Below are 57671 nucleotides of genomic sequence, written 5' to 3'. Positions count from 1 at the left end.
TTTCGTTTTAAGTTTAATTTTTTTATCTCCACTTATTAATTTATGGGAGATAATTACATATTCTATATTATCTAGTATTGAAAATATAATTCCATCAATTATACTCATTTATTTTACCTCTCAGACAATCTTTATATTTTCTTCCTATAGGTATTGGTAGGTCTGTATGCTTAAGATCTATAAGATTGTTTGCCGTATCTACTTTTGTAATATAATTTACATTAACTATATATCCTCTATGGCACTGTATAAAATCATCTGTTAATTCTTCTATGAGCTTGTACAATGTATACCCAGATATATCTATAGTTTCATTAATAGTTGTAATTACTAGTTTTCTATTCTTAGCTTCAACATAGACGATTTCATCTTGCTCCACAATGTAAGAATATCCACCTTGATCTAACTTAAGGCTCTCTTTTTTATCTTCATTCCTAATTCCATAATTAATTACTGTTTCTAGTGCTGCTCTTACTTGTTCTTCTGAAAAAGGTTTTACTATATAGTCATAACAATGTATTTCTTTAAAAGCCATAAGTTCTCTTGATGGAATTGCAGTAATAAATATAATAGGGGTCATTTTATATATGTCTATATTTCTTATTTCCTTAGATAGTTCAAATCCTGAGTAATCTTTAAGCTGAATATCTATTAAAAATGCATCGTATTCATTTATCTTAGTGTACTTTAGAGCTTCTTCAGCATAACCTGTTATATCTACCTCCAGTTCATCATCGATACTTTCTATAATTCTTGCTAATCCTTTTGCAATTATACTTTCATCTTCTACAATTAATATTCTAGCCATTAAATCACCTCTATATATTAGTGCATCTATAATTCTAATTATATTGGAAAAGTATTCTAAACACAATTATTATAGTCAAAATTCTTCTTTTATTGACAATATACATATAAATACCCCATAAAATATACTATTTTATATTGTATATCTTATAGGGCATTTTCTTAATTACATCATATATTTATAAATTTATTGTTTTTTATCCTTTTTACTTTCTTCTACTACACTTTCTTCTTTTTCCTCTTTCACAATCTCACTAAGTGAAGTAGCAAGCCCTGCTAACCCTTGTATCTCAGATGGTATTATAATCTTAGTTGCTTTTCCATCTGCAGCCTTTTCGAATGCCTCTAAACTTTTTAATGATATAACTTCTTTAGTTGGTTTTGCTTCATTTAACATTCTAAGACCTTCTGCTGTTGCTTGTTGTACTTTTAAAATAGCTTCAGCCTGACCTTCTGCTTCTCTTATAGTTGCTTCTTTTTTAGCTTCTGCTCTAAGAATTGCTGACTCTTTTTCAGCCTCAGCTTCTAATATAGCAGATTCTTTTCTACCTTCTGAAACTAGTATTGAAGATTTCTTTTCTCCTTCTGCTCTTAATATAGATTCTCTTCTTTCTCTCTCTGCCTTCATCTGTCTTTCCATTGCATCTTGAATTTCTGAAGGTGGTATTATATTTTTAAGTTCTACCCTATTTACTTTAATGCCCCAAGGATCTGTAGCAATGTCTAGTATACTTCTCATTTTAGTATTTATAGTATCTCTTGATGTAAGTGTTTCGTCTAGCTCCAAATCCCCTATTATATTTCTAAGTGTTGTAGCTGTTATATTTTCTATAGCTGATATAGGTTGCTCTACCCCATAAGTGTAAAGCTTTGAGTCTGTTATTTGGTAGTATACTACTGTATCTATCTTCATAGTTACGTTGTCTTTAGTTATAACTGGTTGCGGTGGAAAATCCACAACTTGTTCTTTTAATGAAACTTTATTAGCCACTCTGTCTATTAGTGGAATTTTCACATGAAGTCCAACATCCCATGTTCCTTGATACGCACCTAATCTTTCAATAACGTATGCTGTGGCTTGTGGTACTATTCTGATATTTCTAGATACAACAATGATGACGATTAAAAAAATTAATAAAAAAGTTAATAGTCCTTCCATTTAAATCTCCTCCTTATTTATTTTCTTTACCACTAATTTTACTCCTTCTATTCCTAGAATTTCTACTTTTTCATTTGCTCTTATAATTTCTTCATCTTTAGTTTTAGCAGACCAGATTTGACCTTTTACGTTTACTTGACCTTCTTGTCTCATCATGTCTATGTTCTTTATAACTACTCCAATTTCGCCTATTAGTAAATCTGTATTAGTCTTTTCTTTGCCTACTTTTAATTTATTTTTTAGCAATGGCTTAGTAAAGTATAGTAAAATGCTAGATACCACTAAAAAAGTTAGTATTTGTAGCGGAAGAGGAGCGTTAATTTCGGCTAATAGCCATGCTGCCAATGCTCCGAATACGAACCATATACTCGTTATTCCTAATGTTATAGCCTCAACTATACCACATGCTACTGCTATTGATAACCATACAATTCCTTCTGTTATATCAATCGACAAGATAAACACCCCTTTCTTTATATTATATCATATAATTTCAAATTATCTTTTTTAAATCAAAATTTAAATGATCACTAGATGTGCAGTAAAAGTTTATACCTTCTATTTCACCTTCTACTACAAACTTATGCCCTTCGCCATGTAAATGTCCATAAATACATATATCTGTATTATACTTTTTCATTACATCTACAAATTCATTAGGTGAACTATCTTTAAAATTAAACGGTGGATAATGTATCATAACTATCTTCTTATCAACACCTTTTTCCACAGTTCTGAGTGAAATATCTAATCTATTAACTTCTCTGGCAAATATTTTCTCATCATGTTCACTGAATTCATCACTATCTTTAGATGCCCATCCTCTAGTACCACATATCGCTATATTTTCATATTGATAATTATCATTTTGAAGAAAATATATAGATTTTAATTCAAGCTCTTTTAACTTAGCTTTAGTTTGCCACCATAAATCATGATTTCCCTTACTTATAATCTTCTTGCCAGGCAGATTATCTATTCTTAATAAGTCTTTATATGCTTCTTCTAACTTTAGTCCCCAGGATATATCTCCACATATAAGTACTAAATCATCTTCTTTAACTTTACTTTTCCAACTTTCAAATATCTTTTCTTCATGTTTAATCCAATTCTCACCAAACACATCCATTGGCTTTTCTTTCGAAAAATCCAAGTGCAGATCTGATATTGCATATACTGACATTTTGTTACCTCCAGTTTTAAAGCCTATATTTCTATAAATGAATGCTTTATTTTTAATCTATCTATAACTTCTTTTTCTCTTTTTTGGCATGTAAATATTATAATTTGTCTAGTTTGGCTTTCTCTATATAAAAAATTCAATATATTCGTAAGTCTAGTTTCATCATATTGTATAAATGAATCATCTAGTATTAATGGTAACTTTTCGTCCCCATTTATAACATCATTTATTCCTAGTCTAATCGAAAGATAGATTTGTTCTATTGTTCCACCACTTAGATTTTCAATACTTACAAGTTTATCGTTAGTATCTACTACTTTTATATTTAAATTTTCATCTATCTTTACATCTTTATATTTATCATTAGTTATTGAGCTTAATATATTAGATACTATATTATTTAATTTTGGAGAGAAATCTCTTTGGATATTTACAGATACTTTATTTATAGTATCCTTTGCCAAGTTTAATGCCGTTAACTCTTCTTCATATTTCTGCTTTTCGTTTTCCTTTTTATTAATATCTTCTTCTATATATAAGATGTTTCTTGCACTTTGCTGTAAATTTTTTATTTTTTCTTCTAATCTAGCACTTTTATCTTTTTTTTCTTCAATATCTTCTTCTAATATACTTATTTCTTTATTTATATCTTCTTTTTCTCTTAATGTTATTTTATTTATACTAGTTTCTTCAATGTCAAAGTTTCTAAATTCCTTTTCTAACTCATTTATGTCTTTATTTTCTTTCATATTTTTTAATATAAGCATTTTACTATCTAATATAGTTATTAAATTTTTATATTCATTTCTTTTTTCTAATGCATCTTTAAACTCTTGTATATCTTTTAATTTGTTTTTCCCTAAAATATAATCTCTATTTTCCTCTGTTCCTTCATAAATATCATTTATTTCTGCTATTTCTACTTTTAATTCTTCTTTTTGCTTTTTAACCTCATTATATTTATATCTTAGTTCATAGTCATTATCATATTCATCAATTTTCATTTTTAAGTCTATCTTTGAGCTAGTATTATATTTACGGAGTATAGATGTCATCTCTGACTCTGCATTTTCAATTCTAGTATTCACTTCTTTTTCTTTAGTCTCTATATCCATTATACATCTATTAGTATTTGCTGCTTTTAAATCTAGCTCTTTTTCTTTTTTAAAACAATATATAGTTAATAGTATAAATAAAATTCCTATCATTGATATCTTCCAGTTTATTATTCCTAGTGCTAATACTGCCACCAATATTACTAAAGAAGCTATCTTAAGACCTTTTAACTTTTTCTTTTCTATTTCTACACATTTTAACTCTTCTTTATAATTCGTTAAGTCGGTTGTTTTATTATTTTCTTTTAAGTCTTTTAGTTCTCTTTCTATTTCTTCATAAGTATATAAATCAAGTTTTATATTATTGTCTATAGCCTTTTCTGACAATTCTCCAAATCTACCATTTAATAAATTTATTTCTTTTTGCAGTGCTCTTTCTTTATTTACTAAAGATTCTCTTCTTTCTTTTAATGATTCTATAGAGCTGTTTAATTTTATAATTTCAGTATAGTCTTCTGTTGATATTTCATTATATTTTGAAAGCAGACTAGTTTCTCTTTCTAGTTCATCAATTTCTTGTAAAAGTTTTTTTATATCTATATAGTTTCTATATCGTTCTTCTCTTCCTAACTTCTTGAGTTCTTCTTTTAATTCATTTTTTTTATTTATATTAGATTCCATATCTATTTTAATAATACTGAGTTCATCTAAAAACTTATCTATTTCATTCAAAGTTAACAGTGCGCTCCTCTTTTCATTCTCTAAAATAGCTATTTCATCTGCTATTTTTCCATATGGAGAAGTCTTTACTCTTTTCTCTGTTCCTATATCATTTATCTGTTTTTCTAGCTTTTCTAGTACTTTCTTTACTGATATATCTTCATCTAAACTACCTCCAAGATTTATCAGACTATCCTTTACTTCTTTTACTAGTTCTTTGTCTGTCTTACTATCCAACTGACCTACACTTATAGTATTTTTAAATACTATTCTATTTAGGTTCATATGTATAGATGCTGGATTGTGTAGTCTAGATACACTATCGTATTCAAACATATGAGTTAGATCTTCTCCTGTTTCATCATCAAAGACTTTTAAATCGCTATTTTCCTTAGTGAAATTTCTTTCTATTCTATATGTTTTTTCATTATATTTATATTTTAGGATTCCATAGTATTCATTCTGATCCATTGGAAAGTATTTGTTATATTCTTCAGTATATGTTCTTCTTTTAGAGTAAGGTTTGAAAAAACCAAAGAACATTCCCTCTATAAATTTGTGTATAGTGGTTTTTCCTGCTTCATTTTCACCATATACTACATTTAGACCTTCGTCTAGTACTAATTTCTTCCCTTTAAATTTTCCAAATGAAGATAATATAAGCCCTTTTATTATCATAGCTTCACCTTCTCACTTAATAGTGATTCTAATCCTAAGTATAGTGCCCTTCTTATCACCTTATTTTCTAGATCTTTTCCTTTCATCTCTCTTATAAAGTATCCTATTATGTTATTTTCATTTTCTTTATATATCGTTTCTATATCATAGTCTGGTACAGTATTATCTATTATTTCTATATGTGTGAACATACTCTTTATTTCATTTATTACATCTTCATTTATAGACAAGTCTTTATCTATAACTCCACTTATATTTAGTTTATATAAGTTTTTAAATCTTTCTTCTTCTGATTCGCTATATACTATACTGTTTATAATATCCTGATAGTTCATATTTTCATTTAAAGTAATTTCTTTTTGTACAAATTGTCTTTCACTAAAAGGAACGAAAGTCATTCTAGTTTCTCTTGTACTTATTTCGCCTTCAATTATGCCATGACTACCAGTTTCTCCAAAGTCTAAAGCTTCTGGACTTCCACAATAAGCAATTTTGTCGTCTATAAATTCATGCTTATGTATATGTCCCAATGCCACATAGTTGAATTTAACTTTTTTAATATTATATAAATCTATAGGCATATAGTTTGAATTTTTATTATATATATCTCCATGGGCTAATAGTATATTTATATTTTCAGTATTATCTATGTGGATATCTTCTAATAAATTTCTTTTTTCTTCTTTTTTATCCCAACTTAATCCCCATACTGTGATATTTATGTCTTCTAATTCTATTTTTGTATAAGAATTCTCTTTTATTATATATACATTGTTAGGCCATTCTACTAAGTTATATAACGAACCTTTATTTATAGGGTCATGATTTCCAGTAACTATTACTACTTTAGTCATCTTTAATGTTCTAAATCTGCTCTCTATCCTTTTTATATCCCCAATTGTAAAGTAATCTTCTTCAAATAAATCACCAGCTATAAGTAATAAGTCTATTTCTTTTTCATCACATCTATCTAGTATCTTTTCAAACGTATTCCATATTTCTAGTCTTCTTTGTCTTGAAAAATTAGGGTCAAAATTCGTATTCTTAAATTCTAGCCCTAAGTGTATATCCCCCGTATGAATCACTTTTATCTTCTGCATATTCTCAACTCCAGTCATTCATTATCTTTAACCTCATACTATATAATTTGATATGATACAACTTATTCCTCTTAATTATTATTAAAAAAGGTATGTGTCAATTTTAAACGACACATACCTTCCTCATATATACTTAAATAAATTATTATTTTGCTGATTTTTTACTTGCTTCTAATGCATCACGCTCTGCTTGCTCATCTGCTAATGATTTTTGAGGTAATACTATATTTAAAACGAATGCTATAATAGTTGCTATAGTAACTGCAGAACCACCAAATACGATTTTAACCCAGTCTGGGAACTGTGATAGTGATTCAGGGACTAATGAAATACCCATTCCTATTGCTATTGCTAGACCTACTATAGTAGTATTTCTTAACGAAAGTTCATCTTCTATTATAACTTTTATACCTGTCATAGTGATTGAACCAAATACTGTTATTGTAGCTCCTCCAAGTACTGCTTGAGGTATAGTAGTCATAAGACCACCAAATTTAGGTATAAGTCCTGCTACTAACATGAATATAGCTGCTACTGCAAATACAAATCTACTTACAACTTTAGTAGTTGCAACTATACCAACGTTTTGACTATAAGTTGCTATTGGAAGTCCTCCAAAGAATGATGAAACAGCACTTGATAGTCCACTTCCCATTATACCACCTGATAATTCATCATCAGTAACCTGTCTACCCATACCTCCCATAGTTGTTCCTGTGAAGTCTCCAACTGCTTGGATTGAGTTAACTATATATATAATAACCATTGAAATTACAGCTGGTATTGGAAAAGCCATACCGAATGGTCTGAATTTAGGTAAAGCTATCCGACTTGCATTTGTAACTGTTTCAAAACTTACCATACCCATTGCTAAAGCTACTGCATATCCTGCTAGTATACCTATAAGTATATTAGCAAGCTTAAAGTATCCTTTACCAAATTGGTTACATACAAGAACTACTAAAAGAGTTACTGCTGCTAATATCCAGTTTTGTACTGAACCGAATGATGTTTTTTGAAGGTAAGGTACTGATCCTTCTAATTTATCTTGAATTTCTGGAGTCATTTCTTTACTTTCTGAAACTAATTCTTTAACATCCGATTTTATAAAACTGTTTTTCATAATATTTGTTTTAAGCTCATCTGTTAAAGTACTATCTTTAACTTCAGTTTGAATTTGTTCTATTAAAGCTAAGTTTCCTTTTGATGGGTTTCCTCCACCTACATAGCCTAAAGCTACTGTATATAATGATAGACCTATAGTTAAAACAACTGTTCCTGCAACAACTGGTGGGAAATACTTTCTAAGTGGTTTTATGAACATACCAACTAGTATAGCTGTTATACCACCTACAAGTTGTGCTCCAAACATTGCTGCTATTCCGTATGCGCTACCTATAGAAATTAGTGTAGGAATATATCCAAAACTTACACCCATTATCATAGGAAGTCTAGCCCCAAATTTCCAAACTGGATATAATTGAATTAATGTTGCTAATCCTGCTATAAGCAGACCACTTTGAATAAGTAAAGTAGTATCTGCTCCGCTTAATGGTCCTCCCATGTCTGGTAGATTAAGGTTAGCTACTACGATACATGGAGTAATGTTACCTATAATCATAGCTAATAAGTGCTGAATTGCTAGTGGCAACGACGTGCCTATAGACGGTTTTCCATCTACATCAAATACTGATGTGTTTTTACTCATCTAAAATCCCTCCAATAGTATTTTTTAGTGTCCAAGATTAACCTTAGATGCCTATTAGAGACCCGTTTATGTAAAATTGAATGAATTTTCACAAACTATTGTCATTTATTTGTAATTTGTCATTCTTGGTAAACAACATCTGTCAGAATTAACTATTCCACGTAAGAGGTTGATTCTGCCTATAAGACATTGTTAAATTTCATTGCAACATCATTGTAACATATATTTTTCTTTATGACAAACGTTTTCCGAGATATTTGTCATATTTTCTGAATATAAGTTAAAATAGTTGCCATCAAAAAACAGCTTTTTAACTTACACTGTAATAAACATTATATACATAACTGGCTTGTTTGATAACACTTTTTATAAGTTAATTTAAAAAGCTTGATATATAAACTGCAACTACACTGATGATTGCTACCTGTATAAGGCTTTTATTAAAATATGCTAATATGATTCCTACTATAGTTCCTATTATTCCTGTATATATGTTTCCTGTTGAATAAATTATAGCTGGAAAAGTCATAGATGCTAATACTGCAAAAGGAATATAATATAAAAATGATTTTATAAACTTGGACTTAATTTCTCTTGTCATAAGAGCTATTGGAAGCACTCTAGGTATATATGTAACTATAGCCATAATAAGTATATATGTGAAAGTTCTATTCATTTCCATCCTCCTGTGGTAAAATTATTGCACCGAATGTAGAAGCTATTATCGTAGCAATTATAATTACCCAGCCCCCAGAAATAACTTTTAAGAATGATATATATCTAAATGCTATACTTATTGCTATAGATACAACAACTACACTTAATACCTTTTTACTTTTTCTAGCCTCTGGCACTACTAAAGCTAAAAACATACCATATAATGCTATACCCATGGCATTTTGAAGTTTCTCTGGTAAAAGAGTTGAAAAGTATGCTCCTGTAATAGTTCCAATAGCCCAAGATAAGTACGGCATGAGTGTTAACCCCATCATATATGAAAAGCTTACTTTTTCTTTTTCAAGTGCTGCAACAGCAAATATCTCATCTGTTATTCCAAAAGACATTATCATTTTTTTATAAAGTGGCATCTTTACTATTCTCTGTGAAAGAGATAATGACATAAGTGCATATCTTATATTTACCACAAATGTTGCTATTCCTACTTCTAAAAAAGTTCCATTTGAAATAATAACATTGGTTCCTATAAACTGTCCTGCTGACGTAAAGTTTGTTAATGCTATTGTTAATGCTATTAGTGGATCTAACCCTCCATTTGAAGCCATTATTCCATATGTAAATGATACTGGAAAGTATCCCATTATTATAGGAGTGGACTTCTTAAACCCATCTAAAAATTTGTTGTTCAAATCATATCACCTAATCCCTATAGTAAATAAAAATAGTCAAATAAAAACCCCCAAGGTAAATTTCCCTGAGGATTTTATTTTCTATTAAACTTCTAGTGTACTTTTCCATTCTTTAAGTAGTGATATTTTTCTTGTATTATCTCTTACAGCTGGATCAGTTTCTATGATCTTTCTTGCTTCATCGATAGAGTTAGCTTTGTAAATCATAAGCCCACCTGTATGGTCTGTGAAAGGTCCTTTTGCTACTAAAGTTCCTTCTTCTAATTTTTGATTTAAGAAAGCTATATGTTCTTCTAATACTTCATTGTCTTTTTCTGCATCTATAGTTTCTAAAATAGTAACGTATAATATCATTGCTTTCACTCCTTTTAGTTTTTTATCATCTGCATATATTCTAATATATATAGTAATTATTTGCAATATCGGTTTCTATATCTTATATAAGCTACTAACATGTAAATGACTATACTTATACCTACAACTGCATATAAATATATCGAGTATTTTTTAAAATATTGAACACTATACTTTTATCACCTTTATATATTCTTCCTAAGTTAATCATAATAAGTGACCAAGGATATATACCGCAAAACGTAAATATACCGTATATTATAGGATTTATTTTGCTAATTCCGGCTATATAAGATATTTGATTTCCCCATCCAAAGGGTCTAGACATAGCTATGGTTATCGTGCCATATTTATTCACTAAACCTTTACACTTTTCTATAGCAGCCTTTACTTTAACCCTTCTATCAAATATAGAAAGAATACCTACTCCTAGTTTTCTTCCTATAAAGTATGGTATAAAGCTTGCTAATGTATATGTTATTGACATTAGAAAGGCTATAAAAATAGAATACTTAAAAGTAGGTTGCAAAACATGACCAAAAGCTAATACAACAATAATTCCAGGAAAGGGTAAGGAACTTCCTTCTAAAAACATTGACCCTAATAATTCTAATAATTCTTTTGAAAAAATTAAATTCATCATATCAAGCATCTCTGCCCCCACGGTTTAGTTCCGAACTTTTATAGTAATAATTATATTATAAGTATCTTATAGTTCTTTTGTCTTACTGTTAAGAAAACTCAGCTTATAATAGTTTTCCTGCTGCTTCATCTATTATTACAGTTACATCTTTATGAAGCTGTAATATTGATGCTGGAACTTTAGGAGTTATAGGTCCTTTAATAGTGTCATAAATAGCTTTTGCTTTTCCTTCTCCATTAGCTATTAAAAGTATTTTTCGTGCACTCATTATAGTTTTTATTCCCATACTTATAGCTTTAGTTGGAACCTCTTCTGGTTTTTCAAAGAATCTTGAATTATCTTTTATTGTTTCTTCTTGTAGTTCCACTAAGTGTGTTTTTGCTTTAAAGTCATCTCCAGGTTCATTGAATCCTACATGTCCATTTCTTCCTATACCAAGTATTTGTAGGTCTATTCCCCCTAATTTTTTAATAGACTCTTCATATTCCATGCAGTGAGCCTCTACATCCTCAGCTAATCCATGAGGTATATTTATATTATTTTTCTCTATATTAATATGATCTAGAAGATTATTTCTCATATAGTAATAGTAACTTTGAGGATTGTGTCTATGTATACCGTAGTATTCATCTAAATTAAATGTATTCACATCTTTAAAGTCCACAACTTCTTTGTTATAAAGCTTTATAAGTTCTTTATATAGTCCTTCTGGTGTACTTCCTGTAGCTAATCCTAATACACTGTTAGGCTTTAATATTACTTGACTTGCAACTATATTAGCTGACTTTTTACTTAACTCTTCATAGCTTTTTACTATATAAATTTTCATTCTATCACTCCGCTTTTATTAAGTTTTAATTAACCACTATATTGTACTATAAATAGACATAGTTTGTCAGTTTTTATTTTTTCATTTGATATTCAAAAAAAATAGTTGGTGTATAATATATTATACACCAACTATTTTTGTGATTCATAATTATCTTGCAGTTCCTGCATATCTTATTTGTAAAAATTCCGCTACATCTTTATCTACAGTAACTAGATCTTCTTTAGTTAGTTCATTTACATGTCTTTTTCCTGTAGCTTGTAGTGCTAGCTTCATTTCCTCTACACATGAATTTAAAAAATTCTTAAGATGATTTGCTCCTAAATCTACATCTAATTTATCCGCATATTTTCCATCATGTAAGGCTAATTGTGTAGGTGGTGACTCTGGTGTAACCTTTGTAGATTGAGCTTGAACTACTGCAAATACTGCTGTAGAGCCTATATATACTGCATTTGCTCCTAATGCTAATGCTTTAAGGAAATGTCCAGGTGTAGCTAATCCACCCGCTACTATTACATCAAACTTATCCTTTAGATTATGTTTCTCAAGCCAAGTTATAGTTCTGCTAAGTGTATGTAATGTTGGCAATCCCACATTATCTGCAAGTGTTGGTGGAGCTACTGCTGTTCCACCTTCAGAACCATCTATTACTATAAAGTCAGCATTAGTATTAGATATAACTGTTAATTCATTTTCTATGAAATCTGTTCCAGCTATCTTTATTCCTATTGGTACGTCATAGTCTTGTTTTAACTTATTGACTAACTTTATTATGTCTTGGGTTGAGTTTACTGGTGGTTGTGGCATTCTAGAGTATATAGTGCTATCTTCGCCCTCTTTTAAGTTCCATACTCCTCTTAGGTGTTCATCTATCTTATCTGAGTATTTAGTTGACTCTACTGCTCCACCCCATGCACCTTGACCTAATTGTACTTCTATAGCATCCAGTTGACTTAACATTTCATCACTTGTCATAAGTCCACCACGATTATATTGTCCTATCAAATACTTTGCACTTTTTCTAACTTCTTGTGAAACTGCTGATTCGCCCGTGTTAGTAGACGTACCTGCCATAGCTGTACCCTTTGCTATAGCCATCTTCATTTTAAGACTCAGTGAACCCCCATAAGACATACCTGTTACCATTATAGGTATATCTAGATTCAATGGTTTTTTAGCATTTTTACCAATAGTTACATTCATATTTATATCTTTTAAGCTTTCAGTTGGAAGTTCAAATAATTGTCTGGGATTTAATAAGATTTTCTCCCATGGTGAAAGATTTATATTGCTTCCATAAGGTAACCCTAGTACTTTACCCGTCTCTGCTCTCATAGTGGTTTCTATTAATGCTTTCATGGTAAGTTTTTGGGCAGCTGTTACTAATACATATGGATTATTAGCATAATCCTCTGTTAGTAACGTTCTTGTAATATCATCTGCTACAGGATCTAATATTCTTAGTAATAATGAACTTAACATATTAACACCTCATTTAAGTATAGTAAGTAAACTTAGTGTTTGTCTATATTGTGTTAATTATTCATTTTTAGAATTTTTATATTCTACTTCCAGTAGATATAATCCTTTTGCTACGGCTGTATCTCCTGCTAATGCTCTATTTTTTCCTTCTAATATTTTTAATACATTCTCAGGCTTTGACTTCTCTAGTCCCACATCTATGAGTGTTGCTACTATTATTCTTACCATGTTATATAAAAATCCATTTCCATGAAACAAGATTTCCACTGATTTATCATTTTTAGTTATATCTATAGAGTATATGGTTCTTACTTTAGATTTCTTCTTAGACTTATCTGTCGTAAAGCTTGTGAAATCATGTTCTCCTATTAAATAGCCAGCACCTTTTCTCATCTTTTCTAAGTTTAATGATTGTTCTATATGAACTGAATATTTTCTTGAAAAAGGGTCTAAGTTGTCCCCATTCCATATTTTATATAAGTACTTTTTAGATATAGCATTATATCTTGAGTGAAATCTTTCCTCTACCTCTTCCACTCTATCAATTACTATGTCATCAGGTAGATATATACTAAAATACTTTTTAATCTCTTTTAAAGACATATCACTTTCAGTTTTAAAATTTGCTACTTGTCCTATAGCATGAACACCTGCATCAGTTCTTCCTGATCCTATTATTTCTATGTTTTCGTTTGTAATTCTTTTAAGTACGTTCTCTATTTTTTCCTGCACTGTCATATCAGTATTTTCTTGCCTTTGCCATCCTTTGTATCTAGATCCATCATATTTTATAGTTAATTTTATATTTCTCAATTACAATCCTCCTAAAAGTAACTCTATGTGAGTAATACTATTATTCATATTTATTCTTGTCAATATTTTTTTTATTATAATTTTATTTTAAAAAGCCTTGTAATATAGTTTCTACAAAGCTTTTTTATCTAACTATTTATATGCTCTTTTACTACTTCTACATTTTCCTTTGTCCTCACCTGATCCGTTACATTCTAAGTCACACTGTTCCCCAGAGCATTGTTCTGGTGCATTACAAGTTGAAGCAGAAGTCATAACTACTATTGGATCATTTCCATCCCTTGGTATGTTTATCATATAAAATCCTTCACAACCACTGAAAGTATGGTCAATAGCTCTTAGTGTGCCATTATCACGTCTACGGAATATTTTAACTACTGCACCTTCTATTCCATCTCCTTGACAGTCTACAACTCTACCATGGATTACTATATCATTAACACTTCTTATTTCTATTTCACCAGTATCAATTTGTTGACAATCTAGAGAACCTGGTATATCACATATAACTTTTGAATTTAACATATATGCCATTTATAATCCTCTCCCTCTATATAATACAATATAAATAAATTACTAGGATTTTAGCGAATATAATTCATTCTATTCATTATATTATATGGTTGTACAATTCAAATTGTTACTATGTTCGCCATCCTAGTTCAAGTATAATTTCATATGCTTCACTTTGACTAAGATTTGGATTTTGTTCTAGTATTACAGATATAACATTTACTATGGGAATGGGTCTAGGTGTAGGGAGTTTGTCGTAAAAATTATCTCTCTCTAGATTTTCATAATAATCTTTTGTATACTCATTCTCTATTATATTTAGCCATCTATTGTTTTCTAGAAATCTCATATTACGATAATAACTTTTTACTGGATCATATTGTATATTATTTTTAGGTAGGTAAACACTTGGACCGTTCTCTATTTCTTGAGTATACTTAGATATTTCATTAGACTCTATTATATTTTCAAATTCTTCTTTTATTTCATATTTATTATTATCTTTATTGAAAATTTTCTCTAGATATAAAATATTCACAGCAGGCTCTAACATTCTTCCTCTTATCTTCTCTATGAGTTTTTTGTCCTTATATATATGCGCATAGGAGAATCTATCTATAGAATCTTTTAGACTGGTAAATTTACTTTTATTCAGATTCACCAATAGTAATTTATTGCTTTTATCTTCTAAGTTAAAGCTTTGAGTTGTATTTGTTAATATTTCTAATATTTCTTTTTATTGTTACATTCTTCTTGTAGATATCTAATTACTAAATGATATGGTAATCCCTCAATTGGCACATTTTTAGATGGCACTAAAATATAGTCGACAGGACTATTGGAGATTAATGCAAGTTCATACCATATTTCTATCATATTCATATAGCATGCATCTAACAGTATGCAATCTATATTCTTATTAGTCTTTTGCTTACTATTGTAAATAGCACTACATATACCATTCATAGACATTATAAATGGATGATCATTAGCTAAATCAGTCATCATACCAGCAAATCCTGCACCATGACCTGATAATATAAGCATTACATTATTAGATGGATAGTTGGTAATACCCCACGTTATAAATTCATATAAAGTATAAGGATCTGCCATATTTCTGTTTCCTAAATCCTCTACTATCGTAGTACCTTCTAATGTAGTTTCATACCTTTTCACACCATGCCAGCTATCTAGATTACTTCTTAATAAAGTAGGTCTTAGTAGCTTTACCAGACTTTGTGGTGCTCTGGCTAGTTGGGTAATGACTCTAATACTTTCATTTACCACTTCATCATTAATTTTAGAAAATACTTCATAAATTTCTGGCTCTAATTCATTGTTTCCATTACCATAGACTAATACTGTCCACTCTTTCTTGTCTTTTAATTTCTTTAATATATTATTGATAGAATTAGATGCTTCTTTCATGATATTATCACTTTCTTTCAGATATTTTCTTAGTAAATAAAGCTTTTTATTTTTATCCGCTTTTCTTTTTATATTTAGATTAACTATACAACTTTCTGACCCCAGTCGAATCCGTTATAAACAATACTCTTGTTAGTGCTAATATTTATATATTTCTATAGTTCATATAGCTATTATTATTAAAAATGACAATTATATTTGTAATCTAATGCATACCTTCTAGAAGTTTTAATACTCCCACTCGTACAAGTGGGAGTATTATTTTAATTTATAGCATTATCTTACGACTTGGTGGTGGTGGCGGTATTACTGGACAACCAGGTCCACATATATCTTCCCATTCTTCTCTAGGTGCACCTTGACCACGTCCTCTAATTCCAACTCTAACAGGTGATACTTGGAGAGGTTCAGTGAAAGTCATTGTTATATTAATTTGAGTTTGGCCCCTTTGTCCTGCTGCAGGTATGCCCCTTACTCTTAATCCTACACTACAGTCAACAATATCTTGTGAACTTTGAACATCACATTGCGCTTCTCTTGTACTACCATCGTCATATGTGACAATAGCACTACAATCTTCTAGCAAATCTCTTAATTCTTGAAGACTCAGTGAAGAACACAGGCATATCTCTACACTATTTAAATCATTTGTATCATCAATATTGGTTAATCTATAACTAAAAGTATTAGATTGAGTAGCTGAAGGGGCTGGTGAAGTCAATTCAACCTTCCAGCCTAACCTCTTATCGCCATTACTGTCTCTTATACATGATGGTTCTGCCATTTACAACATCTCCTTTAATTTCATAAAACATCTTGTGACAAAGATATCCTAATATATAATATAAAAGCTGTTTATATTCGTTACAAAATATTTAGATTAATTACTATTTTACGGTATATAGTTCACATATTTACTCATTCTGAATATGATAATCATACGAATTTTATTTAAAGGAGAAGATGCATATGGGAGGTAAGAAAATTGTTGAGCTCAAAAATATAGGTATGACTTATCATACTTTAGATGGCGAAACTTTGGCTATTAATAATATTTCTTTAGATATTTTTAGTGGGGAAATTGTCACAATGGTTGGACCTAGTGGATGTGGTAAATCCACTTTATTCTCAATAATAGCAGGTTTATTAAAACCTACTAGTGGAAACGTTTTAGTCAATGGCAAGAAAGTTACTGGACCTAATAAAGACATAGGCTATATGTTCCAACGTGATTATCTTTTTGAGTGGAGAACTATACTAGATAATGTACTTATCGGTCTTGAAATACAGAATAAATTAACCGATGAAAATATAGCTTTTGCAGAAAAATTGCTAGAGACTTATGGACTTTCAGAATTTAAGCATCACTATCCTAGACAATTATCTGGTGGAATGAGGCAACGTGTAGCTCTTATAAGAACGCTAGCAACAAAACCTGATATTTTGCTTTTAGATGAACCTTTTTCTGCACTTGACTACCATACTAGATTAGGTATTGCTGATGAAATATCATCCATATTAAAGAATGAAAATAAAACTGCTTTTATGATAACTCATGATATTGCAGAAGCAATTTCTATGGGTGACAGAGTAGTTATATTAACTAAGCGACCTGCTAGTATAAAAGAAATAATAGATATAGACTTGACTTGCAATAATGGTGTAAATACTCCTCTTAAGTGTAGAGAAGCTCCTGAATTTAGACTTTATTTCAACAAAATATGGAAGGAGCTGGATGTTCATGTCGAATAAAGAAATTAGCAAGGAACAACAAAAATTCTTAAAGAACTATAAGACTAGAAAAAGAGCCATTTTTTTAACTCAAATTTTAATCTTAGTAGTATTTTTAGCCTTATGGGAATTAGCTGCTAGATTAAAATGGGTAGACACATTTCTTACTAGTTCCCCTTATGAAATCTATAAACTATTTATATCGTTCCTTAGCGATGGTACCTTGTTTAAACATATAGGTATATCCGTTATGGAAACTGTAATAGGTTTCTTAATTGGAACTATTCTTGGGATTATAATAGCTATAATATTATGGTGGTCAGATTTCTTAGCTATTGTGCTTGATCCTTATTTAGTAATTTTAAATAGTTTACCTAAAACTGCATTAGCTCCTATTATTATAATATGGGTAGGTGCTGGTTATGCAGGTATTATAGTAACTGCTGTTACATTATCAATCGTTATAACGATCATGAATATATATACTAGCTTTAAAGAAGTGGATGAGAATAGTATAAAAATGCTTGAAACATTTGGAGCAACTAAATTTCAAATACTAAGAAAATTAGTGTTACCTGCCAGTGTTCCTTCTATAATAAGTACTATAAAAGTAAATATCGGTCTTGCTTGGGTTGGAGTTATAGTTGGTGAATTCTTAGTTTCTCGTGCCGGTATAGGATATTTAATAGTTTATGGCGGTCAAGTATTTAAGCTAGACTTAGTTATGATGAGTGTTATTATATTAGCAGTTCTTGCTGCTATTATGTATAAAGGAATAGCTATAGTAGAAAAGAAATTTATAAAGTGGAGACAATAAAGCTTATTATATAATGATAAGTCTCAGTTAGACAATTGTGTGATAAATAAGCAATAAAAATAGCTAGAACTATTGGAACATGGAATATCTAGCTATTTTTATAATGTTTAATTCGTAATATATTTGTATTGCGACTCAAAAACACCGTAAAATTCAATTTTGAATAATACGGTGTTTTAAGTAATTATTTTATTTTGTAATCATTACGTCTAATAATAACATTGTGAACTAACAATAACACGAGAAATGCGCCTTGAAAAATTAGATTTTTATTGTCTATGATAATAAAAATCTATTAATTCAGAAATCCATCTATCTGGTGTGAATGGGAAAATCATCATAATAATTGTACTTAATAAGCCTAATATCCCACCCATTAATGATATAATGAGTGTAAATGAAACAATAAACATATTAATTATAATCAATGATGTGCTAACTATATCTTTCTTAACAAAAACAATTGAGAAAATAGAACTATAAAACCCTACCCATAAACAAGAATAGAAGTTTAAATCGCTATCTATACCAATATTATTCATATTCAATATCAAAATAACTGGATATATTAAATTAAGAATTAGAACAATTGAGCTTATAATTTTATTGTTTTGTATGTTAATTTTTAATGATTTTATATTTTCCCTAATATCCACATCTATTAGCACCTCTTTTTATTAGTCCATCAGATCTAACTATTGCGACTTAACCAACATTAAAATTATACCATATTTTCTATATATTTTATAGATAGATGAAAAACATGCTAGCTTTTAAACACTGTATTATTCAGTTTTCAAAGAATATTATTGTTTTTTCATTTACAGTTGATTGTTTCACACTATATGATAATTGCGAACTTTCTTACATTATAAACCTTATTGGATGATTTACTAACAAAGAACAGTTATATTGAGAATTTCATAATTTTAAGCTAACTCAATATATCTATTTCTGCTTTTTTATTCTTTTTCCTTAGTTGAAGAAATATTCTATAATACATAAAAAAATGATGTCTTAACACCTACACTAACTTCTTCTGCACATTGTCTTATAGAAAGTCCTAATATCATTATATAGAAATCCTTTCTATAAAATATAGTGAATTATAGTTGAACCCATTTTTCACAATTAATCGCATAATTCTCTAACAGAGCGAATAATAAAAACTAGAGATTATCCTTTATCATAATCTCTAGTTTTTATTTAAAGTATTAACTTAAGTCGTAAGTCCTAATTCCTTACGTTTTTTCTCTATGTGATCTACATATATTTGAATAGTTTTCTCAGCATCTAACTCTACTACTACTTTACCAAGTCCCAGCGTTTCTGTAGTTTCTGTAAGTGTTTTAACTACTAGATCACTACCTGTTATAGAAGGTACTGGTGCTATATGAACTAACCAACCTAGTGCTAGTGCTGTACAAGCATCCGATACTGCTTTTTGCTCTAAGTATTCTGGAGCACCTATTACTAATGGTAATTTATCAGTATCTACATCTAGTATATCTGCTAGTTCCTTAGCTGTTTGAGTCATTTTTCCTATATCTACACAAGCACCGTAGTTTAGTACTGGTGGTATTCCAAGTGATTTACAAACTGCTTTTAGTCCTTCTCCTGCTTCATCTGCTGCATTTGGATGACTAAGTCCAGTGTATTGCATAACTGAAGAAGTACATCCACCTGAAAGAACTAGTATATTGTTTTCTATTAGCCCTTTAGTTATTTTAAATATATTACTACCACCTTGGCCATATCTAGCAGTAGTACACCCTACTATAGTTGCTATTCCTCTTATGTTTCCATTTGCTATTTGTTCTATAAGTGGATCAAAGCTTCCTCCTAATGCTTCTTTAACAGATTCAGTACTAAATCCAACCATACATTCTGAAGTATATTCCGGTATATATACTTCTCTGTTTGAAGCTTTACGCTCTTTAAACCCTTCTAATGCTTTCTCTAATGCTTTTTCAGCTTGTTCCTTCATTTTTTCTGGTACAAAGTCTAATGTCTCTACTCCTTGTAATTTAATTACAGGATGAGTACTTAATAATTTAGTACCGAATTTCTTAGCATATAGCGGAAGAGTAGGAACTGTACAGTTATAGTCAAACATAAATAAGTCTACTACACCAGTTGCAAGTAAATACTCTTCAGATAGCCATTCTCCTTCTTGACCTGCATATGCTTTTTGATTATGCGTACCATCATAGTTTATAAGCTGTTGACCTTCACAAACATGACCTAATATTTGTATTCCATCAGCTCCTAAATCTTTAGCTTTTTGTTGCCATTCATCTGTAGAAGCTAAATCTATAGCTACGTTTGCAAGCAATGGCATATGGCCATTAGTTATAACGTTTATCATATTCTCTTTTAGTAGACCCATGTTTTGTTTTTTCATAGCTACTTTTTGAGTTCCCATTAGCATTTCTTGAACTATATCTAGAATAAATATTCCTTGATACTCATTTGCTATTCCTAGTCTAACGCTATTAAGTAGGAACTCCACAGGGTCAGATCTAAAGTTAGTCATACAGCTAGTTTGAGCATATGCAACCTCACTATAACCCCCACCAGGGAATAATCCTAGCTTTCTCCATAAATTTTTACGCTTAGTAGGTGCAAATGCTTCTACTAGCCTAGACTCTATATGGAATGGAGAGTGGATGTCATTCATTACAACATCAGCAAATTCAACTGCTAATTCATTTATAGGCTTATTTGCATCTAGCCCTAACATATCTGAAAACTTTTTTAGTTTTTCAGGATCTCTTATTTTTAATCCGCTCTCGGGACTTTGGCCTGCTGCTTTTAAAGTTCTTGCTGCTTGATGCGCATGAAATATATTTGCAGATGTACCTATTGTAACGTGTCTGTACATAAAGTTCCTTGAAACCATAGTGTGAGCATCTACTCCACAAGTTCCTCTTGGTGACTTAGGGCTTATTCTACAAGGTCCATTTGCACACAGTTGACATGATAATCCCTCTACACAAAACTTACACTGTATTGGTTGTTGTTGACTAAATCTATCAAAAACGTTAGTCATACCTGCATTATGTACTACTTGATACATTTCTCTCATTGCAGGATCTATTATAACATTTAATGGATATCCTTCTTTTGACTGATCATCCTTTTTTATATGATCTCTCTGCCATCTATGTACCTCTTCCATAGTTGATGGCGATTTCTCCATACTTTTATAATCTACTTTTACATCTTTGTGTATATCCCCATGTATCTCAGGATCATTATAGTCTGCTTTTGTTAATTGTGAACCAAGAGTTTTATTATCACCTCTCATTGTTTCAGCACTTTTCTCGAAAGAGTTTTTTATATCTTTATCACTCATTTAGTAAGACCTCCTTATTATAAAGTTTCATTATCTTTCTATAGTTATGTCTATTATTGTTAATTTCTATTCATTTTGGAACTTAATTTTTATAAATTTCATATTATTGAGTAATTATTAAAATCATGCTATAATTACATGTTAAAATTAATTTTTCAATCTATATAATTTACCTTTATTAAATGTTAATACAGACATTATTTAAAGGTTTTTTCTAATAGATGCAGAATATACTAATATAAGGAGGTATGTCAGATGCGTTGCAATAGTTGTGGCTCTGAGGTAAAGGAACATTACCAGTTCTGTTCAAGATGTGGTTATTGGCTAGATGCTGAGGAGAGCTCTAAAAGAAATAGAGAGCTAATGAAGACATTTTTATTTTTAATTACAACTTTTGTAATCTTATTTGTCATAATCTATAGAATACATTCGGATTTCGATAGTTTTATATCTCATCAATTACCAATGCAATTATCAACTGAAGATACTGTGCAGAAAATTTTAGGTACTTGGATATGTGAGGATGATAAAGGTGTATTTGATTATATTAAGTTTGAAAGTACAAAATTCGAACTAAATTATACTGAAGAAGGTAGGAGTATGAGCGGAACATACTCTATAGAGGATTCTAATACTTTAACATTATATATATCCATGGTAAATGATGATTCCATACCAGAGGACCTAGATATGGTACATAAGTTTCACTTTGAAGATGACGATACATTAGTAGTCATTTTCAATGGTATTACTAATGTATTTAAGAGGCAGGTATAACAATATGATATTGTAAACTATATAATTTATTAAAACTAAACAAACTATTTATCTCTATAAATTTAAAAGAGAAGTAAGGTATTCAAATTATAAAACTTTACTTCTCTTTTTTGTTTTGAATCACATTATTCATAATAGAATCCATGCTATAATCTCTTTAGTAACAATATAAGCAATGTTTATATTTCTAGTGAATGGATAAAATATACTATAATAATTTAAGGGAAGTGATTGTTTATGAACTCTATAGATATCTTAGTAAGTGAACACGATAATATAAAGAAGGTTATAAAAGTAATAAGAAAGTTATGTTTTCAATTAACTAATGGAATGGAAGTTCCATATGATGATTTTTTCCAAGTAATTGATTTCATCAGAAACTACGCTGATAAGTATCATCATGGCAAGGAAGAAGATATGTTGTTCATAGATATGAACAATGAGTTACAAGAGACTATAGGTGAAGGTCCTATACAAGGAATGCTTATAGAACATAACTTTGGTAGATCTTTAGTTATGGACTTAGAAGTTGCATTAAACTCGCATAAATCTGGCGATAAAGAAGCTATAGTTGATATAATAGGAAATGCTATTGGTTACGCTAACCTACTGACTAAGCATATAAATAAAGAGGACAATATGATATATAAATATGCTACTAATAATCTAAAAAAAGAAACTTTAGACAAATTAGATATTCAATTCAAAGAATTTGAAGAGAATAGTGCTCATATCGAAGTAAAAAACAAATATATTAAGTTTGTAAATGAACTTGAAAGTAAGTATAGTTAAAAAGTCCTAAGTTCTAAATATCTGATATTTAGAACTTAGGACTTTTTTAATTCTTCACTAATATGCATTATTGTCTAAGTAAGAAAGTACTACTTTAACTGCTTCTTCTGTTCTTTTTCTATCTACTTTATCTATTGTATCATGTGGTGTATGATATCCACTTTCTAAGTCCATATGAATAAGACAAACTGATTTTATACCTTTTGCTGCAAACGGAACATGATCACTTCCCTGACTTACATTTGTTCTACTATCGATCCCTAATTCTTTAGATATTTTAAACAATTCATCTCTTAACTCAGTATTACTACTATCATAGCTTACAGATTCTAATGGAACTTTTCTTTTAGAACCTACCATATCTAAATTTATCATTACAGTCTTATCATTAAGAGGATACAAAGGATTATTTGCATAGTTATATGAACCATAAAGCCCTTCCTCTTCACCATTAAATCCTATAAATAGTATTGACTTCTTAGGTTTTATCTTATTCTCTGATAAAATTCTAGCTATCTCCATCATAGTAGCCGTTCCAGATGCATTATCTAGTGCACCAGGATTATATGTTCCATTTTTATTATCACCTACATGATCAAAATGAGCTCCTATTATTATAAATTCTTCTTTTAACTCTTTATGATTTCCCTCCAGAAGTCCTATTACATTTGCTCCCTCTACATTTTCAATGCTATAATCTGCAGTCATATATATATTCTTACCTTCTTTTGTAAGATTAGATATCTCCTTAAATGCTCCTGACTCTAGTGTAAATAGCATTGGTCCATTTTTACTAAAATTATCTACTGCTGGTGCGTTAGGTGCTACTGCAAATCCGCTTTTATCTTCTTTCTCAATTTCAACCTCTAATATTATTCCTTTAATTTCTATCTTATGTTCTATAATGTTTAGCAGTATATTTCGAAGTCCGTATTTTCCCATTGTTTCTCTAGATACTAGTAATATTTTTCCCCTAAACGTTTCTGGACTTTTACTTAATTTATCAACATCCTCTATCAATACCCCCTGTCCTGAGGCTTTTCCTTTTATACTTAATAATGAGTTATAAGTTACTACAGAGAAATCTTCTATATAATTATATTCTTTCTCTATCTTCCCATTTTTATCTAGTACACTTAATATTGGTGCACTATTGGTAGCTCTAACATTCTGCTTATAGTATTGCTTATAGTCTTTTAACTTTTCAGGATTCTTAAGATTTATTTTTTTAAAATGATCTACAAGATACTCTGTTGCTAATTGATTTCCTTCTGTTCCTATAAGCCTTCCATTATATTTTTTAGATGTTAACTCTTCTACGGTATTCATTATATTTTTGGAATTAATAGATGTATTTATGTTTTTAAATAGTTTTTCTTCTTTAGTTAATGTGATAAGACCAATTACCGCAATGATTGTTATTAAGATCGATAGTCCAACTAATAATCTCTTTTTAAAATTCAAAAGCAACACCTTCTTTATAATAGTAAAATCTACATACTATAAGGTATTGCTTTTTAATGTTATTTATACATTTTATTTATCTATCTTTAATGCCCTCATAGAGTTTAGTATTGCTATTAATGCTACTCCAACATCTGCAAATACTGCTACCCACATATTTGCTATACCAAAGACTCCTAGTACTAATACTATAGATTTTGTACCTAGTGCTAACACTATATTTTGTATAACTATTTTTTTAGTTTTTCTTGCTATTTTTATAGATGTGCTTATCTTAGATATTTCATCAGTCATTAGAACTATGTCAGAAGCTTCTATAGCAGCATCTGATCCTAAGCCACCCATTGCAATACCTATGTCTGCCATAGCAAGTACTGGTGCATCGTTTATTCCATCCCCTACAAATGCTAATTTACCCTTTTCCGATTTTTTAGCATTTAATGCTTCTACTTTACTAACTTTATCTATTGGAAGTAGTTCCGAATATACTTCATCTATCCCCAAGTCTTTAGCTACTTTTTCAGCTATATTCTTATTATCTCCAGTTAGCATTACTGCTTTCTTTATACCAAGATTGTGTAGACTTTGTATAGTCTTATGTGCATCTTCTTTTATCTCATCAGATATCAATATGCTTCCTGCATATTTATTTTCTATAGCTACATATACTATAGTTCCTATATCATTTGACTTCTCTGCATCTATGTTTTCTCTATTCATAAGCTTAATATTTCCAATTAAAACTTCTTTACCTTCTATTGTAGCCTTTATTCCATGACCAGCGACTTCTTCATAATTTTCTATTTTGTTATAATCTAACTCTTTTCCATAAGCCTTCTTTATAGAAGTAGCAATAGGATGACTTGAGTGTATCTCACCCAATGCTGAAAACTTCAGTATCTCTTCTTCACTAAATCCTTCTTGAGCATCTATCTTTGTAACTTCAAATATTCCCTTAGTAAGAGTACCAGTCTTATCCATTACTAGTATTTCAATATCATTTAATGCTTCTAAATAGTTACCACCCTTTACTAATATTCCAGATTTTGAAGCTGCCCCAATACCACCGAAGAATCCTAGAGGAACAGATACCACTAATGCACAAGGGCATGATATAACTAAAAATACTAATGCTCTATATACCCATGTGTAAAACTCTTGACCTAGTATTATTGGAGGTATAAAAGCTATAAGAATAGCAGATATAACTACCACCGGTGTATAGTATCTTGCAAACTTAGTTATGAATTTTTCAGTAGGTGCCTTTTTACCACTTGCATTTTGAACTAAATCTAGTATTTTAGATACTGTAGATTCTCCAAAACTCTTAGTTACCTCAATAGTTAATATACCATTTTCGTTTATAAATCCACTTAATATTTCGTCACCCTTGTTAACACTTCTTGGTACAGATTCTCCAGTAAGTGCAGAAGTATTAACCATTGAACTTCCTTCTATAACCTTACCATCTAGGGGTACCCTCTCACCTGGTTTTACAATTATAGTATCCCCTATATTAACCTTTTCTGGACTAACTGTAGATATTGTTTCTCCTACCTTTAGATTCGCATAATCTGGTCTTATATCTAACAGTGACTTTATAGATCTTCTTGATTTACCAACAGCTATATCTTGGAATGTTTCACCTACTTGATAAAATAACATAACCGCAACTGCCTCAGGATACTCCTTTATAGCTATTGCTCCAAATGTAGCTACAGTCATTAAAAAATGTTCATCAAATATTTGACCTCTTAATATATTTTTAAAAGCTCTTAATACTACATCATAGCCTATTAATACATAACTAGTTAAAATTAGTCCTGCTTTTATATTAGATTCCAGATTAAAAATATATGATATTAATAATAAGATTCCCCCTATTGAAAACCTTATAATATTTTTCTTAACACTTCCTCCGTCATGAGAATGATCGTGACCATGATCATGGTTGTGTTCATCTTGTTCTTCTTTCATTCTAACTTTTACATGAGGTTCCGCTTTATTTACTATATCTTTTATTTCCTTAAATACCTCTTTAAATTCCTTTTTTCCTCTATAGTCTACAGTTAATATTTCACTTGCAAAATTAAATTTAGACTCCTCTACACCTTCTATCTTACTTGTCTGTTGTTCTATCTTACTGATACAACTAGCACAGTTCAGACCTTGTAATATAATTTCTTTACTAGACATTTCTTCGCCTCCCATCCTTTTCATATGAATACCTATTCATATGTTCACTCTTATTATATTATCAGTCGAGCATAAATGTCAACAATTTAAATAAAAATTTTTTAAAATAAAAAACACTATAAAACTTAATAATATTCAATAAGTTTTATAGTGTTAATTTTAATTTAAAAACTATTTCTATTTATAGTCTTCATCTAATTTAAGATACCTTGCTAATGCTGCTGAGGTACTTGCTTGAACTGTCAGTGTTATTAGTATAGTGGCAAATGTTACTGAAGATATTATTTGAGCATTTGGAATTCCTAATGTAACTATCATTCCCGATAGAGCAGCAGGAATTACCCCTGTCTCTCTTACCCACATTAAATATATAATTTCTCTCAAGCTCCATTTTGCTTTCCTATCAAGTGATACTGATATTAATACAGATATTGGTCTCGCTACAAACATAAGTATTAATACTACTGCTAATGCACCCTTCCAGTACTTAGCTAATGCTACAAGCTCTACATGCGTTCCTAGTAATATAAATATCATCATTCTTAGTATAATTGTTAAAACTTCTCTAAATCTATGCTGGGTTGTAAAGTACTCGTCTTGCATATAAAACTTAAATACTTTTTTATTTCCGCATATCATTCCTACTATGAATACTGACATAAATCCACTAAAGCCTAGCTTGTTTGAAAGGATGTAAGATATTATTACTGTTGCAACTGATAATTCAGCAGGATACTCTTTAAGAATAGCATATTCTTTATGCGCAACTAAAAGTGAAGATATATATCCTATCACTAGTCCTACTAAAATACCCCCACCTGCAGTTTTTAAAAGCTCTAATGTACTTCCTATAGCAGAGAATGACTTTCCTGAAATGATTCCAATTATTGCAAATGTAATTATCGCACCTGCTGCATCATTAAACGCAGACTCTGAAATTATAGTTTGTTTAAGCTTGTTATTTATTTTAACCTTTTTAAATAAAGGTACTAATACAGATGGATCTGTGGATGCTATAACTGACCCTAATAGTAGTGCTGTCATAATATCTATGTTAAATATCCTAGAAGCAAAGTATCCAGTTATAAATGTGGAGATTAAAACTCCTAGAGTAGCCAATAACATAACTGATACTTTTACTTTATTTAATATTTTCAGCTTTATTTCTCTACCTCCATCGTACAATATATAAGCCGCACCAAATGTAAGTATCAGTTGATTAGTTATTTCATATTTTTCTACACTTATCCATCCTAAAGCATGCGGTCCTAAAATTATACCAGCAAGAATATAAAGTACAACATCTGGAATTTTTATATAGTCACTAATCTTTCCAAATATCATTCCTGCAATTAAAATTATAGCTATTGTCTCTAATAAATAGTCTGCCGCTAATGCAATACTTGATGTTTCCATACTTTCTACCTCCTTTATGACTCCATAAACATTATGCTCCTTTCGACATTTTTCGTCAAGTTTTTTATTTAAATTTTTAATTTTTTATACAAAAAGTATTTTTCACCTTATTCTCAACATATATTAATAAAACATATGAAAGTAAAATAAAAAAGCTATTAATATCAATGATATTAATAGCTTTTTATAAACTTTTACCTTACATATATATAGAATATCTGTCCTCTAACTTTCTAAATACATACATTATTAAAGATGTCATTATAAGATATATTATCCCTGCTATAATAAAAGGGGTAATATTAAATTCTCTACTTACTACTTCTTTAGCTGCTCTAGATAAGTCTCCCATTCCAATAACTGCAACTAGTGCTGTATCTTTTATAAGATTTACACCTTCATTACAAGTAGGAGGTATTACTCTTCTTATGGTTTGAGGGATTATTATATATTTCATAGTTTCCTTATAATTAAACCCTAGTGCCTTAGCTGCATCATATTGACCATCGTCTATAGATTCTATACCAGCTCTAAATACCTCTGTAAGGTATGCAGCATAATTTAATGTAAATGTTAATGATGCTGCCTGGAATTCACTCATAGCCAATGATGGATGTATTATAGGAAGTCCATAATATACAAACAGCACTTGTAAAAGTAATGGTGTTCCTCTAAATATCCACGTGTAGAAATTTAATATTTTTCTTATGATATAAGGAGATGATATCTTTCCTATAGCCGATAGCATACCTAGGGGTATAGATAAAAATAAAGTTACCAGGGATAATGATATAGTTACTCCTAACCCTCCTAAAATATACTTTGTCGTATTTAGTATATCAACCATAATACTCCTCCTAATTATTTAGATACAATATCTTCACCAAACCATTTTTTAGATATTTCAGCTTCTGTTCCGTCAGCTCTTACCTCTTCTAATGCTTTGTTTATTGCTTCTGTAAGTTTAGTATTTCCTTTTTTAATACCAACTGCATATTGCTCTGTTCCAAAATCTTCTTTTAAGATCTTGTAATCACCAGGTTTTTTAGCAACATAGTATCTTCCAACTACTTCATCTACTAAAACCGCATCTACTCTACCTATTTTTAAATCCATTAACGCTTGAACGTTATCTGAATATTTCTTTACTTCTTTTAGTGAACCTGATACTTTTTTATCTTTTGATAATGCTGTATCACTAGTACTTCCCGATTGCACTGCTAGTATCTTTCCGGATAATCCGTCTTTATCTTCTATTTTAGAATCATTGCTTACTACTACAATCTGTTTATTATTAAGATATGGAGTAGAAAAGTCTACTTCCTTTTTTCTTTGTTCATCTATACTAAAACCATTCCATATAACGTCTATATCACCTTTATTTAAAGTTAGAGATTTTGTAGACCAATCAATTGGCTTAAGTTCTAACTTTACTCCCATTCTTTTTGCAACTTCTTCAGCAAGGTCTATGTCAAATCCCACAATTTTTCCCTCTTCATCTCTGAATCCCATAGGTGGGAAACTATCATCTAACCCTAACACTAACGTATCATTTTCTAATAATTTATCTTCCGAATTTCCTTTTTTGTTTTCATCATTTTGTTTACTTACTTCAGTAGCAGAACCTTTTGCTGGCTCTTGTTTTTGGCTACATCCTGTAAAAGCTAGCGAAAATGCTAAAATTGATATTATAATAAATAAAATTCTATTTTTCATCTTATTTCCTCCTTTTGATAAATATATTAATACAACTTGATTTATTTTATTCAATAATCAAGTTCTCTGCTTATAGTATTATACTTTACTCAGATAAAGTTGTAAAGTGTTATGTGATAAAAATAAAGAAGAATCTTAAATACGTAGTTTTCAAGATCCTTCTTATCCTTTTAAAGTATCATTATATACCATATTTACAAGTAGCTTACTAAATAGGAGTGTGATACCAGTGATGCACTTATACCAATCACTAACCCTACCGCTACATCTGATGGATAGTGTACTGCCAAGTATATTCTTGAAATTCCTACCATTACGGCCATTGCTACAAATACAAGCATAAATTGTGGTATATACATTGAAAGATGTACTGCTGTAGTAAACCCTGCTGTGGTATGACCTGAAGGGAATGAATAATCTTTTAGTTCTATTCCAAATGTATTTATATTTTTTAATATATTATATGGTCTCTCTCTCGTTAGTGACTTTTTTAAGATGTGAACTATTACTTGACCTAATCCTAATGAAAATAGTATCTCAAATCCTATAGTTCTAGACTGTCTTTTATTTAATACTATAAGGACGATTGGAAAGATTGTTGAAAATACTACCCCACCTAGCTCTGTAACATAAGGCATGATTCTATTTAAAAGTTTACAGTTTAATCTAGTGTTTAAAAAGTAAAACATACTTAAGTCTTTAAAAGTAAAATATTCAACTAATCTCTTCATCTCATCACCTTTTACTTTTTATTTTATTTAGATTATCATATGTTTATATTATATATAAAAATACTGTTTTTTTAAAGTCTTTAACATACATTTTTACATAAATCTTTACTATAGCCTATTTAATTTCTAAATTCTTCACTGCCAGTATAAAGTAAGATACTCCCATTATTATAAGTATAAAACTTGGAAAAAGTATTTTACTTTTACTTAAGTCATATATAACTATCTTTTCTATGTAACTCTATTGTCCACTTGCATGAAATTAAGTTAGTTATTATCGGTATAATTTCATACATAAGTTTCTAAATACCTCAATAAATATATATCAAAAAAAGTTATAACTAGAATTATACATCTTTAATTGTTCATATTTCACTGCTAAGCAAAATATCACTATAGATATAAATATTTTAAGTATATTAAAGATTTTCTTATTAATCATATATACTCCTTTTATTTAAAATATTTCATAGCATGTTTATATTATTATTACAAATAATATAGTAGTAAGCAATATTTATTAACAAATATAGTAATCTATTGGAGGTTTTATATATGAAAGGTATGTTATCGAGTAGTTTAGATGATAATTTTATGAAGAATGTAGATAACCTTAAATTAAAAGATGCTAAAGATAGAATGGGATTATTGAATAGTTCTAACTTATACTCTAGTCAGTCTGATGGTATAATTGTGTCAGAAAATACAACTGAAGATTCTTATAATATAAAATAACCTAAATTAAAGTATTCAAATTAAATATTTTAGGAGATCACTTGTAATTATTAAGTGTATCTCCCCTTTATAACAAATATATTATTTATTACATATTTCTTGTTGATTATACAGAATTTTAGTTGTATAATTTCACTATCACTAAGTATAACATAAAGAGGAGAGTCCAAATGAGTAACGTGCAAGATATGTCTGCTAATGAAGGTAAAAAATTAGAAATAATTTTCGATGGTAGAACTTTTTATCGTATACCAATAAAAACTCATTTAATCACTGAAAATGATAATATTTCAGATATAGCATATGAATATACTAAAGATATTGTTGAAAAGAGTGATATTCTATTCATATCTAAAAAGGTTGTTGCTATAACTCAAAATAGAATATTTCTGGCAAGAGAAATTAAAGTAAGTCCATTAGCTGAGTTTTTATCAAAATTTATCACAATATCTTCTCTCGGTATGGGATTAGGACGACCTGAAACTATGGAAATAGCTATAAGAGAATGTGGCACTATAAGAATGTTATTCGCAGCTATCATAGCTGGATTCACTAAAAAGATACTTAGAAGAAGCGGTGATTTTTATAAATTAATTGGTAGTAAGGCAAGATATATAGACGGTTCATATGATGGCAATATTCCTCCATATGATGAGTATATTATTTTAGCCCCAGAAAATTGTAACGAAATATGTAGAGAAGCTAGTAAAAGATTAGGTAATATTTGTGTAGCTATAGTAGGCGTTAATGATGTAGGTGCAAACACTCTAGGAGTTTCCCATGATGATATGAATCCTAAAGAAATATCTAAAGTTTTAAGTGATAATCCATTGGGTGAAGAACATCAAAAAACACCATTAGGAATAATAAGAGAATTAAAATAGGATGGATTACTCCATCCTATTTTAATACATATATCCTTGATTGTAAAAATCATATACATAAGCCTGATAGTCATAGTCTGAATAGTCATAGTTTGAATGGTGTCCAAGTCTATGATGTCTACGTCCATGGTGTCTACCCATTCTTCTAAATAACTCTCCAAAGAATATTATAGCTGCTATATCTCTTAAAAGCCTTCTTCTTCCAAAGAAAGGTCTTGGTCTTATTGAGCTATTTACATCATAACTTTCCATTTCAACCTCATCTTCTGCTATTTCAGGACATTCGCTAATAACTTTTGCATATACACTATCAATTAAACTCTCTATTTCCCCTTGTGATATATCATGCGTAATTTCATATCCTCCAAAATATTCTTCCATACATTGAACAACCTTAGGATATATTATATAGTATAATTCTGGATAAGGAATATGATCATATACATTTTTCATTTAAATCCCCCTTTTTCATAATCATTTTCATAATATACTATGCACTTACTTTACTTATTGACACAAAAATAAGGCAGCCAAAGGCTGCCTAAACTCTAAATTGTGAATTATATAGTTTTGAGTAAATTCCATTCTTATTAATAAGTTCATCATGATTTCCTTGCTCTACTATACCTTCATTAGTTAAAACTATTATCTCTGATGCATTTCTTATAGTAGATAGTCTATGAGCTATTACTATAGTAGTTCTACCCTCAGAAAGCTTCTCAAGAGATTCTTGTATTATTATTTCATTTTCATTATCTAGCGCAGATGTAGCTTCATCTAGTATGAGTATTGGTGGGTTTTTCAAGAACACTCTAGCTATAGAAATTCTTTGTTTCTGTCCTCCTGAAAGTTTAACCCCTTTCTCACCTACATCTGTATTATATCCTTTTGGTAAGCTCATTATGAAGTCATGAATATTAGCTTTTTTAGCAGCCTCTATTACTTCTTCATCAGTAGCATTTATATCTCCGTAAAGTATATTTTCCTTTATAGTTCCTGTAAATAAAAATACATCTTGCTGAACTAGTCCAACATTCTTTCTTAAAGACTGTAAGGTAAGATCTTTAATATCTGTATTATCTACTAATATTTTACCGCTACTTACCTCATAAAATCTTGGTATAAGGTGACAAAGTGTTGTTTTACCTCCACCAGACGGGCCTACTAGCGCAACTGTCTTTCCACTTTCAACAGTATAGTTTATATTTGAAATTACATTTTCTACGCTATCATTATAATTAAATGAAACATCTTTAAATTCTATCTTTCCATCTACATCTTTTAGTTCTATTGCTCCAAACTTTTCTTCAATTTCAGGTTCAATTTCCATTATCTCTATAAATCTTTCAAATCCACTCATACCATCTTGATACTGTTGAATGAATTGTGATAGTTTTACTATAGGTTGTAAGAAATAAGTTACATATAGTATATAAGCTAACAAATCACCTATATTTATACTTCCATTATAATAAAACCAACCTCCTGCTACTATTGCTAGTAAGTTTAAAAACTTAGAAAAAAATTGTATTCCAGTAGAAAATATTCCTATATAGACAAAGGCTTCTTCTCTGGTTTCTTTAAACTTAGTATTTCCTTCTAAGAATTTCTCCATCTCAAAGTCTTCATTAGTAAAAGACTTTGTAACTCTAATTCCTGATATACTATTCTCCAGTCTAGAGTTTACACCTGCAATTTCTCTTTTTTGACCTCTGAAGGCCTTAGTCATATTTTTTCTCTGAACTACAGATATCCACACTATTATTGGAATAAATGCAAAGATTAAAAGTGTTAGCTTCACATTTATACTAAGTAAAATAAAGAAAGATCCTACCATCATAATTAATGATATAAATAAATCTTCTGGACCATGATGAGCTAACTCAGTTATATCTCTTAAATCATTTACTATTCTAGACATTATATTTCCTGTTTTATTGTTATCAAAGTAACTAAACGATAACTTCTGCATATGAGAAAATAAGTCATTTCTCATATCATATTCCATTCTAACACCTACTATATGTCCCCAACGGTCAACTACGTAGTTACATATAGTTCTAACTATTATAAGCACTAACATTACTCCACCTAGTATGTAGAGTGTTCTTAGTTGTCCCTGCGGTATTATTTCATTTACTACTTTTCTAGTAAACATAGGGAATATAAGATCAATCACTGCTATCATAAGTGCACAAAACATATCTAGTATAAATAGTTTGCTATGTGGTTTGTAGTAAGATATAAATTTTTTTATCATTTGCTTCCCTCCGTTTCTCAAGAGTAATCCGATTCTATCATTAGGCCTATTAGATAAGCATTCATATATACAAATGCTACTACTCCTGTATCATTTACTATAAGTGCAACAATTGATATTATGAACATAGTTAAGCCTTTGGTAAGCTTACTTCTTTCTATTTGTCTAAACTTTTTTATCATAAAATATATCTGACTTATAAATATGATGCACCATGGTGGAACTATAGTCATGTATATAAGCTGTTTTAACTTCTTTATTATCATATCTATAAATTCATAGTATCCTAGTAATCTTACCCTTTCTAGAAGTTTCCCTGCATGGCTTCCAGCATCATTTCTTATATCAAAGTATAAGTTTACACATAAAATTCCTATACCTATAGCAATCAAAGTTAATAAACTTTTTTTATTTGCTTTCTTATTTAATATCGATAAATATATTAAAACTAGAAACAATGCTATCGAAGTTAAATATCCACCAAAATTTGCTCCAAATCTTCCTGAAAGCGATATTATCACTATTGGAATATATGAAATTAAAAATATATTAGAAATTATACTATTTTTAAGTATGTCTCTTACGAAAAAATAAGTTATAGCAGAAGTAATCATTAATACTCCCATTATTTCATTATTAAATCCATAGAATCTACCACCTGCTATTATACTGTTATATCCTATAAAGGAATTGTATAGCATTGATGGTTTTAAAAATACACCAAGTAGTATTATCACATTGGTTAATACACTTAATGTCTCAACTACCCTTATATTCTTGCTATATAAGTAAGGTATCAATAAAATTGATAGTCCAAGTACTATAGTTAAATATAGCACTATACTTGTATGAAGATGAAACAATCCCAATACTAATGAAATCAGTATAGACATTGGTATAATGGCAACTAAAAACTTAAGCTTATTTCTATCTTTATTTTTGTGTAAATAGCTATAAACTATATACACCTGTATAACAGTTAATAGTCCATGAAATACATACTTTATTATATTTAAATTTAAAAACTCTTTAAAAATTTCTTTATTCTTTTCTAATAAATTAGATTTTTCTACTACCTCTATCTCATTTCCTATACTTGAACTCATATTTATGTCATAGTAACTAATAATAGTAGGAAATATATCTAAGTTAGTTATAACGCCTAACCTTTTAGTACTTTTACTAGTAAGTATACCTACATTATTGTTATTCTCAGAGTATAATATAGGAACTATAGTACTATTTAATCTATAGTCCATGTCTCCAGATACAGTCTTAGGAAACACCATAACATTATGCCTACTTATACTTTTTAGATATTCTTCTAATAGCCTTATTCTTTCCTCACTATTGTTTACATTAAAAGACACTAAAAGAACGTCAGACCTATTAAGCATTTTTTCGGTATTAGTCTTGAGCCAGTCAATATTATAATTGACTTCTTTTTCCCAATAATCTATTTCACCATTTTTATCTGATATTATCAGAGATTCTGAGCTATTTCCTATATAAGATGTTTTTTTCTTGTTCTTTTTTAGAGTATCTCCTAAAAAATCTATATGCTTTGAAAAACTAGAGTACTTTGCATCTAAACTCCTCTTTATTTCATCATAATCTTCTATTACACCTTTTTCTTTTACTTTTTTAATAGTTTTAAAAGTATTATTAGGAATACTGACTCTTCTTCCTGTTGCTATAGTCATAAACAAGCTCTCTTCACTACTTGACTTATGACTATCACCCGTTTTACAACTTAAAAGACCCATAGATAGCTTATCATTTATTATCTTTTCAGATTTTTCAAAGTCCAGTTCATCTAATACTACCATTATTGTTTTTTATTGTAATTATCAGCTACAACTATATTTACATTTAAGATTAATATAATTGTAGTTAATATCATACATAGTAACCTTCTTTTCATACATTACTCCTTAGTAATAAATATAGTTTATAATCGAAAGTATTCCTACAACTATACTGAATATACCTATCATAGCTTTTACCTTTAAATATCCATCAATATTGACATTTTCTTTCTTTACTAACACTCTTTCTTTTAAAATAGATTTAAAATCATAAAAATCTTCTAAAATCGAATATGAACCTATTATTATCAGCAAAGTTCCCATATATAACAAATATAACCACCCCATATTACATTTTCTAATTCCATTATATCTTATTATAAAATATATATCTTGCATTTGCAAAATTAAAAATTTCATTTATATTTTGTCCTATATTGCACTTTTTTTATCCTCATTTATGTTAAGATATTCTAGGGGTGATTCTTTTGAAGAATAGTTTTTTCAACACATTAAAAGATAATTTTAAAATTGTATTAAATGATCAACAGAAAAGCGCAGTATTACATAAAGAAGGCCCTGCCATCATATTAGCTGTACCAGGTGCCGGTAAGACTACGGTACTTATATCAAGAACTGCTAATTTAATATTAAATCACCACATACATCCAAATAATATACTATCTATAACATTTAGTAAAGCCTCTGCTAAAGATATGAAAGAAAGATTTATATCTATATTTGGTCAAGAAGTAGGATCCATTGCTAGTTTTTCAACTATTCATAGTTTCGCATACTTCTTAATTAGAGACTTTGCAAAAGATAAAAAGTTAAAACTTAATTTAATTGAAGGCATAGATTCAGGAATAAATAAAATTCAAATAATAAAAAACATTTATAGCGAAGTCAATAATTCATTTATTAATGAAGATAAATTAGAAGAACTTTTAAATATTATTGGATTCGTGAAGAATATGATGATAAAGGTTGAAGATTTTTGTGAACATCGAAACTTCAATATAAAAGGTTTTGATAAAATCTTTTCAAATTATGAATCTTACAAGAGAAAACACAATCTAATCGACTTCGATGATATGCTCACTATGACCCTTGATATACTACAAAATAATCCCTCAGTACTCAATAAATATCGTGATAGATATAGATATATACAAGTAGACGAGGGTCAGGATACTTCAAAGGTACAAAATGAGATAATAAAGCTTATTTCATCTCCTCACAATAACCTATTTGTAGTAGCTGATGATGATCAAAGTATCTATGGCTTTAGAGGTGCTTATCCTGAAGATTTATTAGTTTTTGACAAGAAGTATCCTAAAGCTAAAGTATTTTTTATGGAAGAAAATTATCGTTCTACAAAAAATATTGTTTCTGTTTGCAATAGCTTTATTAAGCAAAATAAAAGTAGGTATGACAAAAGTTTATTTACTAATAATCAGAGTATCGAACCTGTAACAATCACTAAATTAAAAAATCAAGAAGATCAGTATGACTATATAATTGATAGTATAAAAGAAGATATGGATTTATCTAATATTGCAATACTTTTTAGAAATAACCTATCTGCAATAAGTGTAATAGATCATCTAAATAGAAATAATCTTAATTTCTATATGAAAGACTCTAAAGTTCACTTCTTTAAACATTGGGTAGTTTTAGATATATTACGTTTTTTCAATCTAGCTGTAGATGATAGTGATATATCTTCCTTTGAAAAAATTTACTATAAAATGAACGGCTATATTTCAAAATTAGCTTTAAATTATATAAAAACACAAGATAGCCTTACATCTGTATTTGATAGACTTTTAACTTTTGATAATTTTAAACCCTTTCAATTAGAAAATATAAAAGCAATTAAATCTAACTTTAAAAAGCTACTAAAAATGAAGCCTTTTGGTGCAATTATGTTTATAGAAAATGATCTTGGATATCGTAAATACTTGGAAGATAACTGTAAAAACTTTGGTTATTCATTTGAAAATGTCAACTCCATACTTGGTCATTTAAAGTCTGTTTCTATAGGTGTTAACTCTATAGGAGAACTTCTTGATAAGTTAGATTCTCTAAAGAAGTCTATCGATAATGCTAAGTACAATAAAAATAGTGAAGCTATAACACTATCTACTATCCACTCTGCTAAAGGACTAGAGTTTAGAAAAGTCTATATGATTGATCTTATAGATGGAGAGTTCCCTAATATAAATAGTTTAGAATTATCTGAAATTGGTGACTTAAAGCCTTTAGAGGAAGAAAGAAGATTATTTTATGTGGGAATGACTAGAGCTAAAACCCATCTTAATTTAATCACATTTAACTATAGAAATGAAGAAAGAGTTTTTTATTCTAAGTTCATGAGGGAGCTGGAAGAACTGATGGGCGTAACTAGATCTGATGACCACGGCATTAAAGTTGGTTCTATAGTTGATCATAAAAAATTTGGTAGTGGTGTAGTAAAAGATATCGATGGTGATGCTATTTTAATACATTTTGATGATGGTGGACTAAAGCAATTATCTTTGAATCTTTGTATAGAAAAAAATCTATTTAAATAAATAACACCAACATTTTTATGTTGGTGTTATTTATTTAATTTATAAGCTATTAAAATGATATTATTAAACCACCATCATCTGCATAGACAGTACTTATTCCTTTTGTTTCAAATATTATAATATCTTTAAAGTTATATTTTTTCATAACTTCTTCTTTAAATTCAAGTGCTTTCTCCAAGCAATTACAGTGAGTTATACCTAGTATCTTTTCTTCTAGTTTTTCTCCTTGCTCACCTATAGCATCTAGTAATCTTTTAAATGCTTTTTTAGAACCTCTTACTTTCTCAAATAAGTCTATTTCTCCATCGTTTGTAGCTTTCATAATAGGTACTATTGATAGCATGGATGCTAACTTTCCTTTTAATGTACTTATTCTACCTGCTTTTATAAGATTATCTAAAGATTCAAGCACAAAAAGCGTCTTCATTTCCGATATATATTGATCTACTTTTTCTACTATTTGATTGTTGTCATATCCATTTTTTGCAAGTTCAAATATCTTCATACTTATTAGAGCTTCTCCTGAAGATGCACTTTTAGAGTCAAACACATGAATAAATTTATCTTTAATTTCCTCTAGTAAAATATTCTTAGCTAAAACAGCACTATTATAGCTTCCACTCAACTTAGAAGAAAGAGTCACTACAAACACACTTTCTTCTCCTTCATATTCTTTTATATACTCTTGCGGAGATGGGCAAGCTGTTTTTGGAGAATTGGTGCTCTCCTTCATTTTCTTTAGAAGTTCTTTAGTATCTAGTGTATCATCATCTATATATGAATCATCGTCTACATGTATAGTTAATGGAATTAATTTTACATTCATTTTTCTTCTTAGCTCATCAGTTAGGTCGCAGCAACTGTCTCCTAGTATTTTTATGTTCATTATTTTCCTCTCCTTAAAGCAATTCCAATAATTTAAAATATATTATTTCAATTATATCATATATATTATCTTGTATCTCCCCAGAAATTCATTGGTGTCATACTAGTATCTAGTTTTTTAATTTCAAATCCTTGTGAATGCAAGTAATCTATGACTCTAGGTAATGCTTTTAGAGTGTGCTCCCTATCGTGAAAAAGTATTATTACTTCATTTTTATTAGTTAACTGATTAGCTACATTATTATAAACTTCATCAGGTGTTGTGTTTTTCTTTATACTATCTCTACTATCAACATTCCAGTCCCATATACGATATCCCCATGAAATAGCTAAGTCTCTGAATTCCTGTTTCATATATGGTTTGCTGCCATAAGGTGCTCTTATTAGCAATGTATTTTTTCCAGTAGCCTCATGTAGCATATTATTAGCTGTATTCATTTCTTGTAAAAAAGAGTCTGGAGATGCATATACACTTTTATAGTTATGAGTAACGCTATGTAATCCTAAAGCATGACCCTCTTCACTTACCCTTTTAGCTATATCTCCATGTGCGCCTATACTAGATCCTAACATGAAAAATGTAGCTTTTACATTCTTCTCTTTGAGAACATCTAATATTTGAGGAGTATTTATATTAGGACCATCATCAAAAGTTAGATATGCCACTTTTCCATCCTTTTTTTCATCATTATTAGGATCTTTATTTTCTTGAGTTTCCTTGTTTTCTGCTACGTTTGAATTATTATCTTTAGGTTCATTTTTTTGAGATTGTTTGTTTTCTTTATTATTTTCCGTATTAGGAGTTTGCTTATTATTGGCTATTGTATTAACTGCTTTGCCCTTATCCGAACTTTCTTTCTTTTCTTGGTCATCATTTACTTTAGTAGATTTTTCATTAATTCTTACAGTAGATTTTTTTGACTCCTCAGATACTTTATAGTCAAAATGTTTTGATACTAAAGCTACTGGAACCAGTGTACTTTTAGACTTTCCGATTGTTTCTATAAAGAAGCTCTTATTCTCTTCCGTGATAGCTAAATTCTCTTTAGTCTTTATAAGTATATGCTTGTCTTTTTTAGTTATGAGTACCTTATTGTCTAAAAGGTCATATTTTACTTTCGCATCTATTTTTTCTGCAAACTCATTTAATGGTGCATATATGGTTCCCTCTTTATTTACAGGCTCATCATCTTTAAACTTTATAAGTTCATTATTCAGATATATGCTGACTTTCTGACTTCCCCTCTTACCTTCCGTAGTCATGGAACCTTTCACTATTATTACTAGTACCACCAGTAAAAATGCTAGCAGAGTATAAGTAAGTTTTTTATTATTTTTTAGCATCATTTGTCGCCTCTCTTCTTTATATGTAGAACTAATACTCTTGTATCTATATTATACATCTTTATTTGTCTTTTTGGAGGTTATATTGTAAAATGTAATCCAATTTTTATATTTGAGTAATAATTTAAGTTCGAAGAGATCTGAATCCATAGGTAACTTATTCTAAAACATAATTATGTTGCTAATATCTAAGTTCTTAAGTGGCAATACAGGTAAATGATAACACAAATCATATTCTGATACTCTTGAATTTTTTATATTGAAATCATTGATATGAAACTATTCCCATATAAAAAAACTTACTCAATAGTAATATATATTATTATGCTATATTCTTTAGGAATAATAATATTTATAATACTTATTAAGTAAGTAATTAATTATCTACTTATTATATATAAGCTAAAAACTATATATAGAAAAATTGTATCTTTTCTATATCCAACTTATATCTGCTTCTTTTCTCGGTACTGTTCTTAAATACTTCACATCCGGATATCCGATTATCATACATGTTACAATTTGTTTATCTTTTTCAACCCCAAGAAAATCCATAATCTTTTCATCCTCTTGCGCTGCCATTACAAAGAATCCACTAAATAATGTTCCTAGTCCTAAAGCATTAGTCATAAGTTCCATGTTAGAAGAGGCTAAGGCTCCATCTACCTTTGTATTGGCTGCAACTATTATTACTGCTGGAGCATTAAAGAATAGCTTGTCATTTTTATTAGGACTTTCTTCATGTTCTTTATACATATCTATCCATAGCTTACCAAATCTCTTAACTGCCATGCTCGATGTTGTATTGCTTATAAGTTCTTCTCCCTTTTTCTTTAAACTTTTAAATGCTAAAGATTTTAACTCTTGTAATCCTTCTCTTACAACTATGTAGGATATATTTTGCATATTACTACCAGTCTGAGTAAACCTTCCAGCTTCTATTATTTTTAAAATCTTTTCTTTTTCTACTTCTTTATTCTTAAACTGTCTAACAGTTCTCCTGAACTTTATGAAGTTTAATAAGTTATCAGAATCTATTGAAAATTCATCTTTATTATAATCTTTTACCTCTTCCATATTATACTCATCTATTGATACTGCATTTGTAGGACATACCGCTATACAATGTCCACATTTTATACAAGTTACATTATTAGTCTGAACCTTATTATCAACTATTTCTATATCTCTTAAAAAACAATCCTTAACACATTGTCCACATACTATACACTTTTTATCATCTATTTTTATCATTTAATAATCTACCCCTTATCCCTATAATATGTTTTTATATAACTACTATATTATAATATTATGTTGATAACTTATGTATATGCTTTATCAATATTATGATATTTTTATCTGGTTCCTTTAATACAAGCAACTAAACGAAATATTTATGTCATTTACATTCTATTGTAGTTCTATTAATACGATTACTGGTGACATAGACTTATAACCTTGTCCAAAATTTACATTCTACTTTAGTTCTATTAATACCAATCTCAACCTAAAGATCCAATACTAGAAAAAATCGAATTTACATTCTACTTTAGTTCTATTAATACGAGCAATTGCCAAAGCTTTAGACCTTGCTATAGTAAATTTACATTCTACTTTAGTTCTATTAATACCCTCTATAAATTGTTTAGTTTGTTTCTTCAAATCTTCATTTACATTCTACTTTAGTTCTATTAATACCGAATATGGATTGCATTACTTCACATTGCTCATATATATTTACATTCTACTTTAGTTCTATTAATACGGAGATAGAGCAGTCCCATATTTACTAGGATATTTAGCATTTACATTCTACTTTAGTTCTATTAATACGTGGTCTGAGAAGTACACTATTTTCTACTATGTGGAAATTTACATTCTACTTTAGTTCTATTAATACTAGAAACCTCTAGAAAAGTCCTGTGGTGTCACCCATATTTACATTCTACTTTAGTTCTATTAATACAAATACGGTTAAGTTAGCTCTATCTACTTTTCTAAATTTATTTACATTCTACTTTAGTTCTATTAATACGAAGAATTTATATAGAGAACACTTATCAAAAATCAATATTTACATTCTACTTTAGTTCTATTAATACGCAAAAACAGAGAGTATACCTATCATTGCTTTACCAAATTTACATTCTACTTTAGTTCTATTAATGCATGAAAATCCTGATTTAGGAGTATACCACTCTACTTTATTTACATTCTACTTTAGTTCTATTAATGCAATCAGTTGTCAAGGAAGAATGATGTTTTACTATATATTTACATTCTACTTTAGTTCTATTAATGCGATATCAGAAATGAAAGATTATAGCATTCGTTGCATATTTACATTCTACTTTAGTTCTATTAATGCTAATAATAGCACTTGGACTAAATCTATTTAAAAGAAATTTACATTCTACTTTAGTTCTATTAATGCTAAAAAACAGGGGTTTGGGGGTCTCCCCCATCTCCGTATTTACATTCTACTTTAGTTCTATTAATGCGCTTGTTGCTATTGCTATTTATTATGCCTATTCGATTATTTACATTCTACTTTAGTGCTATTAATGCCTTCTCGTGGCTCTTCTTCAGTATATATCGTAAAACTATTTACATTCTACTTTAGTTCTATTAATGCGATGTTTGGTACTGATAAATTCACCAACTTAGAAAGATTTACATTCTACTTTAGTTCTATTAATGCTAATATGAAAATAAAATAAATTACTTATTATTTTTAATTTACATTCTACTTTAGTTCTATTAATGCGATAAAATGAATAAATCTTTTCAGAAATTCAATAGAATTTACATTCTACTTTAGTTCTATTAATGCCTTTGCAAGAAGTTTTTTAGATTCTTTAGTTAATGTATTTACATTCTACTTTAGTTCTATTAATGCAAGTAAGATTTGATATTCAACATTTCATCTCTATCATATTTACATTCTACTTTAGTTCTATTAATGCAGTAAGTATGAAAGACTTAGTGGGTGTTTAAATTTTATTTACATTCTACTTTAGTTCTATTAATGCTTCAAGAAGCAAAGAGACAATTAAAATCTCTTTCAAGATTTACATTCTACTTTAGTTCTATTAATGCAAAGTATGCACCTTATCAATTAAACCTCTAATGTGGATTTACATTCTACTTTAGTTCTATTAATGCCGTCAAGATCCTGTCTTGATAATTCATCAATTCTAACATTTACATTCTACTTTAGTTCTATTAATGCAAGGATCAATTTACATTTGATGAATTGTATGATGGATATTTACATTCTACTTTAGTTCTATTAATGCGATAAGTACATTAGCTTCATCAGAGATGGCAATGAAATTTACATTCTACTTTAGTTCTATTAATGCTGTTTTTTCTCCTAGTCATTTGGCTAGTGTTTATCCATTTACATTCTACTTTAGTTCTATTAATGCCAAATGGCCTTACTGCAAAATATGATTTTGAAAAAATATTTACATTCTACTTTAGTTCTATTAATGCCGAACAACTAAAAGAAGCTATAGAATTATTAGGAGTATTTACATTCTACTTTAGTTCTATTAATGCGAGTATAAGCAAAAAAAATATAGAGAATTAAAGAATATTTACATTCTACTTTAGTTCTATTAATGCCCGTTTTGATCTATTCATCTATTTATCTAGGCCACAATTAAACTTTCTGTCTATGTGTCCTTTTTCTATCAGAGTAACATATGTTTTCACATTAATTTTCATATAAAACCATTTATAAATTAGATCTTCTCTAGGGTTGTCTATCCTTAGTATTTTTTACACTACTACAGATCGACATCCCCCTTTTAAAAAAAATTAGATGTTTTATCATCTTTTAATCCTATAAACTCTTTAGTTAGCCACTTTTCATCTCTGCTTTTAAATATTATTAGTGAATCTTTATTATCTCTTATGTGCTCACTTAATTCTTTTCTCAATTTCATTAAATTGAGTTCCGTTAAGTTGCCTTCAAATACAGATTTCTGTATATGAGTTAAATACCTTTTGCATATCTTAAATGTATTTCTGTGTACTCTCGCTCCACCCTCATCTGTTAGTATATCATACATTAGAACAACGTACATACAAAATCACCACCAAATCTTAAAACCTTCATACTCTTTTTCTCCTATTATATGCTTTATCAACTTATAACACTCCAGTCTCATAAGATATCTATAAGATACATCTCTACCTAAATCTCTATGTGCTATAGTTTTACTGAGACGTTTATCATATTCCATAAGTATTTTTTTCTTCCCACTATCTTTTATATACAAGAAATTCGATTCTCTTTCAAAATCATTATCTGTTATTTGATTTTTATTCAGAAGTGAAAATATCATTCTATCTCCTATAAGCGGTTTAAATATTTCCGCTATATCTAGACAAAGTGAAAATCGCTTTGTACCAGGCTCATGCAAATAGCTTATTGTTGGATTAAGTTGGGTTTTATATATCTCAGACAATACAGTTGTGTATATTAAGCTATTTACAAATGAGATCAAGGAATTAATCATATTATCCGGTGGTCTTTTTATTCTCTTTTCAAAGCTTATATCTTGTCTAACTATATCATTCCAAGTTGAGTAGTATATCTTCCTTATATTTCCCTCTAGCCCCATGATTCCACTTATACTTGTCCCGTAGTCAAGTTTGTTAATTAAACTTTGAATTTCTTTCATAGGGTTATTTAGGTCAATTCCTCTACTGTTATAATATCTTAAGTTCCTATATATATTATATGATCCTGCTTTAAGGATTTCTTTTGCTAATTTTAGTCGTTCACTTTTATCCTCATATTTCTTAACTTGTTTTACTAGTAAATGACCACTTATATTTGATTCTCTTGGATAAAAACTTCCACTATAAAACCCATAGTAATTAAATATATGCATTGTTATCTTTTGTTGGGATACAAAATTTAGTAGCTTAGTGTTCATGCTTACTTCTCCAAACAAATATATTTCATCTGTTACCTCAGATTTTAAGTTCTTTTTATCTCCTTCAGGAGTCCTTATAACTATATTATTGTCTTTTCTGCTTAAATTCCCATCTCTAAAAATATAAAAAGTCTCTCCCATTTTAACCTCCTAAATATAGCATAGTTCATAATATGCACACTTTTTACATATAGCTTTTTTCTGACCTTTAGGTGGTAAATGTTGTTGTTTTATTTTTCTTATATCTTCTAGTACTAGTCTTAATTCTTCTTCGTCTTCTCTTTCTATAATAATATCTTCTCTTTTTCGTAAGAGAGGATAATCAAGTATTCCCTTCTCTATGTCTATACCTTTTTCTCTTAATACCCATATATAATACTTTAATTGCCATTTAGACGCTTCTTCTATTTTTTTTGACTTTTTAACTTCGTGTAGTACTTTCCAGTTTTTTAAAAAATCTATATTTATAACCTCATCAATCATTATATGTTTCTTTTCTCTACTATAAGATGTCTCGTCTATAAGCTTTCCCATACTTACTAAATCACTATTTTGTTCCATTGTAATATCATTTATGAAGTACCATAGCTTTCTTTTACATACGAAGTAATAATAAATCATTACCCCTGTTACTTTTTTCATGCCATCACCTATTTATTTTTAAAAACTTCTATCATCATAACTTGAATTTTTCTTTTCTTCAGACTTTTTTTCTTTATACCTTATTCCTGTATTTTCATCATATATACAATCATATATTTTCAAGTTTTCATAGATACTTATAGGTATTTGTTTTATATAGCTTTTATCTTCTCTATGTGAAGGTAAGCTTAGTGTAAAGTCATCTATGTTAATTCTAGCTCTCTAATTTCTTTTCTTTAAGATCTTTTCTTTCTTCATCAAGCATATCTAATTTATACTCTTCATTCATTATCTCTATATATGATTCTATTTCTTTTTATTTTCATCATATACTATTTTAGGTATTACTGTTGTTGAATGTATATTTCTAAACATTTTCATGGTTTCTTTCTTAGATTTTTCAAATGATTCTATACTTTTAACATATACTATAGCATCTATCAATTTAGTATAATAGTCTGTCCCATTAAGTTTTTCTGTAGTATATACACTATCTATAAGTTCCATTTTCTTATTTTCGTCTATATTACCATCTATATTTTTCAAAGCTTTTTTTGACAATCTAAATATTTCTTTATCTATAAAGGCTCCTACACCTGTACATTTACCTTCTCCACCATCAAATACATAACAGTTGTAACCTTCTTTATTCCAGTCTCTATCTCTATAACATCTTCCCATTCTTTGAAATAATCCATTTAAATCTGATAGCTCTGTAACTAAAATATCGAAGTCAATATCTAAAGATGCCTCCACCACCTGAGTTGCCACCCATATTCCTTTACCTTCATTATCTTTATTTCCAAACTTTAAGATTTGTTCTTCTTTAGTTTTCCTGTTCTTTTTTATGAACCCGCTGTGAAATAAATTTATATTCTCTAAATCTAAAGAATCTTTTAGCTCACCATATATTTTTTGAGCTTCTTTCACCGTATTACATATTACTAAGACTTTATTACTATCGTAAACTTGTTTTATAAATTCTGAATTTAGTTTTTGATTTTCCACTTTTAAGCTGTGTCTTATTCTTTTATTTGTAAATGGATCAGGCATTTTAAACTGTACTTTTTCTTTTTCTAGTAAATCTACAAATAGCTTCGGAAGTGTAGCCGTAAGTATCGCAAACTTTCCACCAATTTTATCTATATAAGAAAGTCCCACTACTAAATATGCTAATAAATCAGGAGAGTACATTTGTACTTCATCTATAACTACTTTCGAATATGACAAGGTTGCCAATTTAGATTCAAAGCCTCTATATCTATATACAAAGTCAAATATTTGATCTATAGTGCATACTGTAAGTGGTAACGATAGTTGTCTAGTTTTATTATAATATTCGTCTATATCTGATTCGATTTCATGTTTTCTATCTAAGTACTCTCTTCTCATATCTGAATGTAGTAGTCCTACTTTCTCATCGTAGTTATCTATAACTATTTTATCAGTTATTCTTTCATATATCGCATTTATAGCAGTCTTTAATGGTAAAGTGAAAAAACCTTTATTATCTCCTATCCATAAAAGTCCAGCCTCTGTTTTTCCCATTCCAGTTTGTGCTACCACTACGATATTATCTTCCCTGTGATTTATCATATACTGTTGTAGCTTATTCCAATCTGAGTTTGAGTCTTTCTCCTTCCAACTCTCTAATAACTTCTCATTTAAATCATTAAGTAAAAAGTCATTCTTTGTTTCCACTTTTACATGCCCACTTGCTGCATAGTCTAATCTATTTAATAAACCTTTTATCATAATGTATTTTAAAAAATGATTTTCATTTTTGCTATAAATTCTGTCATTTGCTATAAAAAATTGTTCTTCTATATAGTCATTAATAAATTTGAATTCTAACTTATCATACTTAAATCCAAAAAATTCACTTTTCAAACTTTCTATTTCTTCTTCTAATTGATCATTTGTGTAATCTAAAACTCTATCATGGTGATATGCTATAGAGTGAAATATTATTTTTATATCGTCCTCTGAATATCCTTGCTCTTCTAAATCTTCGAAGTCAATGAATGCCAAACTCAATATACCATGTGGTATTTCATCATCATGTCTTTTTCTTTTTTCTATTTTATCTTGAAACTTTATATTCATTTTTCCCAAATCGTGATATAAACAGACTTTATAGAGCATGTCCCAGTTTACTTGTAAGCTGGGATACATTTCTTTTAAGATATCAAAGTTTTTAATTAGTTTATCAGTATGCTCTATAATTGTTTCTTTAGGATTAGATTTAGCTAAATAATTATTTATAGCAATCAACTCCTATCTCACACAGAAAATACAATATTTTTGTCCATATCTAAAGTTATTATTCTCTTTCTTATAGCTGAAATATTAGAACCATATACTACTTGTTTTTTATCCCACTTTCTGAATATCTTAGGTGACTTCTTAGTTCCATAGTCGACTAGTTCATAATTTTTATTTAATTTATATATAGTTCCAGAAGTATCTATTCCTTGAACCTTATCTTTTAGTTTCACTTCCTCAAATAAATGCATAGGTATATATGCACTATAATCATCTCTCATTCTTAGCGACTTTCCTAGCTCTTCTTCGAAAATATCAACCACTTTAGCTTCTTTTATAACCACTAAATCCTCTCTTCTTCCAAGTGAAGGATATTCTCTAGGATATAAAAAAGCTCTCCCTATTTCTTCAACTAAAGCTTGATCTTCTGGAATAATATGAATCAATAACTCTACATCTACTAACAGTTCAATTGTAGAAACCCCTCTACTTATACCAAAGTCACCTACCTTTAATTGATGCCTTGATTCCTCAAACCTCATGCCGTTTTTAAACTCATATCTAGTGTATAAGTCATTTACTTTAGAATGATACTTCCCCTGTATACTTATTTCCATTTTCTCATAATCTTTGTAATCACAAAGACTATGTACCATACCGATTACTGTGGAATATGGTGGTAGTGGATAAGTTTCTTTTAATTGAAAGCTCGTAGGCTTCTTATAGTTGACCATATCTTGACGTAACTTTAATCTAACAGCCTTTTTAGTTTCCTTCATAATAACTTTTTACCTTCTCTTTTAAAATATAAAAAAATTCAGGCATAGATATAGCGCTCAACTTTTCTTTTATCTCATTATCATTCTCAAATTTCCCTTCTATTAGCCCACAGTGTGTATCTTCTCTTATATTGTCAAATAAGACTCCTTCTATTTGGTTAACTAGTACTCTATTATCTTTTACACTCAGTACATTTTCAAATACAGGGTTTTTTATATCGTATACTCCACCTACTACAAATAGAGGCTTTAAATCCTCTCTTCTTCCTCTAATGTCTCTATATAGTAAAGCAACTGTGTCTAGCAGTTTATTAACTCTTCTTGCTTTTTCACTATTGTCTATTTCAATAGAATATTCCTCATCTATACCTATTTGATCTAAGTCTATAACCATAGTATATCTATAATATGATCTATGAATTTCAGATTGAGCTATATTCATATTTTCATTTAATCTGTCTGCTAATCCTTTGTTAGTTAAAAAGTCTAAATCCCCCTTGAATGTTTCTAGAGATATAGCATTAGACAATCTTACTTTAGCAGAACGCTTCCTTCCACCAGTTCCTTTTTCAGTTTTTAGATATCCAAAAAAATCTATCTCAGGATACTTATCTATAGTTGAGTTTGAATCAAATTGAATAACCTTCTTATCTCCACTTCCTTCTGCTTTTACAGTAGCTAATTCTTCTCCTAATTGCTCTATGATATTATATCTAATTGCTTGTCTTGAAATATAAGTATATTGTTCACCTTTATCTCTAGCCATTTTCTTTAATGATGCAACATTTCCTACAGCTTCCCCATAATTCGCACTTTCTGCTTCAAAAATCATAGACATAGATAATCCTTTTGGCATTAGTTTAGTTTTCATCACTCTTTCCCCCATTCTCTTTAATCTCATCTTTACCTTCTATAAGTCCAGCAACAAATGCATAGCCTATTGTCTTAAATTCCTCTTCACTTTTTAATGAATCAACCATTATAGGTGGAACTGAAATTTTAGCATATAAGTAACAGTTTAATAATGTATCCATAAAACTATCTACATTGTTGGTTTTTAAAGCATTTAGCAGCCTATATGATATGCCATTTAACTTATCTACAGATCCCTTACTATCATATTTTTTTCTTAAGTAATACCCTGAAGCATTTCCCTCTCTAACAATAGCGTCCTTATCTATATCTTTCATATAACCTACCCCCTTTAAAAATCTTATATTTATTTTTAACATACTTATTAGGTGAAACGTATTAAAGTAAGAGTCTTTAGGACTAGATAGCTTTTGCATAAACAGTCTGTGTATTAAAGTAAAAAGATTCTGACTATTTAATAGACTGTCTATAACAAGTTCATAAATATTAAAATAAGTATTTATTTCTTTAAACCCACATTTAATTAAACTATCTAAATTATCTCTTGAATCTCTCATAACCTTTAATGATTTTTTAGATAGTATATTAAACTTATACTTACTGTCCTCATATCTTATAAGCTGAATATCAGCTAACTCATATTTTATTTTATCATTAGATTGTTCTTGAATTGATGTAACCAGTGCTTTATAAGTAAGTGTTCTAGTATTATCATCAGTTTTTAGTACTTCAGATTTTATTTTTTGATTTATATCTATTGCATTTTTCATACTAGAGTTATCATTTATATATATGCCTTTATCATACACATAGGTAATTCCCGCTGGAACACATGAGTATATAAGTTTGCATAAAGAACAAATAGCTATATCATTTACAAAATTCCAAACATGAGATGATTTTCTGTTAACATCAAATCCTATCATATTTAAAAAACTTAAATCATCTTTCAGGTCTTTAATTTTACTATCGCATATAAAGCAATCATACTTATATTTAGATTTATCTGCATCTAAATACTCTTTAGTTGGAACTACAAAATAGTTTTTATAATCTATATAAACGTCTTTCTCTTTAGTTTGTGGATTTAAAAAACTTATGCCATTCCAAGAATTTTTTATAATATTATAGATAACATTTTTGCTAGCTAAGTATTTTTTTCCTTTTTCACTTTTGCAGAAATTAATTATTACTTTCAGCTTTTCAAATCTATCTTTAACTTCTACTATTTTATCTTCTATACTTTCTTTCTTCCTTAAAGTAATAGTGGATAGTTCTTTTTCCAAAGCTAAAATATCTATCTCATTATTAAATAAACCATAAGTTGACTTATAACTAGCACTTTTTATATAGTATTTAGCTACGTTCTTTATATAATTATTTAAATCCTCTAAGCTTTTTTCATTAAAGTTCTCAAAGTTGCTTTCTTCATGATATTCTATTCTTTCTTCATATGAAACTATCTTGTACCAAGACAAGCTCTTTTCATATTTATTTATGAAATAATAAAAATAACTTTCTTCAAAATTTTCTAAATATGAATAATCAAACTCAATATCTTGTCCACTTATTTTCACATCAAAATTTGATTCTTTTAAAATATTATAAATCCCTACTAGACCTGCATTAAATAGCCAATCATTCATACTTAACTTAATTGTACTCCCCAATTTTTCACCCCCTACACTATATCAACCATACCAAACCCACTACTACGTTTACTACCTATTCCTGCTTTGTATAAATAGTCCAATAAATATGGTTTTGCATTTATCTTTAACAAACCTATATTTCCTAATATTTCTATACCATAGTTTTTTACTTTCACTTCTTTAATATTTTGTGACACTTCTATATCTATTTCTTCTATATCTAATTTCGCCCTTTCACCAAATACATTGTTAAGTTGATAGCTGATGTTTTCCTTTAAAATCACTTGTCCCTCTTCTGCCCTAAGTGAATGATACCAAGTTTTTTTATTATCTCCTCTATGCTCTCTAGCAACTAAAGGTGACATAGTTTTAAATATTACTTCATTACCATATATAGTTTTTTCTTTTCTCATACTTATATTGCTTACTTTTATAGCATTGTCTTTTATAGGATATGATCTACCTATATTGCTTAAGAAAGAGTTATAAAACATTATTCCATCTTCATAGTTATGTGCTGAAAAGTTTAGTATTATCTTTTTTTCAGGTATGACTATTTCTTCTCTTAAAAATTGACATTGTCCCATATATAGAGAAAAAGTAAAGTCTTTTATATTATTATTTGTTTTTTCATAAAGACTTTCATAGTATTCTTTATTGTATGAATTAAAATTATTTTTTAAAATAGATAATATAATTCTATTTTTATCTTTGGGTACTCTGTCATTTTCTAATAATAATTCAACTGCAAATCTCAAGTTATCACCACCTTTTATTTAATTGTAGCACTTATGTAGGAAGTATAATGTACCATTAAAAAGTTTTTCCATATATTTTAAATAAATTTTCAATTTCATTTAATATGTCCTCCTTAAGCTCTTCAGGTTCTATAACCTCTGCATTACTACCCATGCTCATTATCCAAGATTTTATCTCCGTATATCCTCTCATCTCAGCTTCAAAGTACATAGTTTTATCATCTATTTCAGTTATTTTCTGTGTTTCACTTATTTCCTTTTCTTTTATTATTTCATTCATAGGATAATGTACTTTTAATTTTAAGTTTATTGTTTTATCATTAAAGATTCCAAATAACTTTTTACTGACTTCATCAAAGTTAAAATCATCTTTTATAGAAAATGTTTCAGTTAGTATTTCATAACTTATTATTCTAGATAGTTTAAAAAATCTTATATCCTCTCTTATTTCACAATACCCATAAAAGTATGTAGCACCTTTATAGTCAATAATTCCATATGGATGTACTACTCTCTTTTTTATTTCTAATTTTTGAGGTTGTAGAGATTTATATTTCATAATTATTTTTTTCTTTTGATTTATAGCTAAATTTATATCTGTCCATGAGCTTTTTTCCTTTATTATTGTTTCTTCTGAATCTATTAGTGCCTTATTATAGTAGCTTATATCTTCTAGTTCATCCTGTTTTTTTAATAATTTGCTAACTATAGCTTCAAATCTAGCGCTGTAATGATAATTCCCACTTTTTATTGTTTCTTTTACCATTCTTAAAGCATTTAACTCTTCTTCTGTGAGACCAATACCTTCTAGACCCTTTTTGGTTTCTAAATAATATCCACCATATCTACCTAACTTAGAACTTATATATATTCCTGCCATCTCTAGGTCTACTTTATATTTTTTTATCATTCTTTCTGATACCTCTAGCTCTCTTGCTAATTCTTCAACACTGATCATCTTTCTACCCTGTATTAGAAAATACATAGTAAGAGCATTAGATACTCTCGACATTTTTTATCACCTATATTGTTTATTTTTGTCTTATACATGTTATATTTTATGTAATATTGCAAAATCCTTCTTTTAAAACAGATTATTCATATACTTGTTTTCTTGAAAAGATTTTAAAATAGTGTATACAACATTATTTAAATGCTGTATACACTTATAATCTTAAATTATGCGTGAATATACTATATGTTCTTAACGTATACGAACTACTAATAATATAAATTTCATAATTAAATCTATAGTGCTATGAATAAATTTAAAACTTTTTTCCTTATCTTGATAAATATCTTTTTTTAATATCATTTCATTTACATGTATATTTGTTCTATGTATTTTTCTCCCCTTATCATAAGAAATGTTTACTTTAATTCTATAATCTTCATTATAGTCATTATCTTTTATTATTTTGAACTTATTATGACTTTTAATTTCATATAATTTAAAGATTATTGTTGATTCTTTCAACTGTTTTTCCAATTTAATCCCTCCATATATATTTGTTTTTTACCAACCAGTTTATATTAAATATAATATATAATATGAAATTACAAATAGTTCTATAACTATTTTTTAATCTATTATTTTAATTGCTTTATTATTCAAAAAATATAAGAAGGCAGATACTTTAATCAAGTATCTGCCTTCTTATATTTTTTCTATTATAGTTCTATTAAATTAGTTTATAGTTAATAAAAACTTTTACATTACATTTTGCTTCAATTAATATATTCTATTTTAGTGTTTATTTATATCATATCATAAATAAATACTAAAATAATACTTTTCAAATATAATTTTAAAAAGTATTAATTTAAGCATATCTCTTATGCATACGCAATATACTATATAAACCACAAAAATCAAGGGGGATACAGTATGAAGATGTTAGTTAGAGATAGTAATAATCAATACTTAAAAATACAAGATATTGAGATTGTGTTTACTGAAAATAAAGAGGAAGCTTCAAGTTTTGCGGATATGAGTGCAGATGATTTTGCAACTTTAAAGAAACATATAGAGCAAGCGTATGATACTACATTAGAAACATTCTTTGAGTAACTCTTTTGGATAAGCTCAGAAAGAGTTATAATATATAAAAAGCCGTTAAACTCTAGTATATTTTACTACTAGAGCCTAACGGCTTTATTTCTTAATTAAACTCTTTCAAGCTTAATTCCTGTATCATGACCATTTAGATTATTAGCTTCTAAAGTATCATCTGATACTCTTTCTATGCTTACAGCTAGAGTTTCACTCATTATATATTCTTTGTATGCTTCTACTGCATTAGATATATCATCATTTCCATCAAAGAATATTTTGATATTATCCATCATTTCATATCCGTTATTTTTTCTCATTTGTTGTATTTTAGATATAAACTCTCTTGCGTATCCTTCATTTAATAATCCTTGAGTTAAAGTTGTATCTAGTATAACGAATAAGTTGTTTTCCATAGAAACATTAAATCCTTCTTTTGCTGATGTGTTTATCATTACTAGATCTTTATTTATTTCAAAGTTTTCACCATCAAGATCTAAACCTACACTTTCTCCAGCTTCTAGTTTAGGAACTATTTCTGATGCATCAAGTTTTGCAAGTGCTCCACCAAATGCTTTTATCTTAGATCCTAAAACTGGTCCAGCAACTTTAAAGTTTGGTTTTAAACTAAAGTTCATATATTGTTTTAGATCCTTAGTAAATTCTACTTCTTTTACATTTAACTCTTCTTGTATAAGTGGTACTAAGTCTGATATTAGACTTTCATATTTTCCATCTATTAATACTTTTTGGATTGGTTGACGTACTTTTATTCTTACTGTTTCTCTTGAAGCTCTTCCAAGTCCAACTAGGTCTCTTACTAAGTCCATTCTTTCTTCTATCTTAGCATCTATTAAACTTTCATTTACCACAGGATATTCACTTAAGTGAACTGATTCTTTTCCTGTTAAGTTTTTATATAGCTCTTCTGATGTATATGGTGCAAATGGAGCTATAATTTGAGAGATTCCAACTAGTATTTCATAAGTTGTATTATAAACTGCTTTCTTATCTGTACTTAACTCTGGATCCCAGAAACGTCTTCTAGATCTTCTGATATACCAGTTAGATAAGTCTTCATTTACAAAGTCTTGAATTTTTCTTACTACTTTTGTTAAATCGAATATTTCAAGTTCTCTTTCAACTTCTCTTAGTAGGCTGTTGTATTTAGATATTATCCATCTATCTAATTCAGGTCTATCTTTTACTTCTACATAGAAGTCTTTAGGATCTACATCGTCTGTGTTTGCATATAGAGTAAAGAAGTTATATACATTTTTAACTGTTCCAAAGAACTTACTTAATACCTCTTTTAGTCCATCTTCGTCAAACTTTGTTGGTGTCCATGCTGGTGAAACATATAGTAGATACCATCTTAGAGCATCCGCACCGTATTTATCAAATAACTCAAAAGGATCCACTGTATTTCCTCTAGACTTAGACATCTTCTTTCCTTCTTTGTCTAAGATAAGGTCATTTACTAGTACTCTTTTATATGGTGATTTACCCATTACAAATGTTGATATCGCAAGTAGTGAGTAGAACCATCCTCTCGTTTGGTCTATTCCCTCACATATAAAGTCTGCTGGGAATTGTTGTTCAAACAATTCTTTGTTTTCAAATGGATAATGATATTGTGCATATGGCATAGATCCACTGTCAAACCAACAATCTATAACATCTTTTACTCTAGTCATTGTTCCGCCACATTTTTCACATTTGAAATGTATATCATCAACATATGGTCTGTGTAATTCTATGCTCTCATCTATATTCTCTATAGATTTTTCTACTAATTCTGCTCTTGAACCTACACTATCTAAATGACCACACTCACATCTCCATATATTCAGTGGAGTTCCCCAATATCTACTTCTAGATATTGCCCAGTCATTAACATTTTCTAACCAGTTTCCAAATCTTTTTTCTCCAATATAATCTGGATACCATTCTACTGTATTATTATTTTCTATTAACTGATCTTTTAGCTTTGTCATCTCTATATACCAGCTAGGTTTAGCATAGTATAGTAATGGAGTTTTACATCTCCAGCAGTGTGGATAGTTATGAGCTACTTTTTCTTTCTTAAATAGCTTTCCTTCTCCATGTAACCATTTTATAATCTCTATGTCTGTATTTTCATCTAATACAAACTTTCCTTCCCATGGAGTAGCTGTATATTTACCGTCTTCATTTACAGGTTGAAGTACTGGTAAGTCGTATCTTCTTCCAGTGTTATAGTCATCTTCCCCAAATGCTGGTGCTGTATGAACTATACCTGTACCATTTTCATTAGTTACATAGTCTGCTACAGTTATGAAAAATGCTTTCTTGTCTGTTTCAACAAATGGCATTAATT

General features: G+C 29.0%; 52 protein-coding genes, 1 pseudogene and 1 CRISPR repeat array (1 of these 54 running past the window's edge). Of the genes and pseudogenes, 8 read left to right on the top strand and 45 right to left on the bottom strand.

Going from position 1 to position 57671, the window contains the following annotated elements:
* Positions 1–94: 94 nt before the first annotated feature.
* The 18 genes from CURI_RS03355 to CURI_RS03270 form a co-directional block, all read right to left on the bottom strand.
* Complete coding sequence (locus tag CURI_RS03355; RefSeq protein ID WP_041701489.1) at positions 95–808, bottom strand: LytR/AlgR family response regulator transcription factor; 714 nt, start codon at positions 806–808, stop codon at positions 95–97.
* A gap of 186 nt (positions 809–994) precedes the next feature.
* A complete protein-coding gene (locus tag CURI_RS03350) occupies positions 995–1966 on the bottom strand; it encodes an SPFH domain-containing protein (protein ID WP_014966873.1) in 972 nt (323 codons plus the stop codon).
* Positions 1967–2422: an NfeD family protein gene (locus tag CURI_RS03345; RefSeq protein ID WP_014966872.1), complete on the bottom strand. Its 456-nt coding sequence runs from the start codon at positions 2420–2422 to the stop codon at positions 1967–1969. It lies immediately after the preceding gene.
* Between the two features lie 37 nt (positions 2423–2459).
* Positions 2460–3149: a metallophosphoesterase gene (locus CURI_RS03340; RefSeq protein WP_014966871.1), complete on the bottom strand. Its 690-nt coding sequence runs from the start codon at positions 3147–3149 to the stop codon at positions 2460–2462.
* A gap of 23 nt (positions 3150–3172) precedes the next feature.
* Complete coding sequence (locus CURI_RS03335; RefSeq protein WP_014966870.1) at positions 3173–5602, bottom strand: ATP-binding protein; 2430 nt, start codon at positions 5600–5602, stop codon at positions 3173–3175.
* Positions 5599–6702 (bottom strand): metallophosphoesterase family protein, encoded by a 1104-nt coding sequence (locus CURI_RS03330; RefSeq protein WP_144275994.1) that lies wholly within the window; start codon positions 6700–6702, stop codon positions 5599–5601. Before CURI_RS03330 ends, CURI_RS03335 begins: the two co-directional genes overlap by 4 nt.
* A gap of 145 nt (positions 6703–6847) precedes the next feature.
* The gene (locus CURI_RS14925; RefSeq protein ID WP_014966868.1) at positions 6848–8410 is read right to left on the bottom strand and encodes a uracil-xanthine permease family protein; all 1563 of its coding nucleotides are present in this window, start codon (positions 8408–8410) and stop codon (positions 6848–6850) included.
* Between the two features lie 373 nt (positions 8411–8783).
* Positions 8784–9086: an AzlD domain-containing protein gene (locus tag CURI_RS03320; protein WP_041701487.1), complete on the bottom strand. Its 303-nt coding sequence runs from the start codon at positions 9084–9086 to the stop codon at positions 8784–8786.
* Entirely contained in the window at positions 9079–9777 is a 699-nt protein-coding gene (locus tag CURI_RS03315) for an AzlC family ABC transporter permease (protein ID WP_014966867.1), read from the bottom strand. Before CURI_RS03315 ends, CURI_RS03320 begins: the two co-directional genes overlap by 8 nt.
* A gap of 84 nt (positions 9778–9861) precedes the next feature.
* Positions 9862–10131: a YciI family protein gene (locus CURI_RS03310; RefSeq protein ID WP_051003962.1), complete on the bottom strand. Its 270-nt coding sequence runs from the start codon at positions 10129–10131 to the stop codon at positions 9862–9864.
* A gap of 121 nt (positions 10132–10252) precedes the next feature.
* Entirely contained in the window at positions 10253–10783 is a 531-nt protein-coding gene (locus tag CURI_RS03305; RefSeq protein WP_051003961.1) for a DedA family protein, read from the bottom strand.
* A 94-nt stretch (positions 10784–10877) separates the two neighbouring features.
* Positions 10878–11603 carry a glucosamine-6-phosphate deaminase gene (gene nagB, locus CURI_RS03300; RefSeq protein WP_014966864.1) on the bottom strand — a complete coding sequence of 242 codons (726 nt, stop codon included), beginning with the start codon at positions 11601–11603 and terminating at the stop codon, positions 10878–10880.
* A 150-nt stretch (positions 11604–11753) separates the two neighbouring features.
* Positions 11754–13088 (bottom strand): FMN-binding glutamate synthase family protein, encoded by a 1335-nt coding sequence (locus tag CURI_RS03295; RefSeq protein WP_014966863.1) that lies wholly within the window; start codon positions 13086–13088, stop codon positions 11754–11756.
* Between the two features lie 57 nt (positions 13089–13145).
* Positions 13146–13901, bottom strand: a complete 756-nt coding sequence (gene truA, locus CURI_RS03290) for a tRNA pseudouridine(38-40) synthase TruA (protein WP_014966862.1) — start codon at positions 13899–13901, stop codon at positions 13146–13148.
* Positions 13902–14033: 132 nt separating this feature from the next.
* Complete coding sequence (locus tag CURI_RS03285) at positions 14034–14435, bottom strand: hypothetical protein (RefSeq protein ID WP_014966861.1); 402 nt, start codon at positions 14433–14435, stop codon at positions 14034–14036.
* Positions 14436–14544: 109 nt separating this feature from the next.
* Positions 14545–14967, bottom strand: a complete 423-nt coding sequence (locus tag CURI_RS03280) for a hypothetical protein (protein WP_041701485.1) — start codon at positions 14965–14967, stop codon at positions 14545–14547.
* A 170-nt stretch (positions 14968–15137) separates the two neighbouring features.
* The gene (locus tag CURI_RS03275; RefSeq protein ID WP_014966859.1) at positions 15138–15845 is read right to left on the bottom strand and encodes a clostripain-related cysteine peptidase; all 708 of its coding nucleotides are present in this window, start codon (positions 15843–15845) and stop codon (positions 15138–15140) included.
* 268 nt (positions 15846–16113) lie between these two features.
* Positions 16114–16629, bottom strand: a complete 516-nt coding sequence (locus CURI_RS03270) for a hypothetical protein (protein WP_014966858.1) — start codon at positions 16627–16629, stop codon at positions 16114–16116.
* Between the two features lie 185 nt (positions 16630–16814).
* On the opposite strand from CURI_RS03270, the gene CURI_RS03265 reads away from it, so the two are divergent.
* Both CURI_RS03265 and CURI_RS03260 read left to right on the top strand, forming a co-directional pair.
* Positions 16815–17597 carry an ABC transporter ATP-binding protein gene (locus tag CURI_RS03265; RefSeq protein ID WP_041701483.1) on the top strand — a complete coding sequence of 261 codons (783 nt, stop codon included), beginning with the start codon at positions 16815–16817 and terminating at the stop codon, positions 17595–17597.
* Positions 17587–18393, top strand: a complete 807-nt coding sequence (locus tag CURI_RS03260) for an ABC transporter permease (protein WP_014966856.1) — start codon at positions 17587–17589, stop codon at positions 18391–18393. The genes CURI_RS03265 and CURI_RS03260 overlap by 11 nt, the downstream gene beginning before the upstream one ends.
* 269 nt (positions 18394–18662) lie before the next feature.
* Here CURI_RS03260 and CURI_RS03255 read toward each other — a convergent pair whose 3' ends face one another.
* The 3 genes and pseudogenes from CURI_RS03255 to cooS form a co-directional block, all read right to left on the bottom strand.
* On the bottom strand, positions 18663–19049 hold the full coding sequence (locus CURI_RS03255) for a hypothetical protein (protein ID WP_041701480.1): 387 nt from the start codon (positions 19047–19049) through the stop codon (positions 18663–18665).
* A gap of 296 nt (positions 19050–19345) precedes the next feature.
* Positions 19346–19469: pseudogene (locus tag CURI_RS16510) on the bottom strand (IS1595 family transposase); the annotation flags it as partial.
* Between the two features lie 143 nt (positions 19470–19612).
* Positions 19613–21751, bottom strand: coding sequence for an anaerobic carbon-monoxide dehydrogenase catalytic subunit (cooS, locus tag CURI_RS03250; RefSeq protein WP_014966854.1), 2139 nt, complete (start codon positions 21749–21751; stop codon positions 19613–19615).
* Between the two features lie 255 nt (positions 21752–22006).
* Here cooS and CURI_RS03245 point away from each other — a divergent pair, with 255 nt between their 5' ends.
* Positions 22007–22528, top strand: coding sequence for a zinc ribbon domain-containing protein (locus tag CURI_RS03245; RefSeq protein WP_014966853.1), 522 nt, complete (start codon positions 22007–22009; stop codon positions 22526–22528).
* 237 nt (positions 22529–22765) lie between these two features.
* Complete coding sequence (locus CURI_RS03240) at positions 22766–23320, top strand: hemerythrin domain-containing protein (protein ID WP_014966852.1); 555 nt, start codon at positions 22766–22768, stop codon at positions 23318–23320.
* A gap of 57 nt (positions 23321–23377) precedes the next feature.
* Here the strand turns inward: CURI_RS03240 and CURI_RS03235 are convergent, their stop codons facing one another.
* The 6 genes from CURI_RS03235 to CURI_RS03210 all read right to left on the bottom strand — a co-directional run bounded on the left by CURI_RS03235 (position 23378) and on the right by CURI_RS03210 (position 30843).
* Complete coding sequence (locus CURI_RS03235) at positions 23378–24784, bottom strand: M28 family metallopeptidase (protein WP_041701477.1); 1407 nt, start codon at positions 24782–24784, stop codon at positions 23378–23380.
* 72 nt (positions 24785–24856) lie between these two features.
* Complete coding sequence (locus CURI_RS03230) at positions 24857–26980, bottom strand: heavy metal translocating P-type ATPase (RefSeq protein ID WP_014966850.1); 2124 nt, start codon at positions 26978–26980, stop codon at positions 24857–24859.
* A 177-nt stretch (positions 26981–27157) separates the two neighbouring features.
* Entirely contained in the window at positions 27158–28396 is a 1239-nt protein-coding gene (locus CURI_RS03225; RefSeq protein WP_014966849.1) for a cation:proton antiporter, read from the bottom strand.
* A gap of 199 nt (positions 28397–28595) precedes the next feature.
* A complete protein-coding gene (locus CURI_RS03220) occupies positions 28596–29243 on the bottom strand; it encodes an amino acid ABC transporter permease (RefSeq protein ID WP_014966848.1) in 648 nt (215 codons plus the stop codon).
* Between the two features lie 14 nt (positions 29244–29257).
* The gene (locus CURI_RS03215) at positions 29258–30112 is read right to left on the bottom strand and encodes an amino acid ABC transporter substrate-binding protein (RefSeq protein ID WP_014966847.1); all 855 of its coding nucleotides are present in this window, start codon (positions 30110–30112) and stop codon (positions 29258–29260) included.
* 194 nt (positions 30113–30306) lie between these two features.
* Entirely contained in the window at positions 30307–30843 is a 537-nt protein-coding gene (locus CURI_RS03210) for a phosphatase PAP2 family protein (protein WP_014966846.1), read from the bottom strand.
* Positions 30844–31398: 555 nt separating this feature from the next.
* On the opposite strand from CURI_RS03210, the gene CURI_RS03205 reads away from it, so the two are divergent.
* Positions 31399–31578 (top strand): hypothetical protein, encoded by a 180-nt coding sequence (locus CURI_RS03205; RefSeq protein WP_041701475.1) that lies wholly within the window; start codon positions 31399–31401, stop codon positions 31576–31578.
* 170 nt (positions 31579–31748) lie between these two features.
* Complete coding sequence (locus CURI_RS03200; protein WP_014966845.1) at positions 31749–32462, top strand: coenzyme F420-0:L-glutamate ligase; 714 nt, start codon at positions 31749–31751, stop codon at positions 32460–32462.
* A gap of 21 nt (positions 32463–32483) precedes the next feature.
* Here the strand turns inward: CURI_RS03200 and CURI_RS03195 are convergent, their stop codons facing one another.
* From CURI_RS03195 to CURI_RS03180, 4 genes are all read right to left on the bottom strand, one after another.
* Complete coding sequence (locus CURI_RS03195; protein ID WP_014966844.1) at positions 32484–32915, bottom strand: hypothetical protein; 432 nt, start codon at positions 32913–32915, stop codon at positions 32484–32486.
* Positions 32916–33003: 88 nt separating this feature from the next.
* Positions 33004–34722, bottom strand: a complete 1719-nt coding sequence (locus tag CURI_RS03190) for an ABC transporter ATP-binding protein (RefSeq protein WP_041701472.1) — start codon at positions 34720–34722, stop codon at positions 33004–33006.
* 17 nt (positions 34723–34739) lie between these two features.
* Entirely contained in the window at positions 34740–36551 is a 1812-nt protein-coding gene (locus CURI_RS03185; RefSeq protein WP_014966842.1) for a hypothetical protein, read from the bottom strand.
* Between the two features lie 105 nt (positions 36552–36656).
* Positions 36657–36950 carry a hypothetical protein gene (locus CURI_RS03180; RefSeq protein WP_014966841.1) on the bottom strand — a complete coding sequence of 98 codons (294 nt, stop codon included), beginning with the start codon at positions 36948–36950 and terminating at the stop codon, positions 36657–36659.
* Between the two features lie 59 nt (positions 36951–37009).
* Between CURI_RS03180 and CURI_RS03175 the strand changes: the two genes are divergently transcribed.
* Positions 37010–39106, top strand: coding sequence for an ATP-dependent helicase (locus CURI_RS03175; protein ID WP_014966840.1), 2097 nt, complete (start codon positions 37010–37012; stop codon positions 39104–39106).
* 49 nt (positions 39107–39155) lie between these two features.
* On the opposite strand, the gene CURI_RS03170 is transcribed toward CURI_RS03175, so the two are convergent.
* From CURI_RS03170 to CURI_RS03110, 13 genes are all read right to left on the bottom strand, one after another.
* Positions 39156–39992 carry a DegV family protein gene (locus CURI_RS03170; RefSeq protein ID WP_014966839.1) on the bottom strand — a complete coding sequence of 279 codons (837 nt, stop codon included), beginning with the start codon at positions 39990–39992 and terminating at the stop codon, positions 39156–39158.
* 65 nt (positions 39993–40057) lie between these two features.
* Positions 40058–41338, bottom strand: a complete 1281-nt coding sequence (locus tag CURI_RS14920) for a polysaccharide deacetylase family protein (RefSeq protein WP_014966838.1) — start codon at positions 41336–41338, stop codon at positions 40058–40060.
* Between the two features lie 432 nt (positions 41339–41770).
* Positions 41771–42589: a nitroreductase family protein gene (locus CURI_RS03160; RefSeq protein ID WP_014966837.1), complete on the bottom strand. Its 819-nt coding sequence runs from the start codon at positions 42587–42589 to the stop codon at positions 41771–41773.
* Positions 42590–42739: 150 nt separating this feature from the next.
* Positions 42740–44968: a CRISPR direct-repeat array (repeat unit 30 nt; unit sequence ATTTACATTCTACTTTAGTTCTATTAATGC).
* A 185-nt stretch (positions 44969–45153) separates the two neighbouring features.
* Positions 45154–45432: a CRISPR-associated endonuclease Cas2 gene (gene cas2 / locus CURI_RS03155; protein ID WP_041701469.1), complete on the bottom strand. Its 279-nt coding sequence runs from the start codon at positions 45430–45432 to the stop codon at positions 45154–45156.
* A gap of 6 nt (positions 45433–45438) precedes the next feature.
* Entirely contained in the window at positions 45439–46431 is a 993-nt protein-coding gene (cas1b, locus tag CURI_RS03150; RefSeq protein ID WP_014966835.1) for a type I-B CRISPR-associated endonuclease Cas1b, read from the bottom strand.
* A gap of 9 nt (positions 46432–46440) precedes the next feature.
* Positions 46441–46932, bottom strand: coding sequence for a CRISPR-associated protein Cas4 (cas4, locus tag CURI_RS03145; RefSeq protein WP_014966834.1), 492 nt, complete (start codon positions 46930–46932; stop codon positions 46441–46443).
* A 306-nt stretch (positions 46933–47238) separates the two neighbouring features.
* The gene (locus CURI_RS03140) at positions 47239–49206 is read right to left on the bottom strand and encodes a CRISPR-associated helicase/endonuclease Cas3 (protein WP_014966833.1); all 1968 of its coding nucleotides are present in this window, start codon (positions 49204–49206) and stop codon (positions 47239–47241) included.
* A gap of 8 nt (positions 49207–49214) precedes the next feature.
* The gene (gene cas5b / locus CURI_RS03135; RefSeq protein ID WP_014966832.1) at positions 49215–49976 is read right to left on the bottom strand and encodes a type I-B CRISPR-associated protein Cas5b; all 762 of its coding nucleotides are present in this window, start codon (positions 49974–49976) and stop codon (positions 49215–49217) included.
* The gene (gene cas7i, locus CURI_RS03130) at positions 49963–50847 is read right to left on the bottom strand and encodes a type I-B CRISPR-associated protein Cas7/Cst2/DevR (RefSeq protein WP_041701467.1); all 885 of its coding nucleotides are present in this window, start codon (positions 50845–50847) and stop codon (positions 49963–49965) included. Before cas7i ends, cas5b begins: the two co-directional genes overlap by 14 nt.
* Positions 50837–52519 carry a type I-B CRISPR-associated protein Cas8b1/Cst1 gene (gene cas8a1 / locus CURI_RS03125; protein ID WP_014966830.1) on the bottom strand — a complete coding sequence of 561 codons (1683 nt, stop codon included), beginning with the start codon at positions 52517–52519 and terminating at the stop codon, positions 50837–50839. The genes cas7i and cas8a1 overlap by 11 nt, the downstream gene beginning before the upstream one ends.
* An 11-nt stretch (positions 52520–52530) precedes the next feature.
* Positions 52531–53259: a CRISPR-associated endoribonuclease Cas6 gene (gene cas6, locus CURI_RS03120; protein WP_014966829.1), complete on the bottom strand. Its 729-nt coding sequence runs from the start codon at positions 53257–53259 to the stop codon at positions 52531–52533.
* Positions 53260–53314: 55 nt separating this feature from the next.
* Complete coding sequence (locus CURI_RS03115; RefSeq protein ID WP_014966828.1) at positions 53315–54271, bottom strand: helix-turn-helix transcriptional regulator; 957 nt, start codon at positions 54269–54271, stop codon at positions 53315–53317.
* A gap of 192 nt (positions 54272–54463) precedes the next feature.
* Positions 54464–54748 carry a hypothetical protein gene (locus CURI_RS03110; RefSeq protein WP_014966827.1) on the bottom strand — a complete coding sequence of 95 codons (285 nt, stop codon included), beginning with the start codon at positions 54746–54748 and terminating at the stop codon, positions 54464–54466.
* Positions 54749–55147: 399 nt separating this feature from the next.
* Between CURI_RS03110 and CURI_RS03105 the strand changes: the two genes are divergently transcribed.
* Complete coding sequence (locus CURI_RS03105; RefSeq protein WP_041701464.1) at positions 55148–55330, top strand: hypothetical protein; 183 nt, start codon at positions 55148–55150, stop codon at positions 55328–55330.
* A 95-nt stretch (positions 55331–55425) separates the two neighbouring features.
* Here the strand turns inward: CURI_RS03105 and ileS are convergent, their stop codons facing one another.
* On the bottom strand, positions 55426–57671 hold the 3' portion of the coding sequence (gene ileS, locus CURI_RS03100) for an isoleucine--tRNA ligase (RefSeq protein WP_014966825.1). The gene runs 862 nt beyond the window's last position; 2246 of the gene's 3108 nt are visible here — the last part of the coding sequence; its start codon lies off the right edge, out of view; it ends in the stop codon at positions 55426–55428.

The organism is Gottschalkia acidurici 9a (assembly GCF_000299355.1).
Taxonomy (GTDB): Bacteria; Bacillota; Clostridia; order Tissierellales; family Gottschalkiaceae; genus Gottschalkia; species Gottschalkia acidurici.
The sequence above is the reverse complement of the archived record's forward strand: the minus strand, read 5'-3'. Positions and strand labels throughout refer to the sequence as shown.

Coding starts and splice junctions, on each gene's coding strand:
- CURI_RS03305 (WP_051003961.1), bottom strand. CDS start 10,783: ATGCTTGATATGATGAATTTAATTTTTTCAAAAGAATTATTAGAATTA.
- CURI_RS03190 (WP_041701472.1), bottom strand. CDS start 34,722: ATGATAAAAAAATTTATATCTTACTACAAACCACATAGCAAACTATTT.
- CURI_RS03260 (WP_014966856.1), top strand. CDS start 17,587: ATGTCGAATAAAGAAATTAGCAAGGAACAACAAAAATTCTTAAAGAAC.
- cas1b (WP_014966835.1), bottom strand. CDS start 46,431: ATGGGAGAGACTTTTTATATTTTTAGAGATGGGAATTTAAGCAGAAAA.
- CURI_RS14925 (WP_014966868.1), bottom strand. CDS start 8,410: ATGAGTAAAAACACATCAGTATTTGATGTAGATGGAAAACCGTCTATA.
- cas7i (WP_041701467.1), bottom strand. CDS start 50,847: ATGAAAACTAAACTAATGCCAAAAGGATTATCTATGTCTATGATTTTT.
- CURI_RS03275 (WP_014966859.1), bottom strand. CDS start 15,845: ATGAAAGAAGCATCTAATTCTATCAATAATATATTAAAGAAATTAAAA.
- CURI_RS03280 (WP_041701485.1), bottom strand. CDS start 14,967: ATGTTAGAGCCTGCTGTGAATATTTTATATCTAGAGAAAATTTTCAAT.
- CURI_RS03205 (WP_041701475.1), top strand. CDS start 31,399: ATGAAAGGTATGTTATCGAGTAGTTTAGATGATAATTTTATGAAGAAT.
- cas2 (WP_041701469.1), bottom strand. CDS start 45,432: ATGTACGTTGTTCTAATGTATGATATACTAACAGATGAGGGTGGAGCG.
- CURI_RS03115 (WP_014966828.1), bottom strand. CDS start 54,271: ATGTCGAGAGTATCTAATGCTCTTACTATGTATTTTCTAATACAGGGT.
- CURI_RS03185 (WP_014966842.1), bottom strand. CDS start 36,551: ATGGTAGTATTAGATGAACTGGACTTTGAAAAATCTGAAAAGATAATA.
- CURI_RS03295 (WP_014966863.1), bottom strand. CDS start 13,088: ATGTTAAGTTCATTATTACTAAGAATATTAGATCCTGTAGCAGATGAT.
- nagB (WP_014966864.1), bottom strand. CDS start 11,603: ATGAAAATTTATATAGTAAAAAGCTATGAAGAGTTAAGTAAAAAGTCA.
- CURI_RS03195 (WP_014966844.1), bottom strand. CDS start 32,915: ATGAAAAATGTATATGATCATATTCCTTATCCAGAATTATACTATATA.
- CURI_RS03285 (WP_014966861.1), bottom strand. CDS start 14,435: ATGGCATATATGTTAAATTCAAAAGTTATATGTGATATACCAGGTTCT.
- CURI_RS03240 (WP_014966852.1), top strand. CDS start 22,766: ATGAACTCTATAGATATCTTAGTAAGTGAACACGATAATATAAAGAAG.
- CURI_RS03170 (WP_014966839.1), bottom strand. CDS start 39,992: ATGAACATAAAAATACTAGGAGACAGTTGCTGCGACCTAACTGATGAG.
- CURI_RS03160 (WP_014966837.1), bottom strand. CDS start 42,589: ATGATAAAAATAGATGATAAAAAGTGTATAGTATGTGGACAATGTGTT.
- CURI_RS03340 (WP_014966871.1), bottom strand. CDS start 3,149: ATGTCAGTATATGCAATATCAGATCTGCACTTGGATTTTTCGAAAGAA.
- cas5b (WP_014966832.1), bottom strand. CDS start 49,976: ATGAAGGAAACTAAAAAGGCTGTTAGATTAAAGTTACGTCAAGATATG.
- CURI_RS03200 (WP_014966845.1), top strand. CDS start 31,749: ATGAGTAACGTGCAAGATATGTCTGCTAATGAAGGTAAAAAATTAGAA.
- CURI_RS03245 (WP_014966853.1), top strand. CDS start 22,007: ATGCGTTGCAATAGTTGTGGCTCTGAGGTAAAGGAACATTACCAGTTC.
- CURI_RS03320 (WP_041701487.1), bottom strand. CDS start 9,086: ATGAATAGAACTTTCACATATATACTTATTATGGCTATAGTTACATAT.
- CURI_RS03210 (WP_014966846.1), bottom strand. CDS start 30,843: ATGAAGAGATTAGTTGAATATTTTACTTTTAAAGACTTAAGTATGTTT.
- CURI_RS03215 (WP_014966847.1), bottom strand. CDS start 30,112: ATGAAAAATAGAATTTTATTTATTATAATATCAATTTTAGCATTTTCG.
- CURI_RS14920 (WP_014966838.1), bottom strand. CDS start 41,338: ATGATGCTAAAAAATAATAAAAAACTTACTTATACTCTGCTAGCATTT.
- cooS (WP_014966854.1), bottom strand. CDS start 21,751: ATGAGTGATAAAGATATAAAAAACTCTTTCGAGAAAAGTGCTGAAACA.
- CURI_RS03335 (WP_014966870.1), bottom strand. CDS start 5,602: ATGATAATAAAAGGGCTTATATTATCTTCATTTGGAAAATTTAAAGGG.
- CURI_RS03330 (WP_144275994.1), bottom strand. CDS start 6,702: ATGCAGAAGATAAAAGTGATTCATACGGGGGATATACACTTAGGGCTA.
- CURI_RS03265 (WP_041701483.1), top strand. CDS start 16,815: ATGGGAGGTAAGAAAATTGTTGAGCTCAAAAATATAGGTATGACTTAT.
- cas4 (WP_014966834.1), bottom strand. CDS start 46,932: ATGAAAAAAGTAACAGGGGTAATGATTTATTATTACTTCGTATGTAAA.
- CURI_RS03180 (WP_014966841.1), bottom strand. CDS start 36,950: ATGAAATTTTTAATTTTGCAAATGCAAGATATATATTTTATAATAAGA.
- CURI_RS03355 (WP_041701489.1), bottom strand. CDS start 808: ATGGCTAGAATATTAATTGTAGAAGATGAAAGTATAATTGCAAAAGGA.
- CURI_RS03225 (WP_014966849.1), bottom strand. CDS start 28,396: ATGGAAACATCAAGTATTGCATTAGCGGCAGACTATTTATTAGAGACA.
- CURI_RS03270 (WP_014966858.1), bottom strand. CDS start 16,629: ATGGCAGAACCATCATGTATAAGAGACAGTAATGGCGATAAGAGGTTA.
- CURI_RS03230 (WP_014966850.1), bottom strand. CDS start 26,980: ATGTCTAGTAAAGAAATTATATTACAAGGTCTGAACTGTGCTAGTTGT.
- CURI_RS03350 (WP_014966873.1), bottom strand. CDS start 1,966: ATGGAAGGACTATTAACTTTTTTATTAATTTTTTTAATCGTCATCATT.
- CURI_RS03105 (WP_041701464.1), top strand. CDS start 55,148: ATGAAGATGTTAGTTAGAGATAGTAATAATCAATACTTAAAAATACAA.
- CURI_RS03310 (WP_051003962.1), bottom strand. CDS start 10,131: ATGATATTATACGTTACTATTTTAGAAACTATAGATGCAGAAAAAGAC.
- CURI_RS03220 (WP_014966848.1), bottom strand. CDS start 29,243: ATGGTTGATATACTAAATACGACAAAGTATATTTTAGGAGGGTTAGGA.